The following is a 50767-nucleotide window of genomic DNA, read 5'->3' on the forward strand; positions in this document are numbered from 1 at the left end:
GGTTAGGGGTGCAGGGGGAAGGGGAGCAACTTCGCAATTCACGCCCCCTTCCCCCTGCAAAAAGAAAACACAAAGAATCTAAGTGGGAATGAGCTAAACAAAAAGATTCTGAAAAATGGAATCTTTTAAGGGAATTCAAAAATACAAACAAGATTCTAAAAAAGCTTAGGTTCTAAAAATGGATTGCTTCGCTTGCGCTAGCAATGACAAAAAAGAGTTGTAGGCAAATACAACGCTTACACTTGCAATGATAGAATGGGTTAATTTGCAAAACAATAAAACAAAACCAATCATAAAGGAATATTTTTTGCTAGCTGCTTAAGAAAATCTTTTAAGAAGTCTAGGAGTTTTCGTCGATGAATGTAGATTCTATGAATTATCTTAATACACTTTACAGGCAAGAGGCCTACAATCAAAGTCTGCCAAGCACCCCGCGCGAGGAAGTGCAGGACTTTCAATTGCAACAAATTAAGCCTCTGACTGAAATTTCTCAACAACAGACACTCAAAGATATTTCAGAGATTCCCACTGCGCCAGAGATTAAGGATTACTTTGAAGCCTCTTCAATGCTAAAAAAATCCCTTGAAGTCCGCGAAGATGTGCTAGGCGCGTTTAACTCAAAGCAGAGCTTTGACAATCTCGCTGATACGCTTAAAATGAGCGGGCTTATTGATTATGCCGAGCTTAGTGCGATGCGTTATCTGCGCGATAATTCCCAAAAACTTAGCTTTGATGAGTTTGAAAAAATCGCCTCAAATGATGTACAAAACCTCCAGCTCAAAGGCTTGCTAAGTAGCGTCGTGCATAAGCTCCACTATATCGATGCTATCAACGGCGGGATAATGGGTTAATACCAAAAATTATCCAAAAGTCGTGTGCGCCCAACGCGCGCGCTTAACAAAAAAATACTGTTATCTTTTTGCAAGGATTCTAAACGCCTCAAATTCCTGTCAAAAAATTTCGCGTAAAAAATATGTGTGGCTTTAAGATTTTGCCTTGCTAGACTTTCAAGCGTTGAAATATCATGCACGCCTTGAGCGATTTTTTCTTGCAAAAGCTCGATGGTGCGCGGGATACAAAGCGCAATTTCACGCTCACTTTGGCTTAGATAAATATTGCGCGAACTAAGTGCTAAACCATCAAAATCACGCACAATAGGGCAAGGCACAATCTCAAGTGGCAGAAAAAAATCTCTCACCATTTTTTGAATGATGAGCACTTGTTGCGCGTCCTTTTTACCAAAATATGCGCGCGTGGGGCGTGCAAGATTAAAAAGCTTTAGCACCACTTGCAACACACCACTAAAATGCGTAGGGCGATCAAAACCTTCCAGCATATAGCCCATTGATTTTGGTGGCAAAAGCCCCACTTCATCAAACCCACTTTCATTGGTGCTTTGCGCCATATCCGCATACAGCGTTTCAGCACTTGGAGCAAAAACCGCGCTCACTCCCGCTTCCTTGCAAACTTGCAAATCAGAATCTAGCGTGCGCGGATAACTTGCAAAGTCCTCGCCTGCGCCAAATTGCGTAGGATTGACAAAAATACTTACAATTGTGCATAAATCGCGCTTTTTAGATTCCATAATCAAACTTTTATGCCCATTATGAAGCGCACCCATTGTCGGCACCAAGCCCACACTTTCAAACGCGACAAGGGATTGCGCTTCTTTGGGTGCTTTGGATTTTTCAGACGCGATTTTGTTTTGCGCGAGATTTTCAAACTGCAAAGATTGTATATGCGCTCTATATTGCTTTAATTCCTCTGCTGTGCGTAAAATTTCCATAATATTTTCCTTGAGATTTTGTTATAAATTGTAGCATTTTTGTAGAAATATGAAATCGCAGAAGTGGTTTCAAAAATAGCTAAAATAGCCGGGGATAGCTCTGCGGATTTGCCCGCAAAGCTTAGAATCTATATTAATAAAAGAAAATTTTAGAGCTTCACACTCTTAAGCACTTTTTCAAATGCTTTGGCATCATTCATCGCCATATCTGCAAGCACTTTGCGATCTAGCTGGATATCCGCAACTTTGAGCGCATGCATAAATCTTGAGTAGCTCACGCCATGAATCCTGCACGCTGCGTTAATACGCGTAATCCACAATCGCCTAAAATCGCGCTTTTTGCGCTTCCTATCGCGGAACGCATAACAAAGACTGCGCTCCAACTGCTCTTTTGCTTTTCTAAAATGCTTTCTGCGCCCGCTGTAAAAGCCCCGCGCAAGCTTTAGAATCTTTTTATGTCGTCTTCTTCTGACAACGCCTGTTTTTACTCTCATTTTTTCTCCTTTACCTTTTTTATTTTAGGTGTGAGCGTTACGCTCGCTTGCCCTTGCTAGCTTTAAGCCATAAGGGGAGGTGGATTCCTTACGCCATACAAAGTAGGTTTTTCACGGAATCAACATTACTGCTATGAACATATTTTGGCGCGTTGAGATGCGCTTTGCGCTTAGGGCTTTTCTTTGTCAAAATGTGACTTTTGAAAGCACTGCCACGCTTGATCGCATTTTTTTTCAACTTAAAACGCTTTGCCGCGCCACGATTTGTTTTCATCTTTGGCATTGTCATTCTCCTTTCATAAAGTTAGCGCTTAGAAACGCGTGCCTTGCGCCGATATAAGACTTCCGCAAAACTTTTGCAAAAACTTTTTTGGCGCAATAAGAAGCGCGCATTTTAGCGCGTTGTAGCTTTATATTTGCTTTAAATCATCTCCATTAATCGCGCTAGATTCTATTTTTATGCTCTTTGTCCGCGCCCACTCATACACGGCTTTAAGCTCTGGCGTGTTGTCCTGCTGATTTGGGCTATTGTGCGTAAAAAGCGGGGGTAAGAGATTGAGCGCGCCTTTGTAGTCAATCTTTGCTTGCAATAAAATAAGGCTTGCGTTGCGATTTGTAAGCGGATACACAAAGCGCGCATTTTGAGCGCAGAATCCAGCCCTAAAAAGCTCATAAAAAAGCCTCCCGCTCTCCCTTGCATCATAGCAAAGCACGAGATTCCCGCGCGGTTTTAGCAGACGCTTAATGTGCCTAAAAAATAAATCTAGTGGCATAGAATCCTGCACACGCGCGAGATTCTTACGCTCATTTGGGCTTTTCAAAATTCCAGCGTTATAAAAAGGCGGGTTGCTTATCACAAAGTCAAAAAGCGTGGGCGTGGAAAAATCAAAAATATTGCAATTATGCACCAGCGCGGTTTTAGCAAAGTCCGTATTTTGTGCGTTTTTGCGCGCTAAAAAACAAGCTTTTTGCTCAAGCTCCACCATCTCAAGCGTGCAATCTCCCACCTCGCGTGCGCACAAAAGCCCCAAAATCCCACAACCCGCGCCAATGTCCAAAAGGCGCATTTTTGGCTTCAAAAACTCCCGCGCAAAAAAGGCAAGCAAAAGGCTGTCGGTGTTGTAGCAGTAGCCATCGCTTAATTGATAGAGATTTAAGAGTTTGTGAGCCATAGGCTTAAATCCTCGCCTTTTTGCTGTGTGAAAGCAAAGCTAAAGCGCGTTAGTGCGTCGTTTTGAGAAAGCGCAGAATCTAAAATAGCAGATTCTGCAAAATCCACCGCGCGCGCCTGTGGCAAAAAATTTGCAAGAAAATTTGGCGCAAGGTGGATTAAAAGCATATCGATGTGATTTTTTAAGCCTTCCATCAATGGGAATCCGCCCTCAATAATGCTAAAACCTTTTGCCAAACTAAGCTCTTCTGCATTCTCACACACGCGCACATCGCGCCCCTTTATATTTTTATTTTGCAGGGGATCAAAACTTTTGCGCGTGAGTATCTCAATCTTTGGCAAATGCGTTTTGTCAAAAGGCGCGCTGGCAAAGCGACAATCAAGCCTAGGCAAATCATGCAAAAAAGTTTTCCCCGAAACAATGATGCGCTCGCACACACTGCGCTGATTATGCGTGAAAATCCGCGCACTTTGACTTGAGATTTGCCCGCTTTTGTAATCGCCATTTAAGCGCATCGCAAGTTTAAAAAGCCTAAAAGCGCCATTTTGAGAAAGGCGCAAAAATGGCAACAATAGCGCGTGTGCCTCTTTCTCACACACGCCACTTGCCACTTCAATGCCACACTCCTGCAACCTTTGCGCGCCACCTTGCGCAAAAGTAGATTCTAAATGCGCGATCACCACGCGCTTAACCTGCAAAGATTCTATCAATTGCGCGCAAGGCGGGGTTTTGCCAAAATGATTGCAAGGCTCTAAGCTCACATACAAGGTGCATTGCGCAAAAAGCCCGCGCGCATTTGCTTTCAAAAACTCATGCAGCGCGTGGCTTTGCTCGCTCAAGAGAAGTGAAAAAAGAGAATCTAGCGCGCGGATTTTGTCATTTTTTCCCTGCATTTTCCACAAGGTGCGCGCGGCATTTGCAAAGGCATGTACTTCCGCATGTGCGCCCCCTGCCCTCTTGTGCGCGCCAACGCCTAAGATTCCATATTGCGGGGAATAAAGCAACGCGCCAACGCTTGGATTTGGCAAGCATAGCGTTTGGAATTCCCACGCGTGCGCGATTGCGCTTTTCATCAGTAGAGAATCTAGTGCTTCTTGCGGGGATTTGGCACTAGATTCAAAATTTTCATCAACCAAAAAGCTCATTTTTACTCCTGCGGTAATGCGTCCATTTCAAATGCTTCTGCGCCACTTTGGGTGAGAAAATACGCCTTGAAGCGATTGAAAAACACGATGATTTCTTTAGAATCCTTGCGCTTAAACAAATCCGGGTTGGTGATTTGCTGGTAAGGCGTGAGCGTTTTTAGGTATTCCTCAAGGCTTGCGATGGTAAATTCGCCCTCCAAATTGCGCAAAAATTCAAATTCAAAATACATCAGCTCCTCATCTTGACAAAGCTTGCGCGTGTAGGTTTTGCGCGAAATGAAAATATTTTTTTCTCTAAATTCAAAAGTCGCTGCGTAGTTGTTACAACCGGTGTTGCCAAAGATTCTATGTTGCGTGGCATCAAAGGTGAGAAGTGCGCCTTTTTGTATCCGAAATGCGCGCTCATTGATACTTAGGCGCTTTACTTCCCATTCTTTGGCTGATAGCGTGTTTGCAAGCATGTTTATTTGCGCGCCACAGCCACAAAAGACAAACAAAGCCACTAATAAAAACAAAAAATGGCTTTTGTATAGGCTAGTTTGCAAGGTGGTTTTCATGGCACTTGATAATCTTTGCCTAGCCAAAGTCTGGCGGTGTTTTTGAGCGTCTCAATGGCGTCACTTGCATAAAATTCTAGATTCTGCAAATTCTGATTTTGCGCTAGGTTGTATTTTGTCTGTATATACTGCGCGATTGCCTCTCCGCTGTGGATAAGCAGGGTTTGATCTCCAAAATATTTTTTTAAAGAATCTGCAATAAGCGGAAAATGCGTGCAACCCAAGATAAGCGCCTTTGGCGGTGTGGTGATGTTTTTAAAATAATATTCAAAAAGTGCTTCTAATGGCGCACCGCTAAAAATCCCCTCCTCCACAAATGGCACAAAAAGCCCAGTGGCTAGGCTTTGGATATTTTTAAAACCGATATTTTGCAACTTTGTCGCATAGAGATTTGAGTGGATGGTGGCTTTTGTGGCGATGACTAGGATTTGAGAATCTTTGTCTTTTATCTTATTATCCGTAGCAATAACACCGGGCGTAATCACGCCAATGACGGGGAAACTCGCGTATCTTTTTAGAGAATCTAACGCATACGCACTCGCGGTATTGCACGCAATGACAAGCATATCCACATTTTGGGCTTGAAAAAATTCTAGCGCCTCAAGGCAAAAGCGCACGATTGTGTCCTTATCCTTGCTCCCATAAGGCACGCGCGCGGTGTCGCCATAATACACAATCGAGCTAAAAAGCTTCGCATCAAGCAAACTTTTTAAAACGCTAAGCCCGCCAACTCCGCTATCAAATACCCCTACTTTCAATGCTTAATCCCTTAGATTCTCACTCTTGCGGATTCATCGCGTTTAAAAATTCTTCATTATTTTCAGTCTGCTTCATTTTGGAATACACAAAGCTTAGAGCCTCAATATCGTCCATTTGGTGCATTACATTGCGCAACGCCCACACTTTTGCAAGTTTATCTTTGCCAAGCAGCAACTCATCTTTGCGCGTGCCGGATTTCAAAATATCAAACGCAGGATAGATTCTCCTATCTGCGATATTGCGCGCTAGCACGATTTCGCTATTTCCTGTGCCTTTAAATTCCTCAAAAATCACTTCATCCATCCTCGAGCCTGTATCAATAAGTGCCGTAGCGATAATTGTCAAACTCCCGCCCTGCTCGATATTACGCGCTGCGCCAAAAAAGCGCTTTGGCTTATGCAAGGCATTTGCATCAACGCCACCGCTTAGCACCTTCCCGCTTGAAGGCGTTGCGGCATTGTATGCGCGCGCAAGACGCGTGATAGAATCTAGCAAAATCACAACATCTTTTCCCATCTCAACCTTTCTCTTTGCCCCTTCAATCACAAGCTCGGCTACGCGGATATGATTTGTCGCGGGCAAGTCAAAAGTCGAGCTAAACACCTGCCCTTTGACACTGCGCTCCATATCTGTAACCTCCTCTGGGCGCTCATCTACGAGCAAAACGATGAGCTCTACTTCTGGGTGGTTTTTAGAGATTCCATGCGCGAGCTCTTTCATAAGCTCGGTTTTCCCTGTGCGAGGTGGCGCGACAATAAGCGCGCGCTGTCCCTTACCAATGGGGGAAAATAAATCAAGCATCCTGCCTGTGACTTTGTCTGATTGATATTCAAGCTTGAGCTGCTCTATGGGGAAAAGTGGCGTGAGATTGTCAAAAAGCGGGCGGTTTTTGATCTCATCAAGCGAAATAAAATTCACCGCCTCGATTTTTAGCAATGCATAATAGCGCTCTTGATCCTTTGGCGGGCGCACTTGTCCGATGACGATATCGCCATTCCTTAGCGCAAAACGGCGGATTTGACTTTGAGAAACATAAGTGTCATTTTGGCTGTTGCTAAAACTTTTTTCCGTAGCGCGCAAGAATCCATGCCCTTCGCTCATAATCTCCAAAGTCCCGGTAAAAAGGATGTAGCCGCCTTGAGAGACTTGCGTTTTAAGAATCTCAAAAATCAAATCCTGTCGCAAATATTCTTGCGGATTCTCAATCCCAAGCCCCTTGCCAATTTCAATAAGCTTGCTAACAGATTTGCTTTTTAAATCCTCTAGTTTGTAGCCATCGACAGGCGTATGCGTTCTGGTTTTTTCTACTGCCATTTGATTCCTTAGGTTAGTGAAGTATGGAGAAGTTGTGTTATGCGGTCTGGTTGAAAAAGCGCGATTATAGGTAATCTTTGCTTAAATGCAAGTTAATACAAGCTTAAGATTTGCTCGGCACAAAATCTGGGTGGAATTGATAAACTTTATTTTTTATTTTGATGAGAATCCCCGTATCAAGGAGCTGTTTAAAGGTCTTTACAATTGTTGGTTTGCTAACATTGAGCCCTTGCAAAATATCCTCATATGAGCCATGGAAGGTGTTATTTTCATCGCAATGCTCGATGAGAAATTTAATAATCTCAATTTTTTTCCCGCCCACAAAGGTAGAAATGGTGTCGATAAGCAGATTCTGTGCTTTTATCTCTTGCGCCTGAAGGAAAGGCAAAATCGCCTTTTGCATGCTTTTTAGTAGAGAATCCAAATTGATTGGCTTCACCATATAGCCATCGACTTTTTGCTCGATTGCCTCAAGCAAATATTTTACCTCCGTATGCGCGGAAGTGATGATTATAGGCGTGTTTGGCTGCTCTGAAGCACGGATAAGATGCGTTAACTCTAGCCCGCTAATTTTTGGCATCAAAACATCTGTGATCACAAGATCAATTTTGTGCTTTCTAAATAATCGCCACGCCTCGCGCCCATTTTTTGCCACAAAAAGATTTCTTACATAATCTTCTAACAGCATTGCTGTAAGCTTTAGCGTCTCGCTATCGTCCTCTGCATACAATACATTTAAGTCTTTGAGACATTGGTTCATTGAGCTTGTCTTCCTTAATGTCGTTTTGTTTGTAAGGGATAATGATACTAAACAGCGCGCCATTATAAGTTTTTCCGTCTAAAAACTCAATATTTTGCACGCCCATTGCGCCATAAAACTGCTTTTCGACAATCTGCTTTGCCATATAAAGCCCGATTCCTATCCCAGCGGCTTTGTGCTTGGTGGTAAAATAGGGCTCAAAAATCTTATTAATATCCTCTAGCAAAATCCCGCCCGCATTATCCCTCACGCGGATACATAAGCTTTCATCATTATCGCTGGGGCAAGTGTGTATGCTTATTTGGATATGGCGCTGATTTTTTGCCACTTTGCGGATTCTAAATGCATCAATGGCGTTGTTTAAAAGCACCAAAAGCACCTGCGTAAAAGCATTTTCATATCCTAGCACTTCATAATCCCCGCGAATATCCAAATCCACCTTAATGCTATCATCCTCCAGCACGCTTTTAATAAGCTCCAAAGAATCCAAAATCGCCTTGTTGACACTAAAATGGCTTTTTTCTTTGTTTGGGCGGAAAAAGCTACTAAAGCTCTCAATCGTCTCTGACATATTTTTTGCAATCTTTAGCCCCAACTGCGTTTGAGAATCAATAAACACAGAATCTAACTTGCCTGCTTTAAATTTGCTCTGAAAGCTTTGTATGAGCAAGGTTAGCGCGTTAAGTGGCTGGCGCCATTGATGCGCGATATTATGTATCATTTCGCCCATTGACGCAAGGCGCGCCTGCTGATAGATGAGCAAATCTTTTTGCTGGTTTTGCTTAACTTCGTGCTCGATTGATTTTTGCAAGTTTGCATTGAGAATCTGAAGCTCGTTAGTTTTTTGTGCCACAAGGCTTTCTAGGGAATTATACGCGTTATTAATAGAATCTGTGATTGTTTTTGAAAGCATAAAAAAGAGGCTCGCTAAAAGCAGCACAAAAAACCCAAGAAGCATAAGGCTACTTTGATAAATAGAATCGCTCACTTCCTTATTGAGACTTGAAAGCTCGATGTTGATATGCAAAAGCCTCAAAAAAAGCTTGTTATGCTCTTTTGAAATTTGCGCGCTAAGGATGGAATCTATCTCGCTTGAAAGCGCGCTTTGCTCGGCTTGAAGCGCGAGGATTTTTGCACGCAAATCTTGCAAAAAGAGATTCTGATATGTTTGCTTAATAGTATGCAAAAACCTATGCGCGCTATCTTGCAAACGCAGATTTTCTTTGTATTCTTCCCACAAAAGGTGGATTTGGGCTAGCTCCTGTGTCGCGCGACTTTGCACCTCGCCTTGCTTAGAATCCACACTCCGAAGGGCATCTTCATAAAGTGAATTTATCTCATTAATAGAAAGCACGCTAAATTTTTGGCTTGGATAGTTGCTGTCATAATCCGCCTTTAGCCCCGCCAACGCCAAAAATCCGGTAAATGAACAGAGCAAAAAAATCCCCACAATAATGTAGAGCAAAATCTCATTTTTTGTCTGTATAGAGGTAGCTTGAAGTTTTTGAGTTATACGCGCAAACACTTTATTCCTTAATTAAATTGCATCATCATAAGGCGCTTAAATCTCGCCCGCCTTAGTTTAAGTCACTTTCGCACGCGTATTCTACCTTGTCTTAATTGACGAATTTCTAAAATTTTCTTAGAATCTAGCTTTTTAATTTTTTGCAGTTTTAGGCTTGCAAAGTAATATTTTAATTGAGCAAAAGGAAGCAAAATGAAAAATCTGAAAAATTTTCTACACAAAATACGCGGGATTTTTATCATCATGGCATTTGGCTTTAGTGCGCCTTATGCTTTGGCGCAAGATTTGCCAAATACTACAAGTGCCACAAACACCAAACCCGCGCCAAAAAAGCCAGCTATAAGCGATAAGCCAATCACTGAAAAAGACTTTTTGGCGCTGCTAAAAGATCTGCGCCAAAATGGTGGCGGCATAGATGATGATATGGACGATGACGACGCAGACGATGATTCGCAAGGCAAAGTCGCCTTTGAGAATAGTCCGCAAGCGCGCGTGATAAATTTCATCAAAACCTACGAAAAGCACAATCTATCATTTCTTGATGATCTAGAATCTAGCGCGAGCCTTGCTAGAGAAAAGGCATTTGTGGAGCTCTATAGGAAGTATTTGCGCTCGATTTTGCTAGCAGTGATTGGTCTTTATAACCAAGATATGGATGCAGGGTGGATAGGCTCAGGGTGGAGAGTCCTAGAAAATATTTCTGCTGATCAAGAGCGATTTGTAAGAAGCGTGGCTACTAACTCTAGCAAGGATTATGCGAGATTCTTTGATTTTGTAGCCACACTTCCTGTGTCTGATTTTTGCGATTCTTCTACTTGCGGGCATTCTACAGAGTTTTATATCGTCGCAAATGCATCAAAAGAGCTACAAACGCCCAAAAACAAAGCGCGCATCACAAGTATCGCAAATCACGGCTTTGATGGCTATGTCAGCTATATGATAATGACGCCAGGAGGTCAGGAGGAAGCCGTAGAGGATTTTTTTAGCAGTTTGAGAAGATCTGGGATTAGCGAGCAGCAGCTAGGTGAAATCGTGCGGTTTTTTGACTATGCTGGCGAATATGATGAGTCTGACGATAGCAATGAGTCAGAATATAGCGAAATTCTTTTGGGAAAGCTAGCACTTTATTGGGCGCATGAGTATTTGACACAGCTGTATAATGCCAAGATGATTTTGCATATTGAAGTTAAGCCCAATGAGGCGAGCGAGATTTTGGCTCACACTGATTATGACATCTGCGCGGATTCTACGAGCCTAAATAGCGCGACAAAAAAGCTTTGCGAGAAAGAGGTAGCAAAGTCTATAGATAGCGATGATTTGCTGCCAAATGTCGGCTCGCGCGCAAGTGATATGGACGATAAGCGCGATATAAAAGAGGCGCAAAAGTTTTTTATCGCGGATAGGCAAAACTGCATAATCACTAGCTATGAGAGCAAAAATGGCGCGCTAATCCCCACCGCCACGCCCTCTTATACCAACAAATCCCCGCTATGCAAAGCCCTGCAAGAAAGCATCAAAAAGCAGATAAAATCCACGCCACCTATCCAAATAAGCACAAAAAAATAGGTGCAATAATGCAGAATCTAGATTTGGCAAATTTAGATTCTAGCACTTGGAGAGTTACCAAAGAGACTTGCTCTGTTTAATAGTAGATTTAAGATATTTTTTGTCATTTAGGGATTGGAAGCCCGAAGCAAATCTATTCTATTAATTGAACTACTTTAATAAATATTACTCATCAAAGCTTTACTTCGCATGCATTGATAAGATTTAGAGTTTCTCTAGCGCTATTTGGTATTTAAAGAATCTGTTTTCTTTAAATATGCATCTACGCGGGAGTAAATCCCGCTACGCGCTCATACTCAGTGTTTTTTGTTGATTGGAATTTTAAGATTTTCTTGTGTCGGCTAAATTTTTAGGTTTTTTTCCAATTCCGCGACAAATTGCCATGTTTTTACCACAGAATCTGGGTTGAGTGAGATTGAGCTAATGCCCTCTTTTACGAGGAATTCTGTAATCTCTGGGTAGTCGCTTGGCGCTTGTCCGCAGATTCCACAATATTTATTGTGGCGTTTGCACGCTGCGATAGCTTGCTTAAACATCGCAAACATCGCCGGATTGCGCTCATCAAAAATATGGCTTACAAGCTGTCCATCTCTATCCACACCCAAAGTGAGCTGCGTAAGGTCATTTGAGCCGATAGAGTAGCCATCAAACATACTCAAAAACTCATCAGCCAAAATCACATTCACAGGCAGTTCGCACATTACATAGATTTCTAGCCCATTGCGCCCAGATTCTAGCCCATTGCGACGCATAATCTCAAGCACCTTTCTCCCCTCCTCTGGCGTGCGCAAAAATGGAATCATCACTTTCATATTTGTAAGCCCCATCTCATCGCGCACCATCGCTAGCGCCTCGCATTCCCACTCAAACGCCGTGCGATAAAGATCAGAATAATACCTACTCGCCCCGCGATAGCCTAGCATTGGGTTTTCCTCTTGTGGCTCGTAGCCCGCACCTGCGACCATTCCGCGATATTCGTTTGACTTAAAGTCGCTTGTGCGCACAATCACAGGATTTGGATAAAACGCCGAGCAAATCATACCAATGCCTTCAGCAATCTTTTTCACAAAGAAATCCTTTGGATTCTCATAGCCTGCCATGAGTTTTTCAATCTCTGTGCGCTCCTTAATCTCCTTGCCTTTGCCATTTTGTATGTCAAGTAACGCGAGCGGGTGGGCTTTAATCTGATTTAGCACGATAAGCTCCATACGCGCCAGCCCCACGCCATTATTTGGCAATTTTGAGAATCCAAAGGCTTTTTCTGGATTCCCAACATTCATATAAATTTTGGTTTTTGTCTTGCCGAGATTATCAAGCTCGATTGCCTCGACTTCGTAATCGCAAATGCCCGCATACACGTAGCCTTCTTCGCCCTCTGCGCAAGAGACGGTGACTTCCATACCGGTATAAAGCCTATCTGTCGCGCCCACCGCACCAACAATTGCCGGCACACCGATTTCACGCGCTACGATCGCCGCGTGACATGTGCGCCCACCGCGATTTGTAATCACAGCCGCAGCCTTTTTCATCGCTGGTTCCCAATCTGGGTCGGTGTTGTCAGTTACGAGAATTTCACCCTCTTTAAAGGTATTCATATGCTCGATATCATTGATAATGCGCACTTTCCCCGCGCCAATCTTCCCGCCAATCGCGCGCCCTGTGATAATCACCTCGCGCTTTTCATCGCTATTTTTAAATTTAAAGGTTTCTAGGCGATTGCGAGATTCTTTTTTGATAGCTTGACTTTGCACGGTTTCTGGGCGCGCCTGCACGATGAAAATTTCACCACTATCGCCATCTTTTGCCCATTCCATATCCATAGGGCGATATTCGCCTGCTTCTTTAGTGTAGTGCTCCTCGATTTTCATCGCATAGCGCGCGAGTACGAGGATATCTTCATCAGTGATTGAGAAAGTGCGAAGTTCTTTTTGTGTGGTTTTGATATTTTTTGTAGGGTGTTCGCTTCCGCGAGGTGCATAAACCATTTTTTGGTGTTTATGTCCGAGCTGGCGCTTTATGATAGGGCGTTTGCCTTCTTTCAGCGTAGGTTTGAAAACATAAAATTCATCAGGATTCACAGTTCCACCCACGACATTTTCGCCAAGTCCCCAAGATGCGGTGATAAACACTGCGTCCTTAAAGCCCGTCTCTGTATCGATACTAAACATAACGCCCGCACTTCCCCTATCAGCGCGCACCATTTTTTGCACGCCCACAGAAAGCGCGACTTTGAAGTGATCAAAGCCCCTTGAAGCGCGATAGCTCACCGCTCTATCGGTAAATAACGACGCCAAACAAGATTTAATATAATGGATAAGCTCCGCCTTGCCTTTAACGCTTAAATAAGTATCTTGCTGTCCGGCAAAGCTCGCATCGGGTAAATCCTCCGCAGTAGCCGAGCTACGCACCGCTACATCGGCTTCTTTCATACCATATTCTTCACTCAAAATTTTATATGCTTTAAAAATTTCTTCTCTCAAATCATCAGGGAAAGGCGTGCCAAAGATGAGTTCGCGGATTTTTTTAGAACGCGTTTTAAGCACATCGATTTCAGTTACATCTACGCCTTCAAGTAAATCTTGGATTTTTTGTCTAATCCCGCCAGAATCTAGCAAATACCAATACGCCTCACTTGTGATTGCAAAGCCATTTGGCACTTTTATGCCTTCACTTACTAGCTCTTGAAACATCTCTCCAATGCTCGCGTTTTTACCGCCCACAATGGGGACATCTCTATTATTAAGTTCTTTAAAAAACTTTATATACTTCATTGCGATTTGCTCCTAGGGTTGATTTGAAAGTTAATCAAGGCGAACATTTTATTGAAACAAAGCTTAAATTTGTTTAATTGCAGAAGAGATTTTAAACTTTTAGTGTAGTTTTGGCTAGATTCTAAGATTTTTTGATGGAATCTAAAGGCTACAAAAGCCCTCCTTGCTTAAAAATCTTGCTTTCCAAAGTCTGCTTTCAAAAAGCCTTTCATTTTTAAAAGTCCTAGATTCCAAAAGTTTGCGCCTCCAAAAAAAGCCCTAAAGCCTTAAAATGCTAGCTTTAGCCCAAAATTTAGCGCGGTAGTGTGTGGATAGTAGAGTTTTTTGCCCGCGTGCGTGTTTAAGAGATTAAACAAAAAAGAAGTGTGCTCGCTTAGCCCAAACTCAAGCAATAAATTTACCTCATTTACCCTATCAAAGCCCCCTTGTGCGAATCCATAAGGCGTGCTAAAACGCGTGCTTCCATACACAAGGGCTAAAGAGATTCTATCAATGCTAAAGTTGATTTTCCCAAAGCCTAGGCTCGCGTCACTTCCGAGCAAAAACGCCCTGCCTCCCCACATAAAAAACGGGCTGACATTATTCCCCACAGCATTAAGACTCCCAATGCCATTTGCGCCGCTCATAATAAAGCCCCCGCTTAGCTCCAAGCCATTGCGCATTGTGTCTATGAAGTCTTTTACACCAATATAAGCGCGTGTGTCAAAGACAAAGCCATTTGCGCCCAGCGCGCGGTTGTAGTATGGGCTGTTTGCGCCTTCAAAGCTTGTCGTAAAATGCGCGTTTGCGCCAATGTAGGAATTTGAGACTTCATAGCGGAACGCCACCTTTGCGCCAACTGCGTTAAAAACGCTGGGCGTAAAGATTCCATAACCTTTGATTGAAAGAATGTCGTTGAAAGTGTATTTAATGCTCGCGTTTAAAAGCCCAAAGTTGTTGTGTGGATTGACATTGACAAGCCCGCTCATTTTGTTGTATTGCACATAGCCGCTAGATTTCGCCCAAAATACCTCAATGAGCGTGTTTGAAAGTGATTTATTCCTTAGCCACGCGCCATCGATGAGCCTATCTGCCCACTCACTTTTGGCAAAGATTCTCCCCACGCGCACGCTTGTATCACCATCAAAGTATTCTAAATAAGATTGCCCCAGCATTGTAGGCGCGTAAAAATCCCTCGCAGAATCTCCCTTAATCGCGCTAGAAGTCCTGCCAATAGAGTTTATATCATCGCTCCACACAGAGTTTTTATCCGCTTGATAAAAATCCGCACTTGCGCGAAAGCTAATCATAAAACGCCAGCTTTTATAAAACCCCGAGCGATACGCTAGCCCGATACTTCCCACGCCATAGCCGCTATTAGTGAGATCGCTTCCTTGCACCTCCGCGCCCCGCACATTTGTGCTAGAGCCATAAATCACAACATCGCCATTTGAAATGCCATTCTCTAGCGCCTCATCAATGCTTTCATACGCCTGCAATGCGCCAAAACTTGCAAAAAATACCACGCTTAAGATTCTATAAATTTTACCCATCTAATTCCCTGTTTTTAAGATTGTTCAGTTTGTCAATAATTGTCAAATGTCGGCGAAAGAATATGCTACAATCGGATTTTTTAAGTCAATTTGTAAAAGCATAAATTGTGCCATCACAACGCTTTTATTTTAAAAATAAGGAATCCTCTATGCTACACATTGTCCTAGTAGAGCCACAAATCCCGCAAAACACCGGCAATATCGGGCGGCTTTGCGTGGCGACAAACTCCACCTTGCACCTCATCAAACCACTTGGTTTTAGCACAGCTCAAAAAGAGCTAAAACGCGCCGGGCTAGATTATTGGCAGAATCTCAAAGTTTATGAATGGGAAAATTTAGATTCTTTTTGGGAATCTTACCCGCCAAATAACGCGCATTTTTTCTTTAGCACCAAAGCGCGCAAACTCCACTATGAAGCGCAATTTAAGACAGAATCTTTTTTGTATTTTGGTAGAGAAGATAAGGGGTTAGATTCTCAAATTCTTGCGCGCTTTGAAACTCAAATCTACAAACTCCCAATGAGCGCGCTTGCACGCAGTATAAATCTCGCTACTTGCGTTGGTGCGGTGACTTATGAAGCCCTGCGTCAAAATGGAATCTACAAAGAATTTTAAGCTTTTAAAAAACCTACTGCACCAAATCTAGTGCCTGCGCGCAAAGGCTTTGCCAAGTTTGAGAATCTCCTTGAATTGCCTTGCATTCCTCAAAGCTTTGCTTTGCGTTTGCGTTGTCATTAAGACTTCTAAGCACCGAACCTTTGAGATAAAATGCCTGCGCGCGCGCGTTTGGCGCAATTTCTTTTGCAAGCAAAGAATCTAAAAGCTTTATGGCTTGAGTAAAATCCCTCTCGCGCATAAAACTCTGTATAAGCGCAAAATCCACATACGGCGTGCCTTGCGTGGTTTTATGCAAATTTTGCAAGCGCAAAATATCATTTGCATATAATTGCAAAGTCGTCTCATCTTTGGAATCTTGCGCGAATTTTAGCAATTCCAAATCGACATCAATCATCCTTGCATCATCGCCCAAATTTTGATGCAAAAACGCCGCCACTTCGCGCGCTTCGCTTACATTTGCATTTAGCAAAAGGTTTCTAAAAAGCACAAAAGCAATGTCGTAATATTCCTGCGCTTTTAAGCTCTGTGCGAGTGTGAGCGCATCACGCGAAGCAATAGTCGCGGGCTTACTAAGGGCTAGTTTATCAAGGTTGAGCGCTTCTAAATAGAGCAAATTAAGCTTTTTGCGCATGTCACTCTCCTCTTTTGCCAAACCTTCAATCACCTCTTGAGCCTGCTTATTGAGCGAGAGGGAATAGAGGCATTCAAAAATCTGCGCGCGCTGGGCGCTATTAAAAGCCTCTTTTGTGTAATGGGCGAAATTGCGCGCGATTGCTTGGCAATCTTTATTTGCAATGGCGGTGTTTAGAATCTCAATATAGCTTTGCTGTGCGAGCGTGCTTGTGGTATCTGTGCTTAAAATCTCGCTAAAGCGCTTTTGCGAAAAGAGAATCTGATTTTTGAGCTCTTGGGCTTTTTGCGCAGTTTCTGTGTTTGGGTATGTTTGTATAAGATAATCATAGCGCTTGATTTTCTCCTCTGGCGTGTCATTTACGCCGATTTCAAAAAGCAACTTATCATCGCGCTCTTTAATCTCCTCTGCTCTAGCGCGATGGGCAAATTCCTCCAAAAAGCGCGTATTAATCGCATGCGCTTTTTCAAAATCACCGCTATTTTGATAACTTAAAGATGCTTTATTTAACAAGTCCTCTTTAAGATTTACGCGCTCATCGCCAAGTGTGCCATACACATATTCGCTAATTTGCGCCACACTTTCCCACATTTCATTTTCCATTAGCAAATTGACAAAAGCCACGCTTTTATCCACATTTTGCCCAAAATACGCAGGATTTGCTTTCAAAAGCGTATCAATAAGCGCCTTTGCCTCATCTTTTTGGGCAGTTTGCAAATAAAAATTACTCCACTCTAGCGCGACTTCACTCGCAGAATCTAAATCCTTTGCCTCTTGGTATGCCTGCGCGAAATAACGCATCGCATCAGAAGATTCTGACACACCATAATAACCTTTGGCAATCTGCATTTTTGCCAGCGGTGCAAAGCGCGACTGCGGATACTCGCTAATAAGCCTATCATAAAAATACTTCGCCTCCGAGCTAAAGCGGATATGCGTATAAGCATTTCCGATATAATACAGCACTTCAGGCACATTGATATCAGTAGGATAGCGCTTCACCCACTTTAAGCCCATCTCAATAACGCTATCAGCATTATCTTCAGAATCCAAAACCTGCAATGCTTTCAAGCGAAAAAACAACAAATCCTTGACAAAAATACTATTTGGGAACGCATACAGCGTCTCATCGATGGTTTTTATCGCCTCGACATAAAGTCCATTTCTCATCAAATCCTGCACGCTTAGATAATATGAAAAATCCTGCCCTTCCTCAAATACAAGTGGCGCTCTATCGACATCAAGCTCACTTACAAAATCTTCATTTTCATGCGTGATAGTAATTGGGAAATTAAGCCCCTTGCTTTGTGCGCGCGAAAGAAAAGGGATCGTATCTTGGAATCCCACAATCTGCCATGACTTTGACTTCCTAGGGCGCTCTTTTGGGATTGGCGTGTTGGTTTTTAAGTCGATGAAAGTATTAAAAAGCTTTGCAGAAAAATTTGGCTCGATATAAAGGTAGAATTTGCCCTCATTCACGCGATTCCAAAATTTAAAAAAAATCGTACTTGTGGGCGAAAAGCTTGCAAGTGGCGGTCTATTAATCATACAAACAATGCGCGTAACCGCGCCCTGTGCGTTGCTAAGTTCCTTGCATTCAAAAGGCTCGTCATGCTGAAGATTAAGCACAGAGAAGTTTTGGGAATTTTCTTTGCCATAGTTGATGCTTACCTCAAGCGCACAAAGCGCACTGCATAAAATCCCAAACACAAGCAATCCGCGTAGTTTCATAAGCTTAGCACCTTAAAAATCAAACAAAAATTAAATTAGAGAATCTCCGAAAAGCTAAGCAACTTTTGAGCCAACACGCAAGAAATAATGACAAAAATCGCACAAATGCCCACTACAAATAATGGCATAAAGCTTGTGTCAAATTCCGCTGTTTGCTCCTCTTGTTTGAAATCTTGCGAGTTAGATTCTAATATTTTAGAATCTTGCAACAAAAACATCGCCACAATCACGCGCAAATAATAATACGCCGCAATCGCGCTATTTAGTGCCATAATAAGCGCTAAAAATACATAATCAGAATCAATGGCTGCCTTCATCACATACATTTTGCCCCAAAACACGCTCAAAGGCGGGATCCCAATAAGCACGAGCAAAAAGAGCGCAAAAAGACATGCGAGCTTTGGCGCGCGTTTTCCCAAACCAACAAAGCGCGCTAAGCTGCAATCTGGGGAATCTAAGCGCAAAATCCACAGCATTCCAAATGCGCCAATATTTGCAACCACAAACATAAACCAATACAAAAAGAATCCCTCCACCGCCTGCGTGGTATTGACAAAAATCATCGCAAGCAAAAAGCTTGCGTGCGTGATGGAACTATACGCGAGCATTCTTTTGACATCTTTTTGCGTAAGTGCCAAAAGATTTGGCAAAGTCATAGAAAGCACCACTAGCACGAAAAGAATAGCACTTATGTAGCTGTTTTGAGGCGTTATCTCACGCTCAATTGTGAGAAAAGGTGAAAACACACTCCACGCAAGGATAAATGCCCCAATCTTTGGCGCAAGGGATAAGAATCCCGCGACAAGCGGATTTGCACCTTCATACGCATCAGGCGTCCAAGTGTGGAAAGGGAACATTGAGATTTTCACCCCAACGCCACAAAGCATACAAATAAAGCCAATGGCAAAAGAAAGTGAGAGAGAATCCGCGTTAAAAATCTCGCGCAAATCTAAACTCCCAGAATCTAAATACAAAAATGCTACGCCAAAAATAAAAAATCCTGTGCTAAATGCGCCAAAGACAAAATATTTAATCGCGCCCTCCAGATTCCCCCTGCCACCGCCTAAGGCAATGAGTCCATAAGAGCAAAGCGAGGCGATTTCAAGCCCTAGCAAGATTAAGACCAAATGACTAGAGCTTACTAAAATTTGCAAACCAAACACGCAACTTAATATAAGCGCGTAAAATTCCCCGCTTTTGTAGCTTTGAGGCAACTTTGGGCTGATAGATAAAAGGATAAATCCAAGCGCGCTAAATAACATCAAAAATTGTGCGAGGAAAGAAAAGCTATCAAATGTAATCATCTTAAAAAAGCCGGTTTCTTCATTGTAGCTATTCAAAAGAAGCAAAAAGCACAAGCTTGCAATCAAGCTAAGCGCGCTTAAAAATCCAAGCGTTTTTGGGTGTTTATTATGCGTAAATGCGCCAAGCATAAGCACAAAAAGCGCGCCAAAAAGAGAGCAAAGCGGGGGCAAAATGAGCTCAAAAGCCAATGCTGGCACAAGTGTAGAATCTAGCATTTACTCTCCTATAATAAATTCATCATGTGGGATTTCGTTATGTGACTCAAGCTTTACTTGCATCACATCAAGCAAGATAACGCTCGCATTGCTGATAGGCTCTAAGATGGGTTTGGGGTAGATTCCAAGTATGATGATAAGCGCGATTAAAGGCAAGAGGCTGAAAAATTCGCGTTTATTGATATCTGGTAGATTCTTGTTTTTTTCGTTTTTCAACTCACCCAAAAACACCTTCCTAAAGCTACTTAGCATATACACCGCGCCCAAAATTATACTAAAGCCCGCGATAAAGGCAATAAGCGGACTTACTTGAAAATATCCATACAAACTTAAAAATTCCCCAACAAAACCAATGCTCAAAGGCAATCCCACGCTCGCAACAAGCGCGATAGCAAAAAAGATCCCTATCTTTGGCGTGACACTCATTAATCCGCCAAACTCGCTTATAAGCTTTGTGTGGCGGCGTTCATAAAGCATTCCCACAAGCATAAAAAGCGCCGCGCTCACAATCCCATGTCCTAGCATAAAAAACACCGAGCCAGAAATTCCCTCGCTATTAAGCGCAAAAGTCCCTAGCACAATCACGCCCATGTGCGAAATCGAGCTATAGGCAATAACTTGCTTCAAATCCTTTTGCGCATAAGCTAGCATCGCGCCATAGATAATCATACACAAGCACAAAATCGCCACGATATTTTGATAATCCACACACGCCACAGGGAAAAGCGGGAGGGAGATTCTCACAAAGGCATAAGTTCCCATTTTTAAAAGCACGCTTGCAAGGATTACAGAACCAATTGTGGGGGCTTGTCCATGCGCGTAAGGTAGCCAAGTGTGGAAAGGAAACATCGGCACTTTGACTGCGATACCGATGAAAAACGCCCAAAAAAGCCATTTTTGAGAATCTACATTGAGATTAAACAAATACCAATCCCTAAGACTAAAGCTCCAAAATCCGCTGTGCGCGTGGAATTCATAAGCATAATACAAAATCCCAACAAGCATAATAAGCGACGCACCAAAGGTGTAGAGAAAGAATTTCACTGACGCGTAGATTCTATTCTCACTTCCCCAGATTCCGATGATATAGAGCATCGGCACAAGGGAAAGCTCCCAAAAGATATAAAATAAAATCATATCAAGCGCGCAAAAAAGCCCAATCACAATGGCTTGCAGGCTCAAAATGCAGATGACAAACTGCTTCAAACGCTCTTCATTACGCAAAAATAAGATTCCAATAAATCCAACAAGCGCGCTTAAAAGCACCAAAAATAGCGAGATTCCATCAACACCGATGAAATACGAAATCCCAAGAGAAGGGATAAGATCAAATTTTTCAACAAAAGGATAGCCGCTAAAGCTTGTATCAACGCTCACATACAAGACAATGCACGCCACAAGCTCCAAGCCACTTGCGACAAGCCCAAAAAGGCGCGCTCTTGTATCATTCAAAAAAACACATACAATCGCGCAAAGTGCGGGAAAAAAGATAAGAAAACTAAGTAAATGCTCCATTACAATCCTTTTGCGACAAAGTAGCCAAACGCCATCAAAGCAAACAAGCAAAGCGCGCCAAACACCATAAGGCGCATACTTTGGCTGAGATTCCCACTTTGCATTGGTTTTTGATTAAAGCCCATTTTTTGCAAGCCTTTAGCAATGAAATCCACGATAAAATCAATTACCCTCAATTCGATTTTTTCCCACAAAAACGCGCTTAACTTCGCGTAGGGCTTGATAATGCACACTTCATAAAGTTTGGGGATATAGTATTGATTTTCTAAGATTCTGTGTAAAAAGTTTGTGCGAACTTTAACGCCATTTTTATACATAAAAATCGCAAGAATAATCCCAAGCGCGCTTACTCCTAGAGTTAGCGCAATAAGGCTTGTATGATTTAGCGGGGCGTTTTTAGAATCTTGCAAAAACTGCGGAAACATAGAATCCACAAAGCCCATAAACCAGCCTTCAAAAAATCCTGCAATCGCTGCTAAAATCCCAAGCGGAAGCATCGCAAAGAGCATAAAACGCGGGGCTTCATGCAAGTGAAAATGATGCACACTCGGCGCAAAAAAGACAAGCATAAGCAATCTAAAGCTATAAAACGCCGTGCAAAACGCGCCAAGCAAAAGCATAAGCCAAAGCCCATAATGCTGGGTGTAAAAGGCAGATTCTAAAATCAAATCTTTTGAAAAATAGCCCGCAAAAGGATAAATCCCACAAAGTGCAAGAGAGGCGATTGTCATAAGCGTGGCGGTGATTTTTAGCTTTTTGCCAAAGCCACCCATTTTGGTGATATTAAGCTCATCATTTGCCGCGTGCATGACATTTCCCGCGCCCAAAAAGAGCAAGGCTTTGAAAAATGCATGTGTGCAAAGATGAAAAAGTGCCAACGCATACGCTCCAAGCCCGCAAGCCACGAACATATAGCCAAGTTGCGAAAGCGTAGAATACGCAATAATGCGCTTTAAGTCTTTATTCACTAGTGCCATACTTGCGGCAAATAGCGCCACAAACGCGCCAAGCAACGCAATAAAGGCATTCACTTCTATAACGCTTTCATACAAGCCACTTAAGCGCAAAAGCAGATACACGCCAGCAGTCACCATCGTCGCAGCGTGGATAAGCGCTGAAACAGGCGTAGGTCCCTCCATCGCATCAGCCAGCCAAGTATGAAGCGGGAACTGCGCGCTTTTCCCCATCGCGCCAACAAAAAGTAGCGCGCAAATCCAAGTGAGAATCCCCTTATCAACTTCCCCATATCGCAAAGTCTCAAAAATATTATGATAGCTCACAGAGTGGAATTCCATTGCGATGAGGAAGATTCCAAGTAGCATTGCCAAATCCGCGATTCTATTCATCACAAAGGCTTCAATGGAAGCAAAATTCGCACTTTTGCGCTCATAATAAAAGCCAATAAGCAAATACGAGCACAGCCCCACGCCTTCCCAGCCGATGAAAAGCCCCAAAAGATTATCGCTCATCACCAAAAACAGCATACAAAACACAAACGCGCTCAAAAATGCAAAAAAGCGATTAAAGCCCTTATCTTCCCACATATAGCCGATAGCATACACATGCACGCAAAGTGAGACAAAGCTCACAACGCCCATCATAGCAAGGCTTAGCGGATTAATCGCAAAATCAAGCTTACTCCAAAAATCCCCCGACACAATCCAATCAAAAAGCGCAAATCTAAATTCATTAGACAAAAAGTAAGGAAGATTAAACGCCAAAAGCACGCAAGCAAGAGAGCTTAGCGCAAGTAGCACGCAAGGGACAAGCGCGCTTATAAGCCTTCTTTTTTGCAGGCTAAAAGCCCCAGCCCACAGCGCCCCAACCAAAGGCGCAAACAGCACAAAAAGCCCAAGAAGCCCGCTTATATCACTTATGCTAATATCACCATAAAAGGGACTCATCACGCCCCAAAGTGGCTCTCGTGGCACTCCCCTTTCTATAATTTCACACATATTTATCCTTTTAGCGTGTTTAGAGAATCTAGCTCAAGGCTTTTGTATTTTTTCCACCACGCGACCACTAGCCCCAAACCTACAGCTACTTCTGCTGCGGCAATTGCGATGACAAAAAAGGCAAAAACCTGCCCGCTCATATCACCTAAATAATAGCCCACGCTCACAAGCGCGAGATTCCCAGCATTTAGCATAATTTCCGTAGTAAAAAAGAGCATGAGAATATTCCTGCGTCGCATAAGCCCATACAGCCCGATACAAAAGAGGATCGCGCTCAAAATAAGATAATGTTGCAAGGTGATTGTCATCTTCACTCCTTTTGGGAATCTACGCGCGCAGATTCTATGTTGCTGGATTTTTTGCCTTCTTTTATAATCAACACAATGCCAATCACCATCGCCACCAAAAGCAACACCGCAGCCACTTCAAAGGCGATGAGATATTTTGTAAAAACAAGATAGCCAAAGATTTGGATATTATTAAGCCCGCTTTGTGCTTCTTGTGATTCAGCGCTAAGCACATTTTCAGATATATTTTCAAGCGCGGGCGCATTTTCAAATGCCAAATACCCAACAAGCGCGCTTAAAAGCACCACAAGGGCTAAGCTCAAAATCCCAGCAAGAAAGCTTTTAGATTCTTTCAAACTTTTAGAAAGGTTAAAAAACATCATACCAAAGGCATACAGCGCCACCACCGCGCCACTATACACGATAATCTGCACCACACCCAAAAACTCCGCGCGCATTAAAAAGAAAAACGCACTTAAGCCCACCATACCACAAGCCAGCGCACTTAGCGCGTAAAGCACATTCGCGCTTCTCACAGCAATAAAAAACATCGCGCACACAAGCGCACCAAAGAGATAAAAAACAATGGCTTCAAGCATGGGATTCTCCTTGTGTTGGTTGTGGCGCGCTTTGTGAAGTTTGCGGGGATTGTGCGGATTGTGATTGTGTGGATTGTGATTGTGCAGAATCTAAAGTCGTGTTTTTCACAAGTGGCGTAAAGCCTAAGCGCTCATCGCAATCTATGCTCACGCTTCCATAGCCTTCGTATTCTTGTAGTGGTGCGCTAGAATCTAGCAAATATTCTTTCACGCTATAATGCGCGCGCGCAAATGAGGCATTTTCCGTCCTCTCTCCATGCACGATGGCAAGCTCTGGGCACACCTCCGCGCAAAGTCCGCAATAAATGCACCGCCCAAAATTTATGCTGTAATCCACAATGCCCTTGCGCCCATTCTCATCGACATTTGTAAGGATTCGTATGCAGTTGCTTGTGCAGATTTTTTCGCATAATCCACAGCCAATGCAACGCTCGTTTTCAGATTCTAATAATCTCTGTAATCTATGCACAGCACGATAGCGAGGCGAAGTTGGCATAATTTCTAAAGGATATTGGATCGTTACTTTTTTGCTAAAAAATTGCTTTAAAGTTAGCATTAGTCCTTTTAACAAATCAAGCCCAAAGGTGATTTTCACCGCGCGCAAAACGCGTGCCAAAAAGCTTTGTGGCAACTTTGGATTATAATCAATGTAAAAATATTCTTTCTTCATCATTCCCACCTTTAGAGAAGTAGCACAATGCCCGTAATTAGGACATTAAGTAGCGCCAAAGGAAGCATTACTTTCCAACATGCCTTAAAAAGCTGATCTGGGCGCACATGTGGGAATGTCGCCCGCACCCACATAAACAAAAAGATGAAAAACACCACTTTCAAAAGTATCGCAATGCCCCCGGGGATAAAGCCCAAATCATTGAATCCACCAAAAAAGATAAGCGAAAATACAAAGCACATCGCAATCATACTCGCATACTCCCCGATAAAAAACATACCCCATTTAAGCCCGCTGTATTCCGTGCAGTAGCCCGCTACAATCTCCGCCTCGTGCTCTAGCAAGTCAAAAGGCGTGCGGTTAAGCTCGATAAACGCCGCACAGGCAAAAAGCACAAACGCAAGCGGCTGCTTAAAAACAAGCCACTCGCTAAAGCTCCCTTGATAGGCGTTGATATCAATGAGCGAAAGCGAGCCAACAAGCATAAGCGGTGCGAGCAAGCTAAGTCCCATAATCATCTCAAAACTAAGAAACTGCAATGCCGCGCGCGCACCGCCCAAAAGCGCGTATTTGCTATGCGAGCTAAGCCCGGCTAAAATAGGCGCATAAATCCCGCATGCGCTCACGCTTAGCACAAACAAGATTCCCACATTAATATCCGCGATAATTGGGCGGATAGTCATTCCAAAAAGCTCAAATTCTGGGAAAAATGGAATCGCCGCCATCGCCACAAACGCGCTCACCGCAGCGATTGTCGGAGCTGCCATAAAAATAAGGCGATTTGCTTTTAGCGGGATAATATCTTCTTTTGCAAAAAGCTTAATCCCATCAGCCAGCACTTGCAAAAGCCCAAAAGGTCCGACATAATGCGGTCCCAAACGCCATTGAAAAAATCCCAAAATCTTGCGCTCTAAATAAGTCCCAAAGCCCGCAAGTGCGGAAAAAATCAACAGCACAATAAGAATCTTAATAAGCGTTTCGATGATAAAATAACTCATGCATTTCCTTTGGCGTTGGGATTAGAATCTGCGCTTTCATACTTCAAACTCGCATACAAGCTTCCTTTGAAAATCTCATGCGCATTTTCTAGTAAAGGAGAAATGACGAAAAATTCTCCTTCTAAATCATAGTCAATATACGCATTTGCGCTAATTGTGGCACCTTTGGGATCTTTCAAAATTAAAGGCGCGCTAGATTCTATATTTTGAGCCTCGGCAAATTCCTTTGACACATAAATACCAACTTTATTTTGCAAATTTTTGCTCGCGCGCGCGGTGATTTCATTGAAATGCGAAGGTGAATGACACAAAAGCGCGTTTGCAGATTCTGTGATTTGCGCGCGAGGGCTAAAATGCAAATGCGAAATTTTTAGCGTAGCAAAAAAATCTTTCCCCAAAGGCACGCCACGCGCGGGGCTTCCGTCATTTTTATAATAATTTGGCAAATCCTGTAGGCTATTTTTGCTAGCATTTGCAAAGCCTGTGTTTAGCTCTTGCAAATATGACGTGTAATCGCTCAAAAACGCGCTATTTTGGGAATCTAGCGCATGCGCGACATCGCCCAAATCAAAGCCATCATAAGGCAGGCTCGGGCGCAGTGGCAAAAGATTTAAAGAAAGATTAACCACACTTCCTTCAATCTGTGTGTGCGCTGGCAGGGCAAAATCCGGCGCATTTGAAATATGAGCGCTCTTTGTAAGCCCTTGTGGCGTGGATTCTAAAGATTCTGTGGATTCTATAAAATCCACAGAATCCGCAATGCCAAAAGAATCTAAAACATTAGAATCTAGCACATACTGCGCGCTCACACCTTGCAAACTCCGCGCACGCACGCCCACAAGCGCGCTTTGTGGCGTGATTTCCGTGCAGTCATCTAACTGCAAGATTCCAAGCATTCCAAGCGCATTGCCAAAAGGCGGAATGCAAAGAATCTCAAAGCCAAATTCCTTGCCAAGCATACTTAGATTCTGTGCGATTTCTTGCGCGTTTGCGTCCTTATACGCTTCTTCGCCAACCAAAATCACGCCATTAATGCGCGCATTTTCAAAAAGATTCTTATTAAAAAAGCTCGCTTCATTTGGCTCAACTTCCGCGCTTTGGGCTAGTCGCGCTTTGATTTGCCCCAAAGTCTCTAAGAGCGCATTTGGCGCGTAAGTCTCAACTAACACACTTCTATGCAAACGCGCCAAAATCTTTGATTTTATCGGGTGGAAAGAGGCGAAGGCAAAGCCTTTGTTAAATTTTAGCAATTTATTAATTTTATAGCGCAAAGTAGGCGCGCTAGATTCTAATCTCACGCCGATACTTAGCGCACAGCTGGCATTCTCTAAGGATTCTAAGCTTGCAAGTTTTGTGCCATTTGTTTGCAGAATCTTTAAAAACGCGCCAAAGTCCTGCGCGCTTTTATTATAAAGCTTCAAATGAAAATGTTTTTGCAAAATATGCAAAATCGCTAGCTCTTCATTATTGCAAGTATCGCCCACAATCACACCTTGCGCGTTTTTGAAAGCTTGCAAGGCATCTTTCAAATCGCCTTTTTTGTGACTTTTTTCATCATTTGCAAAGCGCCCGCTCCCGCATATTGGCTCAAACTCAAAGTCATTGCTGATGCGATAGATTTTTTGCGCACCTTTTAGGTTATGATGTCGCGATTCCGCGATGATGAGACAGCCCATGGCGCAGTGCGTGCAGGTTGTGTAGGTTTTGCGAAGTTCCCACGCATTCGCGCTGTATTTGAAATCCTTCACAATAAGTGCGCCCACCGGACACACGCTCGCACACTCCGCACAGTCATAGCAAGGCGTTTCGCCCACAAAGCCAATTACGCCTTTTTGCTTGCGATTCCACACGCTGAGCGCATCTTTTGGCATTCTCTCTTTCCATAGCACGCTATCTAGCGGGGTGAAATCCGCCTTCTGCGCTTTCAAATTCGCCTCGCCTAGATTATCCTTGCAAGTGGTTACGCAACGCTCACACATAATACAAAGATTTGGATCATACGCCACTTTTCCCCAAGAATCATGCGCCTTTGGGGAATCTGCGATGAAATACTCCTGCGCGCGGACATTAAATTTAAGCGTGTAGTTTTGCAATTCACACTCGCCACTTTTATCGCACACACCACACTGCAAGGGGTGATTGACATCATAAGCTTGCAAAATCGCCCTGCGCTCGTTATTGATTTCATCAGTGTGAGTGAGAATCTGCATGCCCTCCTTCACCTTTGCCGAGCAGGCATACGCGCGCTTGCCATCGACTTCTACCATACAAAGCTTACAGGCAAGCGTTGGCGAGCATTTGCTCACATAGCAAATCGCTGGAATCTCAATCCCCTCACGGCGCGCCACTTGCAAAATTGTCTCATTTTCAGCACAGGCAATTTCCCTGCCATTAATGTGGATTCTAAGCTCTTGTGTTATTTGCTCTTGCATGTGTGCGCCTCGTGTTGGTATTTGGTAAGTGAGAGAATCTTTTTATACGGATAGCCCAAAAGCTGGGGCGTGCCAAGCAGGGCGATTGTGCCTTTGAGATTCTCTTGAAAAATAATTTTTAGCCTTGTGTCTTTTGCGCCTTCTAAGCGCAAGTCGATTTTATTGCCATCTTGGATTTTATACATCATACTAAAACTGCGCGGGACATAGAGTTTGTCCGCCTCAAGGCTATCGGTGCTAAGATACACAAATGCGCCGTTATTCTCCGGCAGAGATTCTAACGCATTAAGATTAAGCAAAAACTCGCTTGTAAAATCCCCCGCAGGTGCATTTGTGCTAAATTCTTTACTTAAATCCTGCATGTAAAAAACCACCTTGCGCTTTTTGGCAATAAATCCTAGCAAATGCGCGATGAGCTCACTTTGTGCGTGCAAATACAAATCACGCCCAAGCAAAATCGCAAGCGGATCGCTTGTGTCCGCATAGCGGTTTAAAAACTCGATTTCCTCTTCAGAAATGTTGCTTTCACTCGCCAAATAGCCAATGTCAAGATTCTTAAATTCTGGTGACAAAAGATCTTGCGCCAAAAGTGCCACACACAAAAGCGCGCTTACGCCGTATTCCGTGCCTATCTCATAGCGGAAGTTTTGCATATTGCAAAAAAATGGGTGTAACACGATGCCATCTTCTTCGAGAATCTCACTTGCAAGCGGTGCGAAAAGCCCAAAGCTAAGCGCGCGCGTATATTTCTCGCGCCTAAAGTTATTTAGTGGCATAACGCTAGCATTTTGCGCGATGAGTGAGAGAAAATTATTCATTTTATAGCCTCGTGAGATTCTGTATTTGCGCCCTGCGCCTTTGCGCCACTTTGCGCGTCTGTAGAATCTTGCGTATTTAGAGAATCTGCCTTTTGCGCCAAGCTTTCATTTTGCACCTTCCGCACAATCAATGTCCAATCCCTTTCATTAAAGCGGATTGAGTTTAGAATCTGCGCACCACACTCCTGCGCGCTTTGGCTTGCTTTGTGCGTGTTTTCAAATACATCTGCTTCAAAGAGAAAAAAGCTCACCTCGCCAATCTTACTTTGTGTCACTAGCTCTTTTAAGCGCGGTAAAAAGTCATTATGCAAATGGCGCAAATCAAATCGCTTCATTTTTTCTCCCTTATCTATCCACTTCGCCAAAAATCATATTCAAACTCCCAATAATCGTCACTACATCTGCCAAATAATGCCCCACAAGCAAATCCTGCAAAACGCCTGTGTGATAAAAACACGGCGCACGCACTTTCAATCTATGCGGATAAGGCGCACCTTGAGAGTTGATAAAAAAGCCAAGCTCACCGCGCGGGGATTCTGTAGGGACATACACTTCGCCAACAGGCGGGCGCATGCCTTGTGTCACAAGCACAAAATGTTGCATAAGCGAGTAATTTTGACTCATAATATCCTCTTTTGGCGCGGAAATATAGCGCGCATCTTGCGCCATTATGGGCGTTGGGCTTGATTTATAAATTTCAATTGCTTGTCTAATAAGCTTTGCGGATTCTCTAATTTCCTCCATATAGAGGCGATAGCGCGCGTAGCAATCTTTAGAATCCGCCATCGGCACGCGAAAATCTAGCTTATCATAAATCCCATAAGGCTCGCTTTTCCTAATATCCACTTCTATGCCACTTCCACGCGCCACGATGCCACTTAAACCCCAAGCTTTTACAAGATTTTCATCAATCACGCCGACATTTTCCAACCTCGCGCGCCAGATTCTATTATTATCAAGTAAGCCCTCGATGAGCTCCACCGTCTTTGGCATAGAATCTAAAAAGTGCAAAATCTTAGGAATAAAATCTTTTGGCAAATCAAGTGGCACGCCGCCGATTCTCATCGCATTATGCGTAAGCCTCGCGCCACAATAATCCTCCATCAAATCCAACCCATATTCGCGCTCTTTAAACGCATACAAGAATATTGAGAGCGCGCCGACATCCATTCCATGCACGCCGATAAAAAAGATATGCGAGATAATGCGCGAAAGCTCAAGTAAAATCACGCGTATAGCCTCCGCGCGCAGTGGCACCTCAACGCCGATAAGCTTTTCCACGCTAAGCGCAAAGGCGTAGTTGCTATTCACCGCTGCGATATAATCAAGCCTATCAGTTGTGGGCATAAACTCATTGTAAATCATATTTTCCGCAAGCTTTTCCACGCCTCTATGCAGATAGCCAATATCAGGTGTGGCTTTTACCACGCGCTCATTATCAAGCTCCAAAATTAGGCGCAATTGCCCGTGCGCGCTGGGGTGCTGGGGACCGAAATTGACAATGAGTTGAGAATCCTCCCTCTCAAAAAAGATATTCTCAAAGCTGGGATTGAGCCGTGTATAAACTTGAGCCATATTTAACGCCTTTTATCCAAATGTTTTGGTGTTTTAGAGAAGTTTTTCAAAAACAGCGGGCGGGAGGATTCTTGATATGGGAATCTATGCAGATTCTCATTTTGTGAATCGCTTGTTGTCTCAATACCCTGCACGCTAGGCTCTAAACCAATTTGCGCGAAATTAAGCGTATCGCCCCTATCAATGCGCGCGCTATCCCTCTGCTCTGCTCCGATAATCTCGCGATATTCCTTGCCAAAGATTCTATCCACTTCATACCATGCGGCGTTTTCATCGCCTTTGAGCGGATAGGATTTTTGCAATGGGTATCCCACCCAATCCTCTGGCATTAAGATTCTGCGCAAATCCTTATGTCCGCTAAAAACAATCCCAAACATATCATAACACTCGCGCTCCGCCCAATCCGCGCTACGATACAAGCCATAAAGCGAATCTATGCACTCGCCATTTTTAAGCGTTGTTTTGACTTTTAGGCGTGAGATTTTGCGCCCGTTATTTTCATAGCGCAATGTGAGATAAAATAGCTCAAACTCCCCGCGTGAGCTCAAAAAATCAATCGCGCTCATTTCTGTAAGCACCTCAAAGCCAAGATTTTTTAACCTTGTGAAAAGCTCTAAAATATTTTGAGAATCCACCCAAATCGTATCAAGCCCTGCTTCATTGTAAGAATCTTTCACAAGCGCGCCTAGCTCTTTTAGCAATTCCTTTTGGTGCAATTCCTCGTGTGGTAGGCTTTGGGCAACATCAAAGCGGTTGGTGTAATACGCGCTTTTTTGCTTGTTTTGGGAATCAAAGTTGTTTTTTATCATCGCTAGATTTTCCTTAAATTTAGATTCTCACACTATGCGCGGGGCTTTACGCGCGTAGGCTGGCTTTGATCTGATATATTGTTGCAAAAGCAAAACCGCGTATTGTAGCGTCTCTGGGCGTGGCGCACAACCGGGCAAGTAAATATCCACAGGGATAATTCTATCCACGCCCTGCACAGTTGCGTAGGTATTAAACATACCGCCGGTATTCGCACAGCTCCCCATGGAAATCACCCACCTAGGCTCTGGCATTTGATCATAAAGTCGGCGCACAAATTCCGCGTGCTTTTTAGTAACCGTGCCCGCGATAATCATCAAATCACTCTGCCGTGGCGAAGCACGAAAAATCGTCCCAAATCTATCCAAATCATACCTCGCGCCACCTGCTGCCATCATCTCAATCGCACAGCACGCCAAACCATAAGTCATGCCCCACAGCGAGTTGCTCCGCCCCCAATTGAGAATCTTATCCACCGTGGTGAGCATAAGCGGAAGCCCGCTATTTTGCAAATAATTTATTTTATGTTCTGCCATGTGAGCGCTCCTTTTTTCCATGCATACACAAAGCCAAGCACGAGCAACGCGACAAAACTTAGCATTTCAAACGCGATAAATCCCCCAAGTCCCAAAGACTTAAAAAACTTAAAATCAATCGCCCATGGAATCATAAAAATCACTTCAATATCAAACAAAATAAACAACAGCGCAAGAAGAAAAAAATGCGCTGAAATCGTGTTTTTCTGCATATTTGGCAATACACCGCTTTCATAAGGGGAAAGTTTGAGCTTTTCTCTGTCTTTTTTGGCAAGTGCGCGCGAGATGATTCTTTGCAAATACAGCGTCCCGCTAAACGCCACCACAGTTATAACAAGCAACAGCAAAACCCCAAGGTAAGGGTATGGAAAGGTTGAATGAGTCATTTCACAAGCCTTATTTATTGAATAAATTTGCACCCACAAAACACAGCACGCACAAAAAAAGCGCAATTATAACCCTCAAAGAGTTAGAATAAGTTTAGATTCTGAAAAATTCTGCAAACAAAATGTCCTAAGTAGAATGTGCCAAAAAATCCAAGAAAATACCAAAAAATACGAAAAAATCCCCACCATATTTGATGATTTCACCAAAAGTAACATTTTTGCATTGATTTTGCAATTTTGATTTTCTTTCGCATTTAGGGGGATTGCTAAGGTTTATCAAATCATTTTCTAGCCTTTTACTATTTTAAAACCCCGCTTATAACTCCCTATATTTTTTGCCACAGACGCTAAAAATTTAGCTACAATTAAGGCTTACCTAGAAATTAATTGTAAGGAGTGAGTGGTGCATATACAAGATTCTAGAATGTATTTTAATCGCGAGCTTTCGTGGCTAAGGTTTAATACCCGCGTGTTAGATGAGGCGAAAAATCCGCATATTTTGCTTTTAGATGCGCTCAAATTTGTGGCGATTTATGGGACGAATTTAGATGAATTCTACATGATACGCGTGGCAGGACTTAAGCGCTTGTATGCAAGTGGGATCACAGAAGTTGGTGCGGATAAATTAACGCCTTTGCAGCAGCTAAGCGCTATCCGAAAATACCTACACACCGAGCAACACAGCCTTGAAAATATATTTTCAAACATTAAAACGCAACTTGCCAAAGAAAATCTCTACATTAAGCAAGTAAGCGAGTTAAATAGTGATGAAAAAAAGACGCTCAAAGAGTATTTTATAAACTACCTTTATCCTGTGATTGTGCCGGTATTGGTGGATTCTACACACCCTTTCCCGCATTTAAACAACCTTTCTTTTGCCATCGCGCTGAAGTTTAAAAACACCGAAGGGCAGTTTAAATATGGAATGATTAGAATCCCGCGCATTTTGCCACGATTTTTTGAAATAGAATCTGGCGTGTTTGTCCCGCTAGAAGAGATTGTGGGCGAGTTCGCGCAGGAGTTTTTCCAAGGCTATGAGATTGTGAGCTACACGCCATTTCGCGTCACACGCAATGCGGATATGGAGATAGAGGAAGAAGAGGCAGATGATTTTTTCCAAATTATGAGCGAAGGGATTAAAACACGCAGAAAAGGCGAAATCGTGCGCTTAGAGATTGGCGAAAATGACAAAGATTTGCTTGAATTTGTGAATGCAAATATCAAGGTGGATTCTCAAGATATTTACACCTTTAAGATTCCATATCTCATTAACCTAAGCGGATTGTGGCAAATCGTGGGAAGCAAGGCATACGCGCATCTTTGCGGTGCGCCGTATAATCCAAAAATCCTTCCGCCACTTGATAGCAACACAAATATTTTTGCCACGCTTGATAGCGCTGATGCGTTGCTTTTCCACCCGTATGAGAGTTTTGATTCTGTGGTGAATTTCATCCAAACAGCAGCTAAAGATCCCGATGTGCTAAGTATCCGCATGACGCTTTATCGCGTGGGGAAAAACTCGCCAATCGTGCAAGCGCTCATCGAAGCTGCCGAAAACAATAAGCAAGTAACCGCGCTTGTGGAGCTAAAGGCGCGCTTTGATGAGGAAAATAATTTGCACTGGGCAAAACGCCTAGAAGCCGCGGGCGCGCATGTGATTTATGGAATCTCTGGGCTAAAAGTGCATGCAAAAATCGCGCTTGTGATTAAAAAAGTCGGTGGTGCGCTGAAAGAATATGTCCATCTTAGCACGGGGAACTACAATCCGGGCACGGCAAAAATCTATACTGATCTTTCTTTGCTTACCTCAAATAAAGACTTTGCAAATGACGCTATTAAGCTTTTCCACGCGCTTTCAACTGGTAGCGCACACAAAACGATGCTCCAAAAGCTAAAAATCGCGCCAACGCAAATAAAATCCGAGCTTTTAAGCCTCATTGAGGGCGAGACAAACAAAGGCGAAGCTGGGCGCATTATTATGAAAGCAAATGCGTTTGTGGATATTGACATTATCCAAGCGCTGTATCGCGCATCACAGGCGGGTGTGAAGGTTGATTTGATTGTGCGCGGGATTTGCTGTTTGCGTCCGGGTGTAAAAGGCGTGAGCGAGAATATCCGCGTGTTTTCAATCATCGGCAAATACCTCGAGCACGCGAGAATCTACTACTTCAAAAACGCACAAACGCCTATTTACTTTGCTTCCGCGGACATTATGCCTAGAAATTTAGAGCGCAGGATTGAGATTCTCACACCTTCTTTGAGCGAGGAAATCAGCCAAAAACTGCTTGAAATCCTCACAATCCAGCTCAAAGACAACACGCAAATGCACGAATTGCAAAGCAATGGCGAGTATAAAAAGCTCACTGCTAGCGCAAATGAAAAGCCCCTAAGCTCGCAAGATATGTTTGAAGAGATGGTAAGTATGCTTTATAACGCGGCGAAAAAAAGTCAAGTCACAAAGGCTAAAAAGCTTGTAAAACGCATGATGGGCGAAAGCTAGACGAGATGAAAGCTAGTTAGGGTGAAAACTAGCAGCGCGTTTTTGAGGCGTAGCTTGGATTCTGGCTTTTGCGCACGTGAAAACTTGCATTTTAAGCCAAACTTAATTACAATACGCGCCTTTTGGAAACTTAATTTAAAAAGGTTTGGAAAATGAAAACTGCTTTAATCACAGGTATCACAGGACAAGATGGCGCGTATTTGGCGGAATTTTTGCTAAAAAAAGGCTATGAAGTGCATGGCATCAAGCGCAGAAGCTCGCTTTTTAATACTGATAGGATCGATCATCTCTATCAAGATCCGCATATCGCTGGGCGCAATTTTTTCTTGCACTATGGCGATTTGACAGATTCTATGAATCTCACGCGCGTGATTGCTGATATACAGCCAGATGAGATTTACAATCTCGCGGCGATGAGCCATGTGGCAGTTTCTTTTGAAACACCAGAATACACCGCAAATGCCGATGGCATAGGCACTTTGAGAATCTTAGAAGCCGTGCGCTTACTTGGCTTAACCCAAAAAAGCAGAATCTATCAAGCCTCCACAAGTGAACTCTATGGCTTAGTGCAAGAAATCCCACAAAGCGAAAAAACGCCATTCTATCCACGCTCTCCTTACGCATGTGCGAAGCTTTATGCATATTGGATAACGGTGAATTACCGCGAAGCGTATGACATTTTTGCAAGCAATGGAATCCTTTTCAACCACGAAAGCCCCATACGCGGTGAAACTTTCGTAACGCGTAAAATCACGCGCGCAGCGGCAAAAATCGCACTTGGCTTGCAAGATAAACTCTATCTTGGCAACTTAAGTGCAAAACGCGACTGGGGGCATGCGAAAGACTATGTGCGTATGATGTGGCTTATTTTGCAAGCGCAAAAGGCGGAGGATTGGGTGATTGCCACAGGCGTGACGACTGAAGTGCGTGAGTTTGTCAAAATGGCGTTTAATGAAGTGGGGATCGAGCTAGAGTTCCGCGGTGAAGGCGTGAATGAAAAAGGCTATGTGAAAGCGTGCCATGGGGGGTTTAAGCTAGAAGTTGGCAAGGAAGTTGTAAGCGTGGATCCGCGCTATTTCCGCCCAACGGAAGTGGATTTGCTTATCGGTGATGCGACAAAAGCGCGCGAAAAGCTAGGCTGGATTCCAGAATATGATTTAAACGCGCTTGTGAAAGATATGATGCAAAGCGATTTGAAGCTTATGCAAAAGGACAAATACCTGCGCGATGGCGGTTATGAGACTTTTAGCTATTTTGAATAAGAGAATCTGGCAAGCAACAAATTCCAAAGCAAAGGCAAGCAAATGTTTGATTTAGAAAACAAAAGCCCGAGAATCCTCGTAGTTGGCGACTTGATGATCGATCACTACATTTGGGGGGATTGCAATAGAATCTCCCCCGAAGCGCCCGTGCAAGTCGTCAATGTAAAAAGTGAAAGCAACCGACTTGGTGGCTCATGCAATGTCGTAAATAACCTCATCGCGCTTGGTGCGAAAGTGAGCGTTTGTGGCGTTGTGGGCGAAGATAGCGATGGCAAATGGCTTGTCGAAACGCTAGAATCTTTAGGCGTTGGGATTGAATATATTTTCATCGATCCCTCCCGCCCCACGACCAAAAAATCGCGCGTGGTGATTTCAAATCAGCAAGTTTTGCGCGTAGATAGAGAATCCAGCGCGCCGGTAGATTCTGTGCTTCTAAAAAAAGTGCGCGAGGATTTGGATTCTTTACTAAATGGCATTGATTGCGTGATAATTTCAGATTATGACAAGGGCTTGCTAAATTATGACTTTACGCAACATATCATTAGCCTTGCGCGCAGTGAGAATAAGCCTGTGCTGTGCGATCCTAAGGGCGTGAATTACGCCAAATATAGTGGCGCGACACTTCTAACGCCTAATAAAAAAGAAGCCAGCCTTGCGACAAATATCCCCATCATCGATGATGAAAGCCTCTTGCAAGCAGGCAATGCGCTCAAAAAAATGTGTAAACTCTCAATCTCGCTCATCACACTTAGTGAGGATGGCATCGGCATCATCGACAAAAGCCTTACAAAAATCCCAACCTACGCGCAAGAAGTCTATGACGTCACAGGTGCGGGCGATACCGTCATCGCGGCACTGGGCTTTGCGCTAAGTAGCGGGCTAGATATTTATAAGGCAAGCGAGTTCGCCAATGTCGCCGCAGCCGTGGTGGTAGGCAAAGTCGGAAGCGCAAGTGCTACACATATAGAAATCGAGCGCTACTTGCACTCGCACCAAAGCAAAGAATCAAACAAAATCTTTAGCAAGGAGCAAATCAAGCGCGCGCTAGATTCTCTCAAAAGCACAAATAAAGAATCTAAGGTCGTTTTCACCAATGGCTGCTTTGATATCCTGCACCGCGGTCATGTGCAGTATTTGCGCCAAGCGCGCGCATTAGGCGATGTGCTGATAGTCGGGCTTAATAGCGATGCGTCAGTTTCCGCGCTCAAAGGCGCAAATCGCCCGATTAACCCGCAAGAGGATCGAGCCTTTTTGCTTGCGAATTTGGAATGCGTGGATTTTGTGGTGATTTTTGACGAAGAGACACCAAAGGAGCTTATTAAATTCCTAGCGCCAGATATTTTGGTAAAAGGCGCGGATTACGAAGGTAAGGAAGTTGTGGGAAGTGAATTTGTCAAGGAAGTGAAATTGCTTCCATTTGTGGAGGGCAAATCCAGCACAAATATCATTGAAAAAATCAAAGGAGCAAACAAATGAAAAACTTTATCCAAGCGGAATTTTTAAACCATATCGATGTCAGCACAAACTCGCTTAAACGCATGCTAGATTCCATAGAATCCAGCGCAAATCTCCTCAAAGAATGCCTCAAAAATGGCAATAAGATTCTCATCTGCGGGAATGGCGGAAGTGCGGCAGATTCTCAACATTTTGCCGCAGAGCTTACAGGCAGATACAAAAAAGAGCGCAAAGCACTTCCAGCAATCGCGCTAAGCGTGGATACTTCCGCACTCACCGCTATAGGGAACGACTACGGCTATGAATTTACCTTCTCGCGCCAAGTCGAAGCCCTCGCGCGCAAAGGCGATGTCGTCTTTGGAATCTCCACCAGCGGGAATTCTAAAAATGTCATCAACGCCTTCAATGTCGCCAAATCGCTAGGGTGCAAAATCATCGGCTTAAGCGGGCGCGATGGCGGGGCGATGGACAAGCTCTGCGACATTAATATGATCGTCCCAAGCGAGGACACCGCGAGAATCCAAGAAGTGCATATTTTGGTAATCCACATTTTATGCGACATTATCGAGCGCGAGGCGATGGAATAATTGTTTGAAAAAACCTTGCGTGCGCTTGAAAAGTTCAAAGACAGCTCAAGCCAAATAGCACAGCTTTTGCAGACTGAAGGCGTGAGCGCGCAGTTTGCGGAAGTTAAGAGCAAAGATGGGCTTAATTCTATTTCCTTGCCAAATGGCGCGATGCTAGAGTGTTTCGCACACCTCAAATCGCTTCCTTACAAGACTTTTGAGCAATTTGGCGCGCCACAATTGCATTTTTGCAACTGCGCGGAATTTGCAAAACTTCTAGATTCTCAAAATCCCCATCTTTTGTTGCGTCGCGCAGGCTCAAATGCCTTTGAATTTAGCGTGTATCAAGGCGGCACAACCACAGGCTATTTTAGAGATTATCCCCTGCCACTTTGCACCCAATGCATAGAAATCGCAAAAAACCTCCCCGCCTTTGCAAAACACACAGAGGATTCCCAAGAGTTTGAAAAATATTTATTTCTTTTTATGAATGGCGAAAAGGTATAAAGTCTCTCTATACCTTCACCCTTGAAAAAAATGCGCGTGAAAGCGAGAGCTGATCGATAGAATCTAGCCCAATGCCCGTTGGCACGCCTTGAGCGATTTTGCTAAATTTTAGCTTGCAGGGCAAATCCTCTAGCTTGTCCTCGACAAAAAGCATCACCGCTTCATTTGCCAAAGTTGGTGAAAGCGCGAAAATCACCTCCTCTATGCGCTCCTCCACCACGCGCTTTTTAAGAATACTAAAATCAATATCTTTCATCTCCAAGTGAGAATTTAGCACAAAATAGCGCCCGCTAAACTCATTCATCGCCTCAAGCGTGAAAATATCCTTTTGGTGCGCGACAATGCACAGCTCGCCATTTGCGCGCTCGGAATCTAGGCAAATCTCACAAATCTCGCCCTCGCTAAGCGCAAAACATTTCTGACACAAACGCACATTATGCGCGCTTTCTTCAAGCGCATGCGCGAGCTTGAGCGCCAAAAACTTGTTTTCCATACTCAAAGAAAGGGCGATTTTTTGCGCGCTTTTTTTCCCAAGAGAAGGGATTTGCTCCAAAGATTCCAAAAGCAAATAGTAAGATTTCAAGCCCATTTTGTAGGTATTCATTCGCTCTCCCAAAGGCAAGTAAATTTTTGCGCGTATTTTACCTTGTTTTGGTTATTTAAAGATTCTGGTTTGCTTAAGACTTTGGCGCTATGTAATAATTTTGGCGTGGGTATTTTAAGGCTCTTTAAGCTCGCAATAGTTATAATGCGCGCCTTGTGGCTCATGGCACGAAGAAGTTTGTAAAAATTTGGGGTGTTAGCTCAGTTGGTAGAGCGCAACGCTGGCAGCGTTGAGGTCAGGGGTTCGACCCCCCTACATTCCACCATCTTACGCGGAATATGACTACTTCATAACTACATATAAGAACACATTGAGACACTTTAAACTCCACATAATAGCACACCTACAACACTTCAAGTTTAATTTTCCACATCTAGGCTTTTTCTTCCAGCAAGGCAAAAATGGCAACAAATGTGGTAACAAGCAAGCTTAAAGCATCAAAATAGCCAAAATTTGTTACCACTTTTTCAGAATCTCTTCTTTAATTTGTATCGCCTGCGCAGGAATAAATCCCATTTTGCCTCTACTTGCGTGCATATACTCAAGATTTTTGACTGATGAGATTCTATGTTTTATTGCATTGACTGAAATTTTTAGAGTGTCAGCGGTGGTAACGCCTTAGCTGGACTAGCTATGAGTATGGGTATGTCAGCTAGCACATTTGGGGCTGTAAGCTCAGGTATGGCAGCAGTAGGACAAGTAGCGGGAGCTGCAGCTATGTTCTTGCCAGGTGGAGCTGCAGGTAAAACCCTAGCTAATGTCGGAGCTATAGGGGCTGAAAGCACAATGGCAATAGGAGTAGGTAGAGCAAATCAGCTAGCTGCTACGACAAGAACTAGTATGCTTGAGAGAGGATTAGCAGGGAAACCTACAGCTGCTCCAAGTAATGCTCCACGATTAGAATATTCAGGCTCTTATACATTCTCAAACTCTATGTTTAGAGATTTTGGAACTATGAGTGGGAGAGAGCAAAGAGGATTTATGAGAGACTTTAGACAGCAAAGCCCAAGTAGAGCAAATGCGTTTGAAAGACAATATAATGCTTTACATCAGAATCCTTTGGGAAGTAATGGGGGGATAGTAACGAAAAATATAAATACTCCTAATATAATACAATAAAGGAGATGTGATATTCAGAAAAGATATAAGGGTTAAGAAACAACCCTATATTTTTTATTTTTTATATGCTCTTTAAAAATCTCTAAACCTTGCAAATAGATTGGGTGCTTTGCTTCCTCTCTGTTCTCATCAGTCCACATAACACCTAATCCATCTTTATTGTATCCATCAAGAGGAGCTAATATTTTTAGTTCCCCACTTTCAATCAAGTCAGCTTGTTCATCTTGAGACATATTCGGACAAGATGAAGCAAGGAATCTATAACCCGTTTCGTGATTGCGTAACTTTTCAATAACGCCTTGTTTCACAGCATTATCCCACGCAGCCCAATATGACTCCTCTTTAGAGTCTTTGCTTTCTTTGAGGTATTTTTCATAGGCTGCTTTCCATTCTTTCTTAGAAGTGATTAAGCCTTTGCTTTTATCATCATCAGCGCAGATTTTAGCCCATTCCTCAGAAGTCATATCTCTGTCTGAACGATCCATAGTGTATCCATTAGCTGGAATGCTAGTATCACTAAATGTCATACCAAGTAAATAACCTAGTGCAAAGCTACCCATAGCCTTTTCTCCTTTCGTTAGTTAAATTTTATGGGCATTATAGAGTGATTTAGGGAAAAATGCAAATGTGAGAATGTGGGATTTAGGGTTTTTTGGGATTGTGTTTGAAAGTGAGGGCTGGAAAGAGAGGACTAGCTAAATTTTCCTTATTACAAGGGCTATGTGGCTTAAGCACGCATTAAGCAAATTTAACATAGTATGCAAGCAGGCTTTTAGATGGAAGCTATCTAATCTGAGTGCGTGGCTTATAACCCGATGGCTCAGAGTGTCTTATTTGACATTAGCAGTCTAAAGGCTTAATTTTTAAGATACATTGTTTTGAAACTAAGCTCATTTGTCTTTTTCCTAATGCTTTCTACCACAATAACAATCCCATCATCATTTCTAAACTCACTTACTATAACATCTTGCTTTAGTGTGTCTTTTTTAAGAGTTTGAACCTGTGCCTTATCCACAAAATATATCCATTTTTCAATATGCTCTAAGGTTAATGGGATTTTGTCTGTCTTGTGCTTATTGTAAGCATGTCTTATTTCATATCCACTTATTGTTCTTTTAACTTCTTGTGGGTATTTAAAGCCTAATTCTTGCGCCTTTGTAGGATCTAAAATATCTATGGCTATTTTTTGTTGTTCTCTATAATCCATTCTAATATATCCTTATTTAAATTTTCATGCCCTATAACAGGCATATCTCTCCCTTTTTGTGGGGCAGATTTCAAAAGAGCAATAATGTCATCGTTGTTCATATTTCTCCACAGCATTGATTTATTCAAAATTATAACAAAATCACATGCAAAGTAAAGGAATCTGCATTGCTTGTATTATATGTTTGGCTTGGAGTATTGAAAGATAGTTTGAAGTGGCTTAGACAAGTAAGAAAACCCACCCTTCCTTTACAAGCCCACTCATTCCTCTATTCCTCGCCTCGCATCAAACAATATTCTTAATCAAGAAACTGAAGGAATTTGGCTCACTTTTGTAGGTTGCTCCGCCATAGATTTGCTATCGACAAATCTACGATAAAGAACCCTCATTTATTTTTTGTTTTATCGCTTAAGAATTCGTTGGCAGTAGTGACAAATAGAGGCTTATTGCGCTTTGCATAACAATACTAGAGAACCTTAAAGGGTATCCCTCAAAAATGGTAACAAATGTGGTAACAAGCAAGCTTAAAAATTTCTTAGTTTTCGAGTATAAAGGCTTTTTGAGGCTCGAGATGGAGTCCCTACACAACTCCAACATCTAAGCGCTTATTAAATCTGACAACCATAAAAAAATAAACCACGATATATAGATAAATTTGACTTTCCAGCAAGATTCTATAGCAAAACTTATCTGCTACAGAATCTTAATACGCAGTTAGATTCCCGCTTCTTCGCGGCGTTGGAGGTATTCCCATCGTGCATCGACATCTTTTTGAAATTGCTCGATGATATGCTCGTTTTCAGGTTTAAAAAGATGCTTAAAGCGCCCTTGTGCGCCTAAATAGTCGCGCACCGGCACGATATTTTTTGGACGATAGGTGATATTAACTTTCACGCCATCGATAACCTCAAAAAGCGGAAACACAAGAGAATCCACCGCCAAATCGCTCACCTCAATCGTTTTGTTGGAATCAAAGCGCCATTCAGTCGTGCATGCGCTCATCGCGTTGATGAAAGTCGGACCTTCTGTCTCTAGCGCGGTTTTGATTTTTTTATTCATATCTTTCCATTTATTTGGCGCTACTTGCGCGACATAGGGGCTTCCATGCGCTGCCATAATCATAAGCAAATCTTTCTTTTTCTCCTTTTTCCCATAGCTCACACTTCCCGCTGGCGTGGTAGAAGTGCTTGAGCCAATGGGTGTGGAGCCACTACGCTGCCCGCCGGTGTTTGCATAGACTTCGTTATCAAGGCAAATGTAGGTCATATCATGCCCGCGCTCAAAACACCCGCTAATCCACTGAAAGCCGATATCATAAGTCGCGCCATCGCCACCAAATGCCACAAATTTTGGCTTTTCGCCTTTGTAGCGCCCTTTTCTTGCAAGGGCTTTATACATGGATTCTGCGCCTGCTACGGCTGTCGAGCCATTTTCAAACCCTATGTGAATCCAAGGCACATCCCAGCTTGTGTAAGGATACACCGCGGTTGAAACCTCCAAACAACCCGTAGAATTCCCCAGCACGATCGGACCTTCAGCCGCGTTTAGCACTTCACGCACGATCATCCCATGCGCACAGCCCGGACACAAAAGATGCGCGCCCTCAAATTTTTCAGCAGATTTTGAAAATTGCTTGAGATTCTTAAATTCCTTTACCATTTCCTCTCCTTATGTTGTTTTGCGCTTTTAGCTTAAAGAATCTAGCAAAAGCTAAGCTTTGGACCGCGAAGCCCGATAAATTGCTGTGTAGCGTGCGTGAGTTTGCCCGCCTTTGCATCAGAATCTAGCTCGGTGTAAATGTCTTGCAAATGCGCCTGTGTCAAATCGCGCCCGCCTAAGCCATAAATATAATTTGACGCAATCGCCCTTCCGCCCGCGCCATACATCGCGCTTACGCATTCATTGAAAAGCATCCCCATCGCGCCCGCAGGCAAACTTCTATCCAAAAACGCCACAGCCTTAAGATTCTTTAGTGCCTCGCCTATTTCTTTATAAGGGAATGGGCGCAAAGATCGCAGTGAAACTACGCCTGCTTTAATGCCTCTTTTGCGCGCATTTTTTGCCGCCATACGCGCAGATTCCACACTTGTGCCAAGAGCGAAAATCGCCACCTCCGCATCTTGCATATCATAAGTTTCAACAAGCTTATATTCCCTTCCTGTGAGCTTTTTAAACTCCGCGAAAACCTCTTCTATCACACCAGAAGCCTGCATGATGGCGTTATGTAGTTGTGATTTATGCTCGAAGTGCCAATCCTCCTCAGTTTGCGCACCATAAGTGATAGGCTTTGAAAAATCAAGCATCGCATTTTTGACCTTATACTCACCGATAAATTTATACGCCACTTCATCGCTTAGCGGGCGCACGCTTTGTGCGGTGTGCGAGCAAATAAAGCCATCTTGATTAACAATCACAGGCACACGCACGCGCAAATCCTCCGCGATTTTAAACGCCATAAGGTTAAAATCATACGCTTCTTGCGGATTGTAGGTACAGAGATTTACCCAGCCTGTGTCACGGCTTAGATACATATCAGAGTGATCACCATTTACATTGAGTGGGCTTGCAAGCGCGCGATTTACGAGGTTTAACACGATAGGCAAACGCATACCAGAAGCTTGATACAGCACCTCGACCATAAAGGCAAAGCCCTGCGAGCTTGTCGCAGTAGCCACGCGCCCGCCAGCTGCCGCAGCACCTACACACGCGCTCATCGCGGCATGCTCGGATTCCACCATGACAAATTCCCCCTCAATATAGCCATTTCCTACAAAACTGCCATAATTTTGCACGATAGGCGTTGAAGGCGTGATAGGATAGGCAGCGACCACATCAATTTGTGCTTGACGCATCGCATGGCTTGCCGCCATATTGCCGTCCCACACTTCGATTTCGTGAAGTTCAAAAACTTTTGGCATAGTTCCCCCTTATTGTTGTTTGTTTTTTTCTTGTTTTTTAGGCCAGTTTGCAAGCGCAGATTCATTACTTTGATGATCGCTAAACATAAGCAAAGACTTCGGATTTGTAGGGCAAACTTCCACGCATACGCCACAGCCTTTGCAATGAGTGTAATCCACTCCTGCAAGCTTTTCATCGCGTGCTAAAATCGCAGAATCTGGGCAATACACCCAGCAATTAAAGCAGTTAATGCACACTTCGCTATTATGCACAGGCTTATCCACGCGCCAATGCGCCACACTTGCAGTGTAAGAGCTATCGTTGCGATAGGCGCGCTTGTCGTTGTGCTCCTCGACTTGCACTTGCGCATTTGTATCAAAAGGGAATAATGCCGAGCCAATCTCTAATTCGTCCCACCCTCTGTTGTCTTTTATCATCTTTTTCTCCTTAAATGTGTTCTTAAAAACGCTAGATTCTCCTAATGCACTTCATTATAAGCGCGCCTAATGGCATTAACATTGCCATCAATGACTTTTTGCGGAAGCTTTTTGCCTAGAATCTTCGTAAAAGCTTGCAAGAAAAATTCTAAATCAAGCATTCCAGAAACTTTCATCAAAGCCCCGAGCATCGGCGCATTTGGGATAGGTTTGCCAAGCTCTTGAAGTGAGATTTGAATGCAATCTAAGATATACACTTCCTTGCCCTTCAAATCCGGCTTTTTAGCGATAAGCTCCTCTTTGCTTAAATGCGTGGTGATGATGTATTTTGTCTCTGGCTTTTCATTCGCACAAATATCAGTGATGAAAGTAAGCCCTGGATCAATCACTAGCACATAATCGGGATTCATAAACTTCTCGTGGTTTAAAATCGGTTCAGAATCTATGCGATTATACGCGCTCATCGCCGCGCCCCTCTTTGCCGAACCATAAAAAGCAAACGCCTGCACTTCCTTACCCGTGCCTGCAATCACATCTGCCAAGCCTTTAGCGCCTGTCACGGCACCTTGTCCAGCGCGTGAATGCCATCGTATCTCTAGCATTATTCCTCCTTTGAAGTTGTTGCTGTCATTAAAGCAAAGCATTATAAGTATAAAAGCCTAATAAGAATGTTAAAGATTTAAAAATTTCTTAACCTTTTGATGAGTTTGAAACAAAATAAGCTGTTTGTTTTGGCTAAATTTCTCCTAATCTTGCGAGCAAAGGGCAAAAATATTATAATCATGCAAAAATTTATGAGGAATCATTTTTCAATGAAGCGAGTTATTTTGTTTGGCTGTTTTATGTTGTTTTGCGCGTATGGGGAAAATACCCCGCAGTCACTAGAGCAAGTGCCAGATTCTCAAAATACCACAAATGCCACACAAAAAGTAGCCCCAGAGCTTGAAGTATTGACAGAAAAAAACTGCCGAGGCTCGCTTTTGGGTGGCTTTTCTTGCGTTGATGAAAACAACGAAAGCAACGGGGATATTTTTTCGCAAATTAGCAATTTTACCAACATTCTTGGCTTTGAATATGGCGTATCAAACGCAGAGGTGGAAAAAGGGCATTTTAGCTTTGATGTGGGGCTTTTATCCATTGGCTCGATTGGCAAAACGCATCGGCAATATTTTGGCGCAAAATTCCACTACGAGCTAGGCTATGGCAAGGATTTGAAATCCATACATCACTACGGCGGGGAAATGTTTTGGCACCCGAGCTTTTTAAATTTTGGGGGCTATCAAGTTTTAAGCGCGTATGTGGGCTATGGCGCGCGTAGGGGCGCTGGGCGCAATGGCACATATCTTGATGGCGGAGTGCTTGTGTTGCCGACTTCTCCGGTGTTTTTAGCCCTTACCTTGCGCACGGATTTTCTCCCAAATCACACGCCCACAAATAGCCTTATGCTTTCAATCCGCATGCCTTTAGGCATTTTTACCACACCTTTTGCAATCCCCCTTGCAAGCGGAATAAGCACCGCACATATCAGCGCCAAAAGGCGTTAGATTCTAAATTTGCAAAATTAAGGAATTCAAGTTGCACCTTTGGTGCAACCCTTAAAAAGCGTTGTCGGGGGTTTGGGGGTTGCAAGGGGGATAAGGGGAGCGACTTCGCAATTCAAGCCCCCTTGTCCCCCTGCAAAAAGAAACTTTAAGAATCTAAGTGGGATTAAATCAGACAAAAAGATTCTGAGAAATGGAATCTCTCATGCGTATAAATTTATTTGTTAAACTCTAAGAAAGACAAGGTAAAATACACGCTTACAAGGGCTTTTATCTGCAAAGTGATATGTTTATCTTAAGGAATTGCATTTTGACAAAAAATCCACCTAGCACTAATCCACGCAATCCACATTTAGTGAGAATCCAGCGCCCACAAATCCCGCGCAATGTGGAAAAAATCCTGCATATCTTGCGATCACATGGCTTTAGCGCGTTTGTGATTGGTGGGTGCGTGCGCGATTACCTCCTGCAGAAGCGCCCAAAAGATTGGGATATCGCCACGAACGCCACGCCAGAGCAAATTTGCAAGCTTTTTGCTAATCGCAAGGATTTTTTCAGTTTAGAAATTGGCGCACAATTTGGCTGCGTTGGGCTTGTGGAAAGAAAAAGCAAAAAAATGATTGAAGTTACGACTTTTCGCGTTGAGCGCGAATATCAGGGATTCCGTAAGCCAAAAGATGTGATTTTTGGCACGAGTTTAAGCGAAGATGTGCAAAGGCGCGATTTTAGGATAAATGCGCTCGCCCTTGATGAAAATCTTCGCGTGGTGGATTATGTGGGCGGATTAAAGGATTTAAAAAAGCGTCAAATCGCTTGCATTGGCGAGCCAAAAGAGCGCTTGAGCGAAGATAGTTTAAGAATCTTGCGTGCCTTACGCTTTTGTGCGTGTTTGGGATTTACAATCCACGCGCGCACAAGGGAAGCACTTTTTGCCTGCGCACCTTTAATGCTACATTTAAGCAGTGAGCGCATAAAATCCGAGCTTGATAAACTCCTGCTAGGTGCGGATTCTCACAAAGTGCTAGCAGAATTTGAGGGGATTTTTAAGATTATTTTTTTGGATTTTTGCAAGCTTTTTCATTGTGGGCAAAATAATTTTACAAATCCCGCGCAAAGCCATTTTTCAAGCCACGCAAAAGATTCTGCGCTTTTTAATCCGCGCGCACTTGCCCTTTTACCTCGCTTGCCAAAAAAACTAGAACTTCGCTGGGTGTGCTTGCTCTACGCATTTGCAATAGCGCAAAATACCTCGCAAAAGCAAGCGCGCGACAACGCCAAACAAATCCTAAGCGCGCTTAAAAGCTCAAAAAAATTTAGCGAGGAGGTTTTAAACCTTTTTGGCGCATTTTTACGCTTCCATACACTCATACAATCAAGCCACAGCAAAGCGCCTTTAGACTTAGAACTTAAACGCATTTTTTGCACCTTAAAGCGCGAAAGTTTAGAATCTTTTTTTACACTTATGCGCGCCAAAACGCCAAAGTTTAAGCGAGAATCCTTGCGCGCTTTAAGCGCAGTGCTAAATGCAAAAGAGCTAAAAATCAATGGAGATGATATAAAATCCCTTGGCGTGAATGATGGCGCGCGCATTGGCAGGATTCTCTGTGAGCTTTTAGAATCTGTGCTTAAAAATGAAGTGCCAAACACGCACAGCGCTTTATTACAGCGCGCCAAAATCCTAAAGGAAACTCTATGAAACTCTGCCTCTCCACCCTGCCCGAAAGTGCGGGCGTGTATCAATACTTTGACAAAGACGATAGACTGCTTTATGTCGGCAAGGCAAAAAATCTCAAAAAGCGCATCAAAAGCTACTTTGTCAAAAGCGCTAATTTAAGCCAGCGTATAGCCATCATGGTGTCTCAAATCGCGCGTATCCACACGCTTGTGACGCCAAATGAGCAAGACGCGCTGATTTTGGAAAACTCGCTTATTAAAAGCCTCAAGCCAAAATACAACATTTTACTGCGCGATGACAAGACTTATCCCTATATTTTTATCGATAAAAATAAAGACTTCCCAACGCTTGAAATAACGCGCAGTGTGATAAATAAAAAGAATATTTTGTATTTTGGTCCTTTTAGTTTTGGCGCGCGCGATTTGGTTGATGGGATTTTAGAAACCACGCCTTTGGTGCAGAAAAAATCCTGTCTTCAAGGCAAAAAAGCTTGTCTTTTTTATCAAATCAAACGCTGTCTCGCCCCATGTGAAGGCAAAATAAACAAGCAAGAATATGAAAAGATTCTAAATTCCGCGCTAGAACTTTTGGAAAATAAAAAAAAGCTCATCAAACTTTTGGAATCCAAAATGCAAATTTTTGCGGACAACTACGCGTTTGAGGAGGCTGCGCGCTTGAGGGATAGGATTGCTAAAATTTCGCAAATGCAAAAGCACTCTGTGATTGACTTAGCACAATCTTGTGATATGGATATTTTTGTCTTTGTCACGCGTCCGCAAAAAACGCACAGCACGATAGAATCTGCAAATTCATCAAAAAATGTAGCGCAAAAAAGCGCAATGCAAAAAGGCGTGCTAATGAAGCTATTTGTGCGAAATGGACGCATAAGTTCAAGCGATTTTGTGCTACTTCATAGCAGCGCGCTTGATGTGGAGGATTCTCTAGATTCCGCGCAATCCTCGCAAAACCCCGCGCAATCCACAAAGCCTAGCATGACAAATCACAACCTCTGCTCGCTTTACACGCAAGCTTTGCTCAATCATTACAAGGCGCACACGCCACTTTTGCCAGATTCTATCCTTTTGCCCGCAAATGTCGCGCTTGAAGACAAAGACGAGCTAGAGCGCATTTTGCAAGAGCGTTTGGGGAAAAAAATCGAAATCTCACAGCCCAAAAAAGGCAAAAAGCTAGAGCTCATCAACCTTGCGCGCAAAAATGCCCTTGAGCTTTTGCATTTGCATACAAATGAGGAAAATATCCAAGAATCTAGGCTAATGGAGCAAATCGCCACGCTTTTTGGGCTTGATGAGATTCCCTATAGGATCGAAGTTTTTGACACTTCGCACCACAGCGGGACGCAGTGCGTGGGCGCGATGGTGGTGTATGAAAATGGCGAGTTTAGAAAGGATTCTTATCGGCAGTATAATTTGAGCGGGAGTGATGAATATGCGCAGATGAGCGAGCTTTTGACGCGCCGTGCGCTGGATTTTGAGAATAATCCCGCGCCAAATTTGTGGCTTCTTGATGGTGGCAAGGCGCAACTCAAACTCGCGCGCCAAATCCTAGAATCTAGCGGCGCGCAAGTCGATACGCTCGCTATCTCAAAGCACAAGCTCAATGGACGCGCGCACCGCGCCAAAGGAAGTGCGCAAGATATTTTACACGCAGTGCAAAAAAGCACGCAAGAGCCAAAAGAATTTAAACTCTCCCCAAATGATAAAAGCTTGCAATTTTTGCAAAAACTGCGCGATGAGGCGCACCGCTTTGCTATCACTTTCCACAGAGCGCAAAAAAATAAGAATCTCACAAAGCTAAAAACGCTCACCCAAACGCGCAATCTCACTCCCGCGCAAGTGGATAAACTGCTTAGAATCTATGGCGAAGTGCGCGTGATTGAAAATCTTTCAAACGAGGAAATCACAAGCGCACTAAGAAAAAGAGGTTAAAATATTAAGCGCCCCGTGCAAACCGAGATTTTGCAATCAAAGGAATTCAAGTTACGCGCCAGCGTAACCCAATCTCGCCCCTTGCGTGGTGAAAAAAAGGCGTTAAAAAAATGCAGTAGTGCATTTTTAGCCTTTTTTCTAGCAAGGGAAACAGCGAGGCTCTCCCCCCGAAAGAAGAAAAGCGCGGAGCTTCTATAAAAATATATTTGGGCGCGGGGGGGAGTGAGGAGGGGGGAGCGACCTTTTGCGTGAAAAAACAATTTTAGAGAATCTAAAAAATTTTAAGAAGTGAAAGCAAGGGATACTAAAAAATTTAGTCATTGCGAGCGCAAGCGAAGCAATCCATTATTTTAGCTTTAGAATCTAGCTTTTTAGAATCTTGCAAGATTTTTGTAATGATTTAGATTCTTCAGGATTCTGACTTTTTAGAATTTTCAGAATCTTACTTATATTTTTTAATTCCCCTAAAAGATTCTATTTTTCAGAATCCTTTTGTTTAGCTCAACCCCACTTAGATTCTAAAAATGGGTTTGTTCGATAAGGGGGAGGGGGCTTGAATTGCGAAGTCGCTCCCCTTATCCCCCTTGCAACC

General features: G+C 43.3%; 47 protein-coding genes and 1 tRNA gene. 13 read left to right on the forward strand and 35 right to left on the reverse strand.

Annotated elements, in window-relative coordinates; all coding sequences use genetic code 11:
* The first annotated feature begins 356 nt into the window (after nucleotides 1-356).
* On the forward strand, nucleotides 357-851 hold the full coding sequence (locus CQA49_RS05750) for a hypothetical protein (protein WP_115575015.1): 495 nt from the start codon (nucleotides 357-359) through the stop codon (nucleotides 849-851).
* Here CQA49_RS05750 and panC read toward each other — a convergent pair.
* The 10 genes from panC to CQA49_RS05800 all read right to left on the reverse strand — a co-directional run bounded on the left by panC (nucleotide 848) and on the right by CQA49_RS05800 (nucleotide 9512).
* Nucleotides 848-1621: a pantoate--beta-alanine ligase gene (gene panC, locus CQA49_RS05755; RefSeq protein WP_408938913.1), complete on the reverse strand. Its 774-nt coding sequence runs from the start codon at nucleotides 1619-1621 to the stop codon at nucleotides 848-850. The two genes, CQA49_RS05750 and panC, sit on opposite strands and share 4 nt — an antisense overlap.
* 314 nt (nucleotides 1622-1935) lie before the next feature.
* Nucleotides 1936-2280 carry a 50S ribosomal protein L20 gene (gene rplT / locus CQA49_RS05760; RefSeq protein WP_115575017.1) on the reverse strand — a complete coding sequence of 115 codons (345 nt, stop codon included), beginning with the start codon at nucleotides 2278-2280 and terminating at the stop codon, nucleotides 1936-1938.
* 88 nt (nucleotides 2281-2368) lie between these two features.
* Complete coding sequence (gene rpmI, locus CQA49_RS05765) at nucleotides 2369-2563, reverse strand: 50S ribosomal protein L35 (protein ID WP_115575018.1); 195 nt, start codon at nucleotides 2561-2563, stop codon at nucleotides 2369-2371.
* Nucleotides 2564-2690: 127 nt separating this feature from the next.
* Nucleotides 2691-3452, reverse strand: coding sequence for a tRNA1(Val) (adenine(37)-N6)-methyltransferase (locus CQA49_RS05770; protein ID WP_115575019.1), 762 nt, complete (start codon nucleotides 3450-3452; stop codon nucleotides 2691-2693).
* On the reverse strand, nucleotides 3434-4597 hold the full coding sequence (gene ribD, locus CQA49_RS05775) for a bifunctional diaminohydroxyphosphoribosylaminopyrimidine deaminase/5-amino-6-(5-phosphoribosylamino)uracil reductase RibD (RefSeq protein ID WP_115575020.1): 1164 nt from the start codon (nucleotides 4595-4597) through the stop codon (nucleotides 3434-3436). The genes CQA49_RS05770 and ribD overlap by 19 nt, the downstream gene beginning before the upstream one ends.
* 2 nt (nucleotides 4598-4599) lie before the next feature.
* Nucleotides 4600-5154 (reverse strand): META domain-containing protein, encoded by a 555-nt coding sequence (locus tag CQA49_RS05780; protein WP_115575021.1) that lies wholly within the window; start codon nucleotides 5152-5154, stop codon nucleotides 4600-4602.
* The gene (gene murI / locus CQA49_RS05785) at nucleotides 5151-5912 is read right to left on the reverse strand and encodes a glutamate racemase (protein ID WP_115575022.1); all 762 of its coding nucleotides are present in this window, start codon (nucleotides 5910-5912) and stop codon (nucleotides 5151-5153) included. Before murI ends, CQA49_RS05780 begins: the two co-directional genes overlap by 4 nt.
* Nucleotides 5913-5931: 19 nt before the next feature.
* Nucleotides 5932-7227 carry a transcription termination factor Rho gene (rho, locus tag CQA49_RS05790; RefSeq protein WP_115575023.1) on the reverse strand — a complete coding sequence of 432 codons (1296 nt, stop codon included), beginning with the start codon at nucleotides 7225-7227 and terminating at the stop codon, nucleotides 5932-5934.
* Between the two features lie 103 nt (nucleotides 7228-7330).
* Nucleotides 7331-7987: a response regulator gene (locus tag CQA49_RS05795; protein WP_115575024.1), complete on the reverse strand. Its 657-nt coding sequence runs from the start codon at nucleotides 7985-7987 to the stop codon at nucleotides 7331-7333.
* Nucleotides 7938-9512 carry a sensor histidine kinase gene (locus CQA49_RS05800; protein WP_115575025.1) on the reverse strand — a complete coding sequence of 525 codons (1575 nt, stop codon included), beginning with the start codon at nucleotides 9510-9512 and terminating at the stop codon, nucleotides 7938-7940. Before CQA49_RS05800 ends, CQA49_RS05795 begins: the two co-directional genes overlap by 50 nt.
* 192 nt (nucleotides 9513-9704) lie before the next feature.
* Between CQA49_RS05800 and CQA49_RS05805 the strand changes: the two genes are divergently transcribed.
* Entirely contained in the window at nucleotides 9705-11078 is a 1374-nt protein-coding gene (locus CQA49_RS05805; protein ID WP_115575026.1) for a hypothetical protein, read from the forward strand.
* Between the two features lie 341 nt (nucleotides 11079-11419).
* Here CQA49_RS05805 and ppsA read toward each other — a convergent pair whose 3' ends face one another.
* Both ppsA and CQA49_RS05815 read right to left on the reverse strand, forming a co-directional pair.
* Nucleotides 11420-13849 carry a pyruvate, water dikinase gene (gene ppsA / locus CQA49_RS05810; protein WP_115575027.1) on the reverse strand — a complete coding sequence of 810 codons (2430 nt, stop codon included), beginning with the start codon at nucleotides 13847-13849 and terminating at the stop codon, nucleotides 11420-11422.
* 266 nt (nucleotides 13850-14115) lie between these two features.
* Entirely contained in the window at nucleotides 14116-15381 is a 1266-nt protein-coding gene (locus CQA49_RS05815; protein ID WP_115575028.1) for an Opr family porin, read from the reverse strand.
* A 149-nt stretch (nucleotides 15382-15530) separates the two neighbouring features.
* On the opposite strand from CQA49_RS05815, the gene CQA49_RS05820 reads away from it, so the two are divergent.
* Nucleotides 15531-15995: a tRNA (cytidine(34)-2'-O)-methyltransferase gene (locus CQA49_RS05820; RefSeq protein WP_115575029.1), complete on the forward strand. Its 465-nt coding sequence runs from the start codon at nucleotides 15531-15533 to the stop codon at nucleotides 15993-15995.
* A gap of 13 nt (nucleotides 15996-16008) precedes the next feature.
* Here the strand turns inward: CQA49_RS05820 and CQA49_RS05825 are convergent, their stop codons facing one another.
* Genes CQA49_RS05825 through CQA49_RS05895 form a run of 15 tightly spaced genes read right to left on the reverse strand, consistent with a single transcriptional unit; the run spans nucleotide 16009 to nucleotide 32458 of the window.
* Nucleotides 16009-18360: a flagellar protein gene (locus CQA49_RS05825; protein WP_115575030.1), complete on the reverse strand. Its 2352-nt coding sequence runs from the start codon at nucleotides 18358-18360 to the stop codon at nucleotides 16009-16011.
* Between the two features lie 35 nt (nucleotides 18361-18395).
* On the reverse strand, nucleotides 18396-19880 hold the full coding sequence (locus tag CQA49_RS05830) for an NADH-quinone oxidoreductase subunit N (protein ID WP_115575031.1): 1485 nt from the start codon (nucleotides 19878-19880) through the stop codon (nucleotides 18396-18398).
* Nucleotides 19881-21395 carry an NADH-quinone oxidoreductase subunit M gene (locus CQA49_RS05835; RefSeq protein ID WP_115575032.1) on the reverse strand — a complete coding sequence of 505 codons (1515 nt, stop codon included), beginning with the start codon at nucleotides 21393-21395 and terminating at the stop codon, nucleotides 19881-19883.
* The gene (nuoL, locus tag CQA49_RS05840) at nucleotides 21395-23299 is read right to left on the reverse strand and encodes an NADH-quinone oxidoreductase subunit L (RefSeq protein WP_115575060.1); all 1905 of its coding nucleotides are present in this window, start codon (nucleotides 23297-23299) and stop codon (nucleotides 21395-21397) included. Before nuoL ends, CQA49_RS05835 begins: the two co-directional genes overlap by 1 nt.
* A 53-nt stretch (nucleotides 23300-23352) precedes the next feature.
* Nucleotides 23353-23658: an NADH-quinone oxidoreductase subunit NuoK gene (nuoK, locus tag CQA49_RS05845; RefSeq protein ID WP_115575033.1), complete on the reverse strand. Its 306-nt coding sequence runs from the start codon at nucleotides 23656-23658 to the stop codon at nucleotides 23353-23355.
* 2 nt (nucleotides 23659-23660) lie between these two features.
* The gene (locus CQA49_RS05850) at nucleotides 23661-24236 is read right to left on the reverse strand and encodes an NADH-quinone oxidoreductase subunit J (protein WP_115575034.1); all 576 of its coding nucleotides are present in this window, start codon (nucleotides 24234-24236) and stop codon (nucleotides 23661-23663) included.
* Complete coding sequence (gene nuoI, locus CQA49_RS05855) at nucleotides 24229-24909, reverse strand: NADH-quinone oxidoreductase subunit NuoI (protein WP_408938912.1); 681 nt, start codon at nucleotides 24907-24909, stop codon at nucleotides 24229-24231. Before nuoI ends, CQA49_RS05850 begins: the two co-directional genes overlap by 8 nt.
* Before the next feature lie 8 nt (nucleotides 24910-24917).
* Nucleotides 24918-25904, reverse strand: a complete 987-nt coding sequence (nuoH, locus tag CQA49_RS05860) for an NADH-quinone oxidoreductase subunit NuoH (protein WP_115575036.1) — start codon at nucleotides 25902-25904, stop codon at nucleotides 24918-24920.
* Nucleotides 25901-28336, reverse strand: coding sequence for an NADH-quinone oxidoreductase subunit G (locus CQA49_RS05865; protein ID WP_115575037.1), 2436 nt, complete (start codon nucleotides 28334-28336; stop codon nucleotides 25901-25903). Before CQA49_RS05865 ends, nuoH begins: the two co-directional genes overlap by 4 nt.
* A complete protein-coding gene (locus tag CQA49_RS05870) occupies nucleotides 28321-29154 on the reverse strand; it encodes a hypothetical protein (protein ID WP_115575038.1) in 834 nt (277 codons plus the stop codon). Before CQA49_RS05870 ends, CQA49_RS05865 begins: the two co-directional genes overlap by 16 nt.
* Nucleotides 29151-29489, reverse strand: coding sequence for an NADH-ubiquinone oxidoreductase subunit E family protein (locus tag CQA49_RS05875; protein WP_115575039.1), 339 nt, complete (start codon nucleotides 29487-29489; stop codon nucleotides 29151-29153). The genes CQA49_RS05870 and CQA49_RS05875 overlap by 4 nt, the downstream gene beginning before the upstream one ends.
* Before the next feature lie 10 nt (nucleotides 29490-29499).
* Entirely contained in the window at nucleotides 29500-30729 is a 1230-nt protein-coding gene (gene nuoD / locus CQA49_RS05880; RefSeq protein ID WP_115575040.1) for an NADH dehydrogenase (quinone) subunit D, read from the reverse strand.
* A gap of 2 nt (nucleotides 30730-30731) precedes the next feature.
* Nucleotides 30732-31538, reverse strand: a complete 807-nt coding sequence (locus CQA49_RS05885; protein ID WP_115575041.1) for an NADH-quinone oxidoreductase subunit C — start codon at nucleotides 31536-31538, stop codon at nucleotides 30732-30734.
* A 27-nt stretch (nucleotides 31539-31565) separates the two neighbouring features.
* On the reverse strand, nucleotides 31566-32072 hold the full coding sequence (locus tag CQA49_RS05890) for an NADH-quinone oxidoreductase subunit B family protein (RefSeq protein ID WP_115575042.1): 507 nt from the start codon (nucleotides 32070-32072) through the stop codon (nucleotides 31566-31568).
* A complete protein-coding gene (locus CQA49_RS05895) occupies nucleotides 32054-32458 on the reverse strand; it encodes an NAD(P)H-quinone oxidoreductase subunit 3 (protein WP_115575043.1) in 405 nt (134 codons plus the stop codon). Before CQA49_RS05895 ends, CQA49_RS05890 begins: the two co-directional genes overlap by 19 nt.
* Before the next feature lie 403 nt (nucleotides 32459-32861).
* Between CQA49_RS05895 and CQA49_RS05900 the strand changes: the two genes are divergently transcribed.
* The 5 genes from CQA49_RS05900 to CQA49_RS05920 all read left to right on the forward strand — a co-directional run bounded on the left by CQA49_RS05900 (nucleotide 32862) and on the right by CQA49_RS05920 (nucleotide 38748).
* A complete protein-coding gene (locus CQA49_RS05900; protein ID WP_115575061.1) occupies nucleotides 32862-34958 on the forward strand; it encodes an RNA degradosome polyphosphate kinase in 2097 nt (698 codons plus the stop codon).
* A 152-nt stretch (nucleotides 34959-35110) separates the two neighbouring features.
* On the forward strand, nucleotides 35111-36220 hold the full coding sequence (gene gmd, locus CQA49_RS05905) for a GDP-mannose 4,6-dehydratase (protein WP_115575044.1): 1110 nt from the start codon (nucleotides 35111-35113) through the stop codon (nucleotides 36218-36220).
* Between the two features lie 42 nt (nucleotides 36221-36262).
* Complete coding sequence (gene rfaE1, locus CQA49_RS05910; RefSeq protein ID WP_115575045.1) at nucleotides 36263-37696, forward strand: D-glycero-beta-D-manno-heptose-7-phosphate kinase; 1434 nt, start codon at nucleotides 36263-36265, stop codon at nucleotides 37694-37696.
* Nucleotides 37693-38262, forward strand: a complete 570-nt coding sequence (gene gmhA / locus CQA49_RS05915) for a D-sedoheptulose 7-phosphate isomerase (protein WP_115575046.1) — start codon at nucleotides 37693-37695, stop codon at nucleotides 38260-38262. Before rfaE1 ends, gmhA begins: the two co-directional genes overlap by 4 nt.
* A complete protein-coding gene (locus CQA49_RS05920; protein ID WP_115575047.1) occupies nucleotides 38263-38748 on the forward strand; it encodes a hypothetical protein in 486 nt (161 codons plus the stop codon). It begins immediately after the preceding gene.
* Between the two features lie 7 nt (nucleotides 38749-38755).
* On the opposite strand, the gene recR is transcribed toward CQA49_RS05920, so the two are convergent.
* Entirely contained in the window at nucleotides 38756-39352 is a 597-nt protein-coding gene (recR, locus tag CQA49_RS05925) for a recombination mediator RecR (RefSeq protein ID WP_115575048.1), read from the reverse strand.
* A 189-nt stretch (nucleotides 39353-39541) separates the two neighbouring features.
* Here recR and CQA49_RS05930 point away from each other — a divergent pair.
* A tRNA-Ala gene (locus CQA49_RS05930) sits at nucleotides 39542-39617 on the forward strand.
* A 374-nt stretch (nucleotides 39618-39991) separates the two neighbouring features.
* The gene (locus CQA49_RS05935; protein WP_147288657.1) at nucleotides 39992-40471 is read left to right on the forward strand and encodes a hypothetical protein; all 480 of its coding nucleotides are present in this window, start codon (nucleotides 39992-39994) and stop codon (nucleotides 40469-40471) included.
* Between the two features lie 32 nt (nucleotides 40472-40503).
* On the opposite strand, the gene CQA49_RS05940 is transcribed toward CQA49_RS05935, so the two are convergent.
* The 7 genes from CQA49_RS05940 to CQA49_RS05965 form a co-directional block, all read right to left on the reverse strand.
* Nucleotides 40504-41031, reverse strand: coding sequence for a hypothetical protein (locus CQA49_RS05940; RefSeq protein ID WP_115575050.1), 528 nt, complete (start codon nucleotides 41029-41031; stop codon nucleotides 40504-40506).
* 296 nt (nucleotides 41032-41327) lie between these two features.
* Nucleotides 41328-41678 (reverse strand): hypothetical protein, encoded by a 351-nt coding sequence (locus CQA49_RS05945; protein ID WP_115575051.1) that lies wholly within the window; start codon nucleotides 41676-41678, stop codon nucleotides 41328-41330.
* The gene (locus CQA49_RS10480) at nucleotides 41651-41779 is read right to left on the reverse strand and encodes a hypothetical protein (protein WP_258864226.1); all 129 of its coding nucleotides are present in this window, start codon (nucleotides 41777-41779) and stop codon (nucleotides 41651-41653) included. The genes CQA49_RS05945 and CQA49_RS10480 overlap by 28 nt, the downstream gene beginning before the upstream one ends.
* A 613-nt stretch (nucleotides 41780-42392) precedes the next feature.
* Entirely contained in the window at nucleotides 42393-43337 is a 945-nt protein-coding gene (locus CQA49_RS05950; RefSeq protein WP_115575052.1) for a thiamine pyrophosphate-dependent enzyme, read from the reverse strand.
* Nucleotides 43338-43378: 41 nt separating this feature from the next.
* The gene (locus tag CQA49_RS05955) at nucleotides 43379-44596 is read right to left on the reverse strand and encodes a 2-oxoacid:ferredoxin oxidoreductase subunit alpha (protein ID WP_115575053.1); all 1218 of its coding nucleotides are present in this window, start codon (nucleotides 44594-44596) and stop codon (nucleotides 43379-43381) included.
* 9 nt (nucleotides 44597-44605) lie between these two features.
* On the reverse strand, nucleotides 44606-45013 hold the full coding sequence (locus tag CQA49_RS05960; protein WP_115575054.1) for a 4Fe-4S dicluster-binding protein: 408 nt from the start codon (nucleotides 45011-45013) through the stop codon (nucleotides 44606-44608).
* A 41-nt stretch (nucleotides 45014-45054) separates the two neighbouring features.
* The gene (locus CQA49_RS05965) at nucleotides 45055-45615 is read right to left on the reverse strand and encodes a pyruvate flavodoxin oxidoreductase subunit gamma (RefSeq protein ID WP_115575055.1); all 561 of its coding nucleotides are present in this window, start codon (nucleotides 45613-45615) and stop codon (nucleotides 45055-45057) included.
* Nucleotides 45616-45825: 210 nt separating this feature from the next.
* On the opposite strand from CQA49_RS05965, the gene CQA49_RS05970 reads away from it, so the two are divergent.
* From CQA49_RS05970 to CQA49_RS05980, 3 genes are all read left to right on the forward strand, one after another.
* Nucleotides 45826-46557, forward strand: coding sequence for a hypothetical protein (locus tag CQA49_RS05970; RefSeq protein WP_147288658.1), 732 nt, complete (start codon nucleotides 45826-45828; stop codon nucleotides 46555-46557).
* Nucleotides 46558-46864: 307 nt separating this feature from the next.
* Nucleotides 46865-48250: a CCA tRNA nucleotidyltransferase gene (locus CQA49_RS05975; protein WP_181882619.1), complete on the forward strand. Its 1386-nt coding sequence runs from the start codon at nucleotides 46865-46867 to the stop codon at nucleotides 48248-48250.
* Nucleotides 48247-50175, forward strand: coding sequence for an excinuclease ABC subunit UvrC (locus CQA49_RS05980; RefSeq protein WP_115575058.1), 1929 nt, complete (start codon nucleotides 48247-48249; stop codon nucleotides 50173-50175). Before CQA49_RS05975 ends, CQA49_RS05980 begins: the two co-directional genes overlap by 4 nt.
* Nucleotides 50176-50767: the final 592 nt, after the last annotated feature.

The organism is Helicobacter sp. MIT 00-7814 (assembly GCF_003364115.1).
GTDB lineage: Bacteria > Campylobacterota > Campylobacteria > Campylobacterales > Helicobacteraceae > Helicobacter_F.

Excerpts from the sequence above, each read along its gene's own strand:
- CQA49_RS05750 (WP_115575015.1), top strand. The coding sequence starts at position 357 with ATGAATGTAGATTCTATGAATTATCTTAATACACTTTACAGGCAAGAG.
- panC (WP_408938913.1), bottom strand. The coding sequence starts at position 1,621 with ATGGGTGCGCTTCATAATGGGCATAAAAGTTTGATTATGGAATCTAAA.
- rplT (WP_115575017.1), bottom strand. The coding sequence starts at position 2,280 with ATGAGAGTAAAAACAGGCGTTGTCAGAAGAAGACGACATAAAAAGATT.
- rpmI (WP_115575018.1), bottom strand. The coding sequence starts at position 2,563 with ATGCCAAAGATGAAAACAAATCGTGGCGCGGCAAAGCGTTTTAAGTTG.
- CQA49_RS05770 (WP_115575019.1), bottom strand. The coding sequence starts at position 3,452 with ATGGCTCACAAACTCTTAAATCTCTATCAATTAAGCGATGGCTACTGC.
- ribD (WP_115575020.1), bottom strand. The coding sequence starts at position 4,597 with ATGAGCTTTTTGGTTGATGAAAATTTTGAATCTAGTGCCAAATCCCCG.
- CQA49_RS05780 (WP_115575021.1), bottom strand. The coding sequence starts at position 5,154 with ATGAAAACCACCTTGCAAACTAGCCTATACAAAAGCCATTTTTTGTTT.
- rho (WP_115575023.1), bottom strand. The coding sequence starts at position 7,227 with ATGGCAGTAGAAAAAACCAGAACGCATACGCCTGTCGATGGCTACAAA.
- CQA49_RS05795 (WP_115575024.1), bottom strand. The coding sequence starts at position 7,987 with ATGAACCAATGTCTCAAAGACTTAAATGTATTGTATGCAGAGGACGAT.
- CQA49_RS05805 (WP_115575026.1), top strand. The coding sequence starts at position 9,705 with ATGAAAAATCTGAAAAATTTTCTACACAAAATACGCGGGATTTTTATC.
- ppsA (WP_115575027.1), bottom strand. The coding sequence starts at position 13,849 with ATGAAGTATATAAAGTTTTTTAAAGAACTTAATAATAGAGATGTCCCC.
- CQA49_RS05815 (WP_115575028.1), bottom strand. The coding sequence starts at position 15,381 with ATGGGTAAAATTTATAGAATCTTAAGCGTGGTATTTTTTGCAAGTTTT.
- CQA49_RS05820 (WP_115575029.1), top strand. The coding sequence starts at position 15,531 with ATGCTACACATTGTCCTAGTAGAGCCACAAATCCCGCAAAACACCGGC.
- CQA49_RS05825 (WP_115575030.1), bottom strand. The coding sequence starts at position 18,360 with ATGAAACTACGCGGATTGCTTGTGTTTGGGATTTTATGCAGTGCGCTT.
- CQA49_RS05830 (WP_115575031.1), bottom strand. The coding sequence starts at position 19,880 with ATGCTAGATTCTACACTTGTGCCAGCATTGGCTTTTGAGCTCATTTTG.
- CQA49_RS05835 (WP_115575032.1), bottom strand. The coding sequence starts at position 21,395 with ATGGAGCATTTACTTAGTTTTCTTATCTTTTTTCCCGCACTTTGCGCG.
- nuoL (WP_115575060.1), bottom strand. The coding sequence starts at position 23,299 with ATGAGTCCCTTTTATGGTGATATTAGCATAAGTGATATAAGCGGGCTT.
- nuoK (WP_115575033.1), bottom strand. The coding sequence starts at position 23,658 with ATGACAATCACCTTGCAACATTATCTTATTTTGAGCGCGATCCTCTTT.
- CQA49_RS05850 (WP_115575034.1), bottom strand. The coding sequence starts at position 24,236 with ATGCTTGAAGCCATTGTTTTTTATCTCTTTGGTGCGCTTGTGTGCGCG.
- nuoI (WP_408938912.1), bottom strand. The coding sequence starts at position 24,909 with ATGATGAAGAAAGAATATTTTTACATTGATTATAATCCAAAGTTGCCA.
- nuoH (WP_115575036.1), bottom strand. The coding sequence starts at position 25,904 with ATGAGTTATTTTATCATCGAAACGCTTATTAAGATTCTTATTGTGCTG.
- CQA49_RS05865 (WP_115575037.1), bottom strand. The coding sequence starts at position 28,336 with ATGCAAGAGCAAATAACACAAGAGCTTAGAATCCACATTAATGGCAGG.
- CQA49_RS05870 (WP_115575038.1), bottom strand. The coding sequence starts at position 29,154 with ATGAATAATTTTCTCTCACTCATCGCGCAAAATGCTAGCGTTATGCCA.
- CQA49_RS05875 (WP_115575039.1), bottom strand. The coding sequence starts at position 29,489 with ATGAAGCGATTTGATTTGCGCCATTTGCATAATGACTTTTTACCGCGC.
- nuoD (WP_115575040.1), bottom strand. The coding sequence starts at position 30,729 with ATGGCTCAAGTTTATACACGGCTCAATCCCAGCTTTGAGAATATCTTT.
- CQA49_RS05885 (WP_115575041.1), bottom strand. The coding sequence starts at position 31,538 with ATGATAAAAAACAACTTTGATTCCCAAAACAAGCAAAAAAGCGCGTAT.
- CQA49_RS05890 (WP_115575042.1), bottom strand. The coding sequence starts at position 32,072 with ATGGCAGAACATAAAATAAATTATTTGCAAAATAGCGGGCTTCCGCTT.
- CQA49_RS05895 (WP_115575043.1), bottom strand. The coding sequence starts at position 32,458 with ATGACTCATTCAACCTTTCCATACCCTTACCTTGGGGTTTTGCTGTTG.
- gmd (WP_115575044.1), top strand. The coding sequence starts at position 35,111 with ATGAAAACTGCTTTAATCACAGGTATCACAGGACAAGATGGCGCGTAT.
- rfaE1 (WP_115575045.1), top strand. The coding sequence starts at position 36,263 with ATGTTTGATTTAGAAAACAAAAGCCCGAGAATCCTCGTAGTTGGCGAC.
- gmhA (WP_115575046.1), top strand. The coding sequence starts at position 37,693 with ATGAAAAACTTTATCCAAGCGGAATTTTTAAACCATATCGATGTCAGC.
- recR (WP_115575048.1), bottom strand. The coding sequence starts at position 39,352 with ATGAATACCTACAAAATGGGCTTGAAATCTTACTATTTGCTTTTGGAA.
- CQA49_RS05935 (WP_147288657.1), top strand. The coding sequence starts at position 39,992 with ATGGGTATGTCAGCTAGCACATTTGGGGCTGTAAGCTCAGGTATGGCA.
- CQA49_RS05940 (WP_115575050.1), bottom strand. The coding sequence starts at position 41,031 with ATGGGTAGCTTTGCACTAGGTTATTTACTTGGTATGACATTTAGTGAT.
- CQA49_RS05945 (WP_115575051.1), bottom strand. The coding sequence starts at position 41,678 with ATGGATTATAGAGAACAACAAAAAATAGCCATAGATATTTTAGATCCT.
- CQA49_RS10480 (WP_258864226.1), bottom strand. The coding sequence starts at position 41,779 with ATGAACAACGATGACATTATTGCTCTTTTGAAATCTGCCCCACAAAAA.
- CQA49_RS05950 (WP_115575052.1), bottom strand. The coding sequence starts at position 43,337 with ATGGTAAAGGAATTTAAGAATCTCAAGCAATTTTCAAAATCTGCTGAA.
- CQA49_RS05955 (WP_115575053.1), bottom strand. The coding sequence starts at position 44,596 with ATGCCAAAAGTTTTTGAACTTCACGAAATCGAAGTGTGGGACGGCAAT.
- CQA49_RS05960 (WP_115575054.1), bottom strand. The coding sequence starts at position 45,013 with ATGATAAAAGACAACAGAGGGTGGGACGAATTAGAGATTGGCTCGGCA.
- CQA49_RS05965 (WP_115575055.1), bottom strand. The coding sequence starts at position 45,615 with ATGCTAGAGATACGATGGCATTCACGCGCTGGACAAGGTGCCGTGACA.
- CQA49_RS05970 (WP_147288658.1), top strand. The coding sequence starts at position 45,826 with ATGAAGCGAGTTATTTTGTTTGGCTGTTTTATGTTGTTTTGCGCGTAT.
- CQA49_RS05980 (WP_115575058.1), top strand. The coding sequence starts at position 48,247 with ATGAAACTCTGCCTCTCCACCCTGCCCGAAAGTGCGGGCGTGTATCAA.